Below are 55,630 nucleotides of genomic sequence, written 5' to 3' on the forward strand. Positions count from 1 at the left end.
GCCGGGGCGGCCGGCACCTCGCGCCCGCTCGTCGGCGCCGGGGCGGGCTCCGAGCGGTCCGCCGCCGACCTGGGCGGCAAGGAGGAGATCATCCGCTCCGAGGAGCAACTGCGCGTCGGCACCGAGGAGTACGAGAGCGGAACGGCCCGGTTGCACAAGTACGTGGTCACCGAGAACGTCACCAGGACCGTGCCCGTGACGCACGAAGAGGTGCGGCTGATCCGGGAGCCGCTGCAGCCCGGCGAGAAGACGACGGAGCAGCACCCCGACATCCGTGAGCAGGACGTCGAGGTCACCCTGCACGCGGAGCGCGCGACCACGCGCAAGGAGACCGTGCCCGTCGAGCGGATACGGATGGAGACCAAGAAGGTGACCGAGCAGAAGGAGGTCTCGGCCGAACTCCGCAAGGAGCAGATCGACTACGCGGACGGCACGGACATCGGCGGCAAGGAAACCGGCGGCGACTTCGGCCGGGGACGCCGCCGCTGACCCCGTACGGCACGGCGCGGCGGACGGCCGCACCCGGAGAACGAGGGCGGACCCGCGCGGTGCCGGGGTCCGCCCCACCGCCGTCCTGTCGCCCGCCGCCCTATGTCGCCGCGGGACGCTCCGGCAGGAAGCGCACCGAGGGCCGCCCGTCCGGGCCGTCCGGTGTGACACGTGCCGTGACCCGGTAGACGTCGGCGATGAGCTCCTCGGTGATCACTTCCGAGGGGGTTCCGGCGGCCACCGCCCGCCCCTCCTTCAGGACCACGATCCGGTCGCAGAACATCGCGGCGAGATTGAGGTCGTGCAGGGCGATCACACCGGTCAGCGGCAGTGAGGCGATCAGCGCGAGGAGCTCCAGCTGGTGCTGGATGTCGAGGTGGTTCGTCGGCTCGTCGAGCAGCAGCTCGCGCGGCTGCTGGGCCAGTGCCCGCGCGATCTGGACGCGCTGGCGCTCGCCGCCGGAGAGGGTGTGCCAGGACTGGTCGCCGCGGTCGGCGAGGCCCGTCCGTGCGAGTGCTTCCCACACCGCTTCCTCGTCCGCCGCGGTCGGCGCCGACCAGGCCCTGCGGTGCGGGATGCGCCCGAGCCGCACCACGTCCAGAACGCTCAGCTCGACCTGGGTGACGGCGTGCTGGTCGACCACGGCGACCCGCTGGGCCACCGTGCGGCGGCCGATCGCGTCGAGCGGCTGCCCGTCGAGGGTGACCGCCCCGGTCCCCGGGGCGAGGACTCCGGCCAGCACCCGCAGCAGGGTCGATTTGCCGGAGCCGTTCGGTCCGATCAGCCCCACGGTGGCACCGGGCTCCGGGGCGAGGTCGACCCCGTCGAGGATGAGGCGGCCGCCGGCCGTCCGGCTGACCCGTTCGGCGCGCAGTCCCCCGGTGGGCGCCCCCGTCATGCGGTCCTCCGGGTGCGGTACAGGACCAGGACGAACGCGGGCACGCCGATCAGCGCGGTGACCACGCCCACGGGCACCTCCTGCGGGTCGAGGACCGTCCTGGCGAGGGTGTCGACCCAGACCAGGAACACGGCCCCGGCCAGCGCCGTCACCGGCAGCAGCCGTCGGTGCCCGGAACCCGCGAGCGCGCGGGCGGCGTGCGGCAGCACGAGGCCGACGAAGCCGATGGCACCGGCCGAGCTGACGAGTACGCCGGTCAGCAGTGCGGTCGTGCACAGCAGCACGATCCGGGTGCGCGCGACATGCACGCCGAGCGCGGCGGCGGCGTCCTGCCCGAACGCGAAGGCGTCGAGCGTACGGGCGTGGCCGAGGCAGACCAGCAGCGTCACGGCGAGCACCGCGGCGCAGATCCAGACGTCGGTCCAGCCGACGCCGCTGAGCGAGCCGAGCAGCCAGAACAGCACGCCGCGGGTCTGCTCGGCGTCGGCGGAGGTCATCACGACGAAGGAGGTGAGCGCGGAGAACAGTTGCATGGCCGCGACACCGGAGAGCACGACCCGGTCGGTCGTGCCGCCCAGGGTGTGGCTGAGCAGCAGCACGAGGGCGAACGAGCACAGCGCCCCGAGGAACGCGCCGGTCGAGACCGACACGGCTCCCCCGCCGACGCCCAGGACGACGACCACGACCGCGCCGGTGGACGCTCCGGAGGAGACACCGAGGACGAACGGGTCGGCGAGCGGATTGCGAAGCAGGGACTGCATGACGGTGCCGCAGACCGCGAGCCCGGCACCGCACACCGCGGCGAGCAGGGTGCGCGGCATGCGCAGGTTCCAGATGATGCCGTCCCGGATCGGGGAGAGCCCGGAACGGCCGAGGCCGAGGTGGGCGGCGACCGCGGACCAGACGTCGGTCACCGAGATCCGGGCGGGGCCGATGGTGACGGCGACCGCGACGGAGAGGACCAGCAGCGCGATGCCGCCGGCCCACAGGGCCCCGCCGCGCAGTCGCCGTACGCCGCTCGCGGCACGGACGGCGGTGCCGGGCACGGGTGGCCCGGCCACCGCCGTACCCCGTTCGGTCCCCGTCATCCGGCGAGCCCGAACCTGCGCAGCCCGGCGGCGACGCGTTCGACGCCCTCGACCGTCCGGATGGTCGGGTTCATGGCCTGGCCGCTCAGCAGGATGTACCGCTTGTGCCTGACGGCGTCCATGTTCCTGGTGACGGGGTCGGACTCCAGGAACTCGATCTTCTTCGCGGCGCTCTCGGCGGTCTGGGCCCTGCGGGACAGGTCGCCGATGACCAGGGCGTCGGGGTTGCGGTCGGCGACCGTCTCCCAGCTGATCTGGGGCCATTCCTCATGGGTGTCGTCGAAGACGTTCTTCGCGCCGAGCTCCCCGGTGATGATCCCGGGTGCTCCGCAACAGCCGGCCAGGTAAGGGGCCTTGGAGTCGGAGAACCAGTACAGGAGGCTCGTACCGGAGGCGTCGATGCCCTCGGCCGCCTCCTTCACCCGGGCCCGCAGCCGCGCGACGAGCGCGTCGCCGCGCTCCGGCACACCGAACACCCCGGCCAGCTCGTGCACCTCCTGGTAGACGCCGTCCATGGTCAGCGGCGCGGTACGGGCGCCGTCGCCGCCCCCGCTGTTGTCCTTGCCGGTGCAGTCGGCGGGCGAGACATAGGTGGGGACGCCGAGTGCCTCGAACTGTTCGCGCGGTGCGACGCCGCCCTTGGCGAGCGTGGACGCGAACGACGCGCTGATGAAGTCGGGTTCCTGGTCGAGGACCTTCTCCGACGACGGGCGGTTGTCCGAGATCCTGGGCACCCCGGCGTTGGCCTTCTCCAGCCCCTTCATCACCGGGTCGGACCAGGTCGCGGTGGCGGCCATCCGGTCGGCGAGGCCGAGGGAGAGCAGGATCTCCGTCGATCCCTGGTCCACCGATACGGCGTGCCGGGGTGCGGCGTCGACGGTGACGGTGCGCCCGCAGTTCTTCAGCGTCACCGGGTATCCGTCGGCATGGCCCGCCTTCGTGGCCGAGTCGTCGGTTCCGCCTCCGCAGGCGGTCAGCAGGACGAGTCCCGCCGAGAGCAGGGCCATGGTGCGGACGGGGCTGGCTATGGACGGCACGGGGTCCCTCTGCGTCTGAGGCTCATGCGCGGAGCCCGCTGTACGGAATTCCGCGGCCCGGTACCGGGCCGCGGCTGCCAGCAGGTCTTCGGACTCGGGTTCCTTCGGACGGGACGCCTTCCCGGGACACCCGGAGGTGGTCCCAGTGGCCGTGGCCCCGCCCGTCCCCCTCACCGCTGCGCGTCAGTTCCGGATTCGCACCGGATTCCCTGACCCCTTACGTGGAGTTCGACTGGCCCCGGCAAGCTATCACGCGTCTCTGCCCAGCTCACGGGGGGTGTGGCCGGTGGTACGCCGGGCTGTGTTCCCCGTCGCACCACCTGGCCGGATGCCTACGGACGCTGAAGAGCGATCACGGCGTTGTGTCCGCCGAAGCCGAAGGAATGGCTGACGGCGCGCCGGATGGGCTGCCGCAGCGGTTTTTTGGTGACGCAGTCGATGTCGAACTCGGGCGCCGGGGCGTCCAGGTTGGCGATCGGTGGTACGACTCCGCGCTGGAGCGTGAGGACGGTGAGGCCGGCCTCGATCGCTCCGGCCGCCCCCATGCAGTGCCCCAGCACGCCCTTCGGGGCGGTGACGGGCGGCCGGTGCGGGTAGACCCGGGCGATCAGGGCGGCCTCGGTGGCGTCGTTGACCGGGGTCGCCGTGCCGTGCGCGTTGACGTGCTCGACGTCCTCGGCCGCCCAGCCCGCGTCGCGCAGCGCAGCCTCCACCGCGGCCTGGGCGACCGCGCCGGAGGGGTGCGGGCTGATGGGGTGGTGGGCGTCGGTGGTGGCGCCGGTACCTGCGAGCAGCGCTCGCGGGGCCGCGCCCCGGGCACGGGCGTCGTCCGCCCGTTCCAGCACCATGACGGCCGCGCCCTCACCCATGACCAGACCGGCGCGGTCGGCCGCGAAGGGCCGGCACAGTCTGGCCGGGTCCCCGTCCGTCCGGGCCCCGGCACCGGATCTGGCGAACCCGGCCATGGCGACCGGGTAGACGATCGACTCGGTGGCTCCGGCGATCGCGATGTCGCACTGCCCGGTGACCAGGAGGTCACGGGCGACGGACAGCGCGGTGGCGCCGGACGAACAGGCGGTGCACGGAGCCATGCTGGGTCCCGTGGCCCGCAACTGGATCGCGATCTCGGCGGCGGGCATGTTCGGAATGGTGAGCAGGATGCCCGACGGCGAGGTGGCCCCGGCTCCGAGCCGGTCGAGCACCACGGCCTGTTCGGTCAGCGAGGCGGAGCCCCCGCTGCTGGTGCCGACGACCACGGCGACCCGGGGCCCTTCCCACCGGGCCGGATCGAGCCCGGCGTCGGCGACCGCCTCCCGGGCGGCGAGCACGGCGAGCTTCACGTACTTCCCCATGCGGAAGGAGGCGCGGCCGCCGATCGCGGCGTCCAGGTCGATGCCGTCGACCATGCACGCGAAGTCGATCGCGCACCCTTCGAGCTCGGCGACGGTACGGGCCGGTGACACGCCCGCGCACACGCCCGCCCAGGTGGACTCGGTGTCATTGCCGACCGGTGTGATCATGCCCAGGCCGGTGATGGCGATGGCCGGCCTGTTCATCGGGCGTTGCTCATCACTGCCGCGCCACCCACCCGCCGCGCCCCGCCGTCGGCCGCCGCGTAGATGAACCGTGAGATGTCGGCCAGTGTGGCGTCCTTGGCGAGCTGGTCGAATTCCCGGTCGCCGCCGGCCGTCTCCCTGATGAGAACGGCGAACTCGGCTACGGCGAGGGAGTCCATCTCCAGGCTGTCCATGGTGGAACCCGGGTGGATCTCGCCGACGGGCACTTTGAAGGTGTGCGTCAGAACTTCGGTAATTTTGGGATGAATCGTACTCATGAGCCTTCTCTCCATCATTCGGGCCGACTGCCGGGCCGGCGGGGGCACCGTCCCGACGCCGAATCAACTGGGTGGAGTGCCTCCAGTTACGCCTTGTGCCGAACCGATTCGGCAGCGTCTTCCCCGCGCTCCCCGCACCACCGGGCCAGGACGGACGTCGTACCCCAGTAGGCCAGCAGGACTACGCGGACTCCGAGGGCACCGGCAGCCTCCCTGACCCGGCACCCCCGGACAGCTGTTCCCTTTCTCGTCATGGCTCTCACCGCTCGTCCCGGACCGCCGCCAGGCCCCCGTCGCTCTGCCAGGGGGCTCCCGGATCGTCGTAGGCGGCCACGTAGTCGGGACGGGCGATGGGCCAGTCGGCGAGCAGTTCCGGCGGCAGTGCGAAGGACTCGACGAGGTCGGGCAGATGGGGGGCGACCGCGGTGATGAGCTCCTCCACCCGGTCCGGGAGTTCCTTGACCTGATCGGCGGTCAGCAGGCCCGCCGCCAGCAGATCACCGCCGCCCCGGGCGATCCGGTCGAGCGCGAAGAGCCGTTGCAGCTCGTCGAGCCGTTCGCGGGCGGGCCCCTCGGGCAGCGCGGTCACCGCTTCCGCGTACGCCTCGGCCGCCTGTCGCTGGGCGTGGGCCTCGACCCCGCGCAGAGCGGGCCCGGACGCCGCGTTCCACCGCGCCAGCGGGTCACCGTGGGGGGCCAGGCCGATCCGCTCCCGGGCCCGCTCGAACCAGATCCGCTCCAGCTCCGCGAGCAGCCTCCGGTGGAACCCGGGGTCGTCGAGCTCGCCGGGTCCGCCTCCGGGCGCGGTACCCGGACCGGCCGGTGCGGCGGCGAAGAGCATTTCCGCGGCCGCCTTGGCGTGGATGGCGAGGTTGTCGCCCTCGGCGGTGATGGCGCCCTCCACTCCGGTGACGAGCTCGCTCATGCCGTTGTGCTCCAGAAGCGCCTGGGCGCCGCAGCGTTCGCGGCATTCGACGATCACGGACCTGGCCTGCCAGGTGATCCACCCCTTGGCGACGGCGACCAGCCGCTCCGCCTCCGCCGGCTGCTCACCCCCTTCCCAGCGGTCCAGGGCCCTGCGGTGCAGCAGGCTCATCGCGAAGACGGTGGCCATGGCGGTGGCGAGCGGCCCGTGGTGGCTGCGGTGGGCGATCACCGGGACCTGCCCTGAGCCCCTGGGGCCGGAGATGTAGCGGTGGCCGCCGTAGCGGACGGCGACAGCGAGCGTGGCGCGCGCGCAGCCGACCGCGCAGGCCGTCATCGAGATCTTGCCGGAGGTGACGCGCCCGATCGAGGCGAGGAAGCGGCGCCTGCGGTTGTCGATGGTGCTGCTGAACTCCCCGTCGGCACCGATGCGTCCGTGGTCCCCGTCGAGCAGTGCGTCGCGTCCCACGAAGACCTGGTCGAAGGAGGTCAGACAGTGGTCCACCGGGCTGCCGGTGCGGATGGGGAGCCTGCGGATCCGCACTCCGGGCAGGGCCCGTCCGGCGTCGGTGAGCGGTACGAGAAAGAGGAAGACCCCGTGATCGGCGCCGTCGACGAGCAGGCGCGCGGCCACCAGCCCGGTCTTGGGGCCGCCGGCCGGGCTGGTGTTGGGCATGAACTTCTGGGCCCCGGCGTGCGGGGTGCGCAGAACGAATCCGTCGCGCTCGCGGTCGTACGCGGCCGTGGTCTCGACGGCCGCGGCGTCGTTGCCGTGTGCCACCTCCGTACAGAGGAAGGTGCCGATGCGCCGCAGCCGCAGGAAGTCCGACAGGTCGCGGTCGCCGTCGCCCCCGTGGTCGAGGAGGCTGCCGAGGAACAGGTTGTAGTGGATGCCCGCCACCGTGGTCAGTGCCGGGTCCACCGGGCCCAGCCATTCGTGCAGGGCGGCGAGGGCACGGGGGTCGGCGGACAGCCGGGCTGCGCTGTCCAGGCAGTCGTTGAGGACGCGCAGCCGCTCGTAGGTGAGTGCCAGGCGCTGTTCGGCGGTGCGGTGGTCGGGGCGGCGGAAGGGCTTCGTACGGATCAGCCGCTGCCAGAAACCGTGCTCCCGGCGGAAGTCGCCGCCGAGGAGCACACCGGTGAGGAGGTCCGTGGACCGTTCGGAGGAGGGGCTGTCGATCGTTGCGGTCATGAAAATATAACGATCAAGCAACGGCGAGGACACCGGGATCCGCGGGTGGCCGGCCGTCCGCGTCAACGCGTCGGAAGGCGAGTACGACGTTGTGTCCGCCGAAGCCGAAGGAGTGGCTCAGCGCCCGCTCGACCCGCTGGATCCGGGGCTCCTTGACCACGCAGTCGAGGGCGAACCCGTCCGGCAGCGAGTCCAGGTTGGCGATCGGCGGGACCAGGCCGTGTTCCAGGGTCAGAACGGTGGCGGCCGCCTCGATCGCCCCGGCCGCCGCGAGGGTGTGCCCGAGCACGCCCTTCGGAGCGGTCACCGAGGGCCGGTGGGGGAACAGGCCGGAGATCACCGCGGTCTCCATCGCGTCGTTGAGCACCGTCGAGGTGCCGTGCGCGTTGATGTGGTCGACCTCGTGGGCCGCCCAGCCCGCCTCGCCCAGCGCCGCCTCGACGGCCTTGCGCGCGCCGCCGCCGTCCGGGTCCGGGGCCGTGGGGTGATGGGCATCGGTGCCGGACCCCGCACCGGCCAGCAGGGCGCGCGGCCGTCCGCCCCGGGCGAGCGCGTCGGCCGTCCGTTCCAGTACGAGCACGGCGGCGCCCTCGCCGATCACGAACCCGTCCCGGTCCGCGGCGAACGGCCGCGACGCTCCCGAGGGGTCGCCGGTACGCAGCGAGAGCGCCCCCATTCCGGCGAAGGCGCTCACCACCAGCGGGGTCAGCACGGCCTCCGCACCGCCCGCCACCACCACATCGCACCGGCCGTCCAGCAGCAGGTCGCGGGCGAGCGCGAGGGCCGTCGCCCCGGACGCGCAGGCGGTCGCCGGGGCCAGGCTGGGGCCGTGGGCCCGTAGCGCGATGGCCACCTCCCCGGCGGCCGCGTTGGGCATCATCATCGGGACCAGGAGCGGCGACACCGCGCCCGCCCCGCCGCCGTCGAGCCTGCGTACGTTGTCGACGAGCACGGACACCCCGCCCACCCCGACGCCGAGCACCACGCCGACCCGGTCGCCGTCCCAGCGCTCCGGCGACAGACCGGCGTCCGCCACCGCCCGGCGGGCGGCGACCAGTGCCATCTTCACGAACCGCGCCATCCGCCACACCGCCCGCCCGCCGACCGCCTCGTCCAGGTCGATCCCGACCACCGGGCAGCCGAAGTCGACCGGCAGACCGGTCAGTTCCTCGCAGCCGCGGGCCATCGACACCCCGGCGCACAGCCCCTCCCAGAAGGTGTGCTCCTCCGAGCCCGCCGGGGTCACCAGCCCCAGTCCCGTCACCGCGACGTCCCTGTCGACCCGCGTCATGTCCGCCCCCTCCTCCGTAATCGATCACGCCTACCGGTTGTCGAACGGCCGTGGCCCGCGTGAGGATGCGGTCAATGAGCCGAACGGGTCATCGCCGTGTCCGACGGGCACAACGGTGCCGCACGCCACGGTGACCGCGTTCACCCGTCCACAGCAGTCCGCCGCGCCGGGTGCGGCGGCAGGCCGTCCCCTGGGGAGATGGAACCGGACCGTGATCGGCCGAAGCCCCCGGACGAGAGTGCCGAGCTGGCGGCGCTGCGCGCCCGGGTGGCCGAGCTGGAGTCCCGTGCCCCGGCCCGGCACCGGCCGCGCGCCCGTTCGTTCCTCGCCGTGCTGCTCGTCCTGGTCGCCGCCGTGCTCACGCCGCTGAGCATCGTGTCCACCTGGGCGAAGAACCAGATCGGCGACACCGACAACTATGTGGCGATGATGGCGCCGCTCGCCTCCGACCCCGATGTGCAGGCCGCCGTGACCGATCGCGTCACCGGTGCCGTCATGCAGCACCTGGACCTGAAGGCCCTCCTGGCCGGCGTCTCCCCCGCCGACCGGCCGGTGCTCGACAAGGCGCTGTCGAAGCTGAACGGCCCCCTCACCACCGGAATGTCGAACTTCGTGCACGGGACCGTGGAGAGGTTCGTCGCCGGCGACGCCTTCGCGAGGATCTGGACCGACCTCAACCGCACCGCCCAGGCCGCCACCGTGAAGGCGCTGTCCGGCAGCGGCGGCGGAGCGGTGAAGCTCACCGGCGACACCGTCACCATCGACCTCGCGCCGGTCGTCGACCGGGTGAAACAGCGGCTCGTCGACCGGGGTCTGGGCATCGCGGCGAAGCTCCCCGAGATCCACACCGACTTCACGGTGCTGACCTCGGACTCCGTGGGCAAGGCCAAGAAGTGGTTCCGGGCCCTCCAGCTCCTCGGCTTCTGGCTGCCGCTGGTCACGCTCGTGCTGGCCGCGGGCGGGGTGCTCCTCGCGGTGCGCCGCCGCCGCGCGCTGGTCACGACGGCGCTCGCGGTGGCGGCCGGTGCCGCGGTGCTCGGCCTGGCCGTGTGGCTGGGCCGCGCCTTCTATCTCGACAGTCTGCCGTCCGAGGTGTCGCAGCCGGCGGCCGGTTCGGTCTTCGACGCCCTGGTCGGCCGGATGCGTGCGCTGGTCCGCCTGGTCGTCACGCTCGGCGTCGTGGTGGCCCTCGCCGCGTGGCTCACGGGCTACGGCCGTGCCGCCACCCGTGTCAAGGCGATGTGGAGCGGCGGCATCGGCGCGGTGCGGGAAGCGGCCGGCTTCACCGGGGGCCCGGTCGGCCGGTGGGTGCACCGCGCCAGGCGCCCGCTGAACTGGACGGTGGTCGTGGTGGCCGCCGTGGTCCTGGTGGTGTGGGACCGGCCGACGGATCTGGTCACCGTGTGGATCGCGCTGTGCGCGCTGTTCGTGCTCGCCGTCGTCGAGTTCCTCGACGACGACAGCAGCCCGCGCCTGGCGGCGCCCGGGTGAGGAGGGCTCCCGGGCGCACCCTCCTCAGGCCGGGGCGTGTTCAGCTCCGGGCCAGCGCCGTCGCCAGCTCCGCCACGTCCGGCGGGTTGGCGCCCGCCCGTGCGACGGTCACCGCGGCGGAGGCTGCCGCGTGACGCAGGACATCGGCCGTCCGGGCCCGGTCCAGTGAGCGCAGCCGCTCCCGGCCGTCCGCGCCGAGCAGCCCGTGTGCGGCCAGGGCGTGCAGGGTGCCCGACATGAAGGCGTCGCCCGCCCCCACCGTGTCGACGACCTCGGTGGGCAGCGCGTCGACCGTCACCCGTCCACCGGGCAGTACGGCCAGCGCTCCGTCGCCGCCCCGGGTGACGAGCACGACCGCGGGACCGGTGGCCAGCCACCGTTCGGCGACCCGTTCCGGCTCCTGGCCCGGATACAGCCACTCCAGGTCCTCGTCGCTGGCCTTGACCACATCGCTGAGCGCGACGCACCGCTCGACCCTGCGGACGGCGGACGCGTGGTCCCCCATCAGCTCGGGCCGCACATTGGGGTCGTAGCTGACGGTCGCGGCCGTCCGCAGCGACTCGACGGCGCCGAGGACGGTGGCGGCCCCCGGTTCCATCACCGCCGCGATGGAACCCGTGTGGACGTGGTGCGGCGGCCGGTCCAGGGAGACCGGGCCGAGCGTCCAGCCGATCTCGAAGGTGTACGCGGCCCGGCCCGCCCCGTCCAGGGTGACGGCGGCGGACGGGGTCGGGGCCGTGGCGTCGTCCGTGCGGACCTCGACCCCGGCGCCGGTGAGATGGTCCCTGATCAGCCGTCCGTTGCCGTCGGGGCCGAGCTGGGTGAGCAGGGTGGCGCCGTGACCGAGCCGGGCCAGGCCGTACGCGACGTTGGCCGGGCTGCCGCCCGGGTGGACCTGGTCGGCCGCACCCGGCAGCCGGACGATGTCGGCGACGCACTCACCGATGACCAGCAGGTCGAGTCTGTCGAGCATGGAAATGGAGTCTCCTACAGTGCGGTGACGAAGGTGTCCTGGCAGGCGGCGCGGCCTCCGAACACATTGAGCCCGATCCTGCCCCGGGTGTGGTGGGTATCGGCCACATCGACGACCTGTGGGCTCCCGCCGGTGCGGGGAACGCACCAGCTCTCCGGCGGCATGTACCGGCACCTCGTCATCGCCATCGCGGTCACGGACGAAGTCCCCCGGCCCTTCGCGCGGGGCCGGGGGACTCGGGTCCTGGCGCGGGTCAGGAGGCGTCCTCGCCCCCGTACCGGCGCTCGAACTTGGCGACCTGCCCCTCCGAGTCGACGACGCGCGCCTTCCCGGTGAAGAAGGGGTGGCTCTCGGCGGAGATCTCCACGTCGATGACGGGGTAGCTGTTGCCGTCGTCCCAGTCGATCGTCTGCTCGCTCGACGCGGTGGACCGGGTCAGAAAGGCGTAGCCCGCCGAACGGTCACGGAAGACGACGGGACGGTAGGAAGGGTGCTTGTCCTGCTGCATACCTGCTCCTGGGGACGTACGGGGTCGGCGCGGGGCGGTCCTGACCAGCCTGGCGAACCGGCACGTCCCGCGCGATCGGACGCGTCCGTACGGGGGCGCGGGCGGGCGTGGGTAAGCCCCGTCATTGGTCGGATCCGTAGCCGACACGCCCGGCACGGGCGGGCATGCGAGGGCGGACCGACCGCACGTGATGCCGACACCTGCGGGCCTCCGCGCTCAGCGCCCGGCCGCCTCCAGCGCGTCGGCCACGAGCGTCAGGAACTGTGCGTGGGCCCGTGCGCTGCACACCGGCTCCGGGTTCCACGGCACCACCCGGGCGGCCTCCTCGATCGCCGACCAGTCCGGGTTCGTCCGCAGCTCGCCGAGCGGTGTGGCGTTGACCCGGACATCGGCGAGGACCACCGCGGGGCGCAGGGCCGCCGCTTGCGCCCAGCCGACCGTGGACCAGTTCGCGCCGGGCCCCTCGGCCGGCTCCACGATGTCCACGCCGAGCTCGGCCAGCGCACGCAGCTCGGGCCACATCCGGGGGCGGGCGAGGTGCGTCTGCTCCTGCCCGGCCGGGGAGAGGGCGACGAACCGGGGTCCGGCCCCGGCGGCGAGGAGCGTGCGCAGCCGGTGCCGCGCGGCGTCCAGGTCCGCTGTCGCCACTTCGGGCTCCTCGGCACCGAGCGAGCGGGCGAGCTGGGCGAACCGGTCCCCGATCTCGGTGAGGCCGCGCGCCTGCCCCACGTCGATGACGACGACCGGGACGTGCTCCTCCAGGTGCTTGGCGGTCTCGGCGGCAAGCCCGTAGACATGTCCGCCGCCGTAGCTGACCGCCACGACGAGGTCCGGCTCACCGCTCAGCAGCGTGTCCACGTCCAGGGTGCTGCCCGCGCCGAGGTAGCCGACCTCGGTGGTGGGAAGCGAACCGGTCTTCGCCGTGTCCGGTACGGTCCGGTCGTCGTGGTCGGAGCCGAATATCGCGCTCGGGCGTATCCCGTGGTCCCACAGGGTCGCCCCGGCCTGGACATAGGCCAGCACCCGCGCCGGGCGCCGCCCGGCCGTCGACAACTGCCCTCGATCGTCGGAGAACTGCCATACGGTCCGCTCGCTCACGTCACACGCTCCTCGCCACCGGTCGCAGCACCCCGCTTTCCGGGGTCCTGCACCAGTACCTGCCCATCGAACTCCCGTGACACCCCAACCATCGGACCGGTCGGCAGGATGGCGCGAAGCCACCGCACACGGCCGGGCCGACGGCTCGGGGCGCGCCCGGCCGACCGGTGTCCGCGGCCCGTTCCGATGGTCCGGAAGGTGGCGCGCCGGGTGATGCGCTCAGTGGTCGTCGAGGTGGCGGGGCGCGGTCGGCGGGTGCGGTGCGCACCTGCTCAACTCCGGTAGTTTCGCGGCCGTCCGGTCGTCGGCCGGCAGACACGAGACCAGGGTGACTCCCGGCGCGTCGACCACCGCCAGCTTCACGTAGTCGAACGTCAGCCGTCCCAGCCGGGGATGGTCGAACGTGCGGCGTGCGGGGCGGAATTCGGCGACATCGTGCGTCTCCCACCAGCTGCGGAACTCATCGCTCTCCCGGTACAGACCGGCGGTCAGCCGCTCGAACGCCGGGTCGCCGGTGTGCCGGTCCGCACCGGCCCGGTACTGCTCCAGCAACGCCCGCGCCTGTCCCGGCCAGTCGACCAGGAGCGTACGGATCCTGGGGTGCGTGAACACCAGGCGCAGAAGGTTGTGTTCGGACACGCTGCCGTCGGCCGGGTCTCCGATGAGACCGGTCTCGGCCCGGTTCCGGGCCAGCAGGTCCCAGTTGGGCGCGAGCAGATACGCCGGGTGCGGGTCGAGCGCGTCCACCAGGCGCCGCAACGCCCGCCCGTCGAAGTCCCCGCCGGTGGACCGGGGCAGCGTATGGCCCGCGAGGTCGAACAGGTGCCGGGTCTCGGCCGGGGACAGCCGCAGCACCCCGGCCAGGCTGTGCAGCACCTGGCGGCTCACGGTGATGTCCCTGGCCTGTTCGAGCCAGGTGTACCAGGTGACGCTCACCCCCGAGAGGACGGCGACCTCCTCGCGGCGCAGGCCGGGGGTACGCCGGCGCGGACCGGCCGGGATCCCGGCGTCGGCGGGCTGTACCCGGTCCCTGCGCGTGCGGAGGAACTCCGCCAGGACCCGGCGCCGTGCCTCGTCCGTCATGCCCCGCTCCCCGTCCCGCCGACCGGCCGCCCTGCGGTCCCGCCGTGCACACTACCGCTCGTCCTCGCCCTTCCCAGGGTGGTACTACGGCCACCAGCATGATCCGCCCCTGTCACGCCGTCCGGGCCCGGCCCAGGATCGGGACCATGACCCGCACCCGGCCGCCCGCCGATCCCGCTCGCCCCGCCACCGCCACCGCCACCGCCGAAGCCTCGGCGCCGACCGGACCGACCCCCTGGCGCGCCCTCTCCATCGTCCTCGTCGGCGTCTTCATGGCCGTGCTCGACACCTTCATCGTGCTCGTGGCGGCGCCAACCGTCCAGGAAGACCTCCATGCCTCGGATGCCGAGGTCCAGTTCGTCCTGGCCGGCTATCAGCTCACCTACGCGATGGCCCTGATCACCGGGGCCCGGCTGGGTGACCGGTTCGGCCGCAGGCGGTGCTTCCTCCTCGGCATGACCGTGTTCACGCTGGCCTCCGCGGCATGTGCCGCCGCCCCCGGTCCCGACGGGCTGATCGCGGCCCGGCTCGTCCAGGGAGTCGGCGCCGCCGTGATGTTCCCGCAGGTGTTCGCCATGATCCAGGTGCTTCTGCCGCCGGAGCTGCGTGCCGGCGCCTTCGGTGTCCTGGGCGCCGTCATCGGCACCGCCGGGGTCGCGGGCCAGGTGCTCGGCGGTCTGCTCGTCTCCGCCGACCTCTTCGGTATGTCCTGGCGCCCGGTCTTCTGGGTCAACGTCCCCGTCGGTCTGGTCACGCTGGCGCTGGCGGTGTTCCTGGTGCCCGAGTCACGCACCGCCGAGAAGCGTCGGCTGGATCTGGCCGGGATGGCCGTACTGACCCTGGCTCTCGCCCTGCTCGTCGTCCCGCTCATCGAGGGCCGGGAGGCGGGCTGGCCGTCCTGGACCTGGTTCAGCCTGGCCGCCGGGGTGTTCGCGCTGCCGGTCTTCGCGGCCGTGGAGCGCCGGGTCGAGGCGCGCGGCGGCTCGCCGCTGCTGCGGCTGGGCCTGCTGCGCTCACGTGCGTTCGCCGTCGGGATGGTCCTGGTTCTGCTGGCGTACTCCGGCATCAACTCCTTCTTCCTTGTCCTGTCCGTCACGCTGCAGGACGGCCTCGGTCTGGACGCCCTGGGCGCGGGGGTGTTCTATCTGCCGTTCGCCGTCGCCTTCTTCGCCGGCAGCCTCGCCGCCGGACGCATGGCGCGGCACGGACGGCGTCTGCTCCGGGCCGGGGCGCTCGTCCTCGCCCTCGGCCACGCGGCCTCCCTGGCCGTCGTGGTCCGGGCCGGGGACTCGCTGTCGGCCTGGCACCTCGCCGTACCGCTGCTGCTGACCGGCCTGGGCAACGGCGTACTGGTCACCCCGCTGCTGAACGCGGTGCTCTCGCGCGTCCGCCCGGCCGAGATCGGCATGGCCTCGGGCGTGCTGTCCACCGGGCAGCAGATCGGCGGTTCGGTCGGGGTGGCCGTCCTCGGCGTGATCTTCTACGGCTCGCTGGGCGAGGGCGTCCACCGGGGTGTCGCGGCCTACGGGCACGCGCTGGCCGCGGCCCTGGTCCTCGACCTGGCGTCGGCCGTCGCCGTCGTGGCCCTGCTGCGCCTGCTCCCGCATCCGGCGGCTCCCCGCCGCTGAGCCGCGCTCCGGCACCGGGGCACGGCCTTTCAGGCGGTCCCGGTACCGGGTTCGACACCGAGTCCCGTGAGAAACGCCGCCGCGGCCGGGGTGGGGCGGAAGCGGCTCCAGACCAGGCGCTCCGTACGGGCGGGGGCGTCACGGACGGGCAGTACACGGACGCCGGTCAGCTCCGCCGCGAAGGCGGTCGGCAGCATGGCGATGCCGAGCCCGCTGCGGACCAGCCGGACGATGAAGTCGGTGCCGTTGACCTCGAACGCCACCTCGCGGGTGAGACCCCTCGCCGCGAACGCCTCCTCCGACTGGGCCCGTGCCGCGGTGCCGTCGGGGTAGTCGACGAACAACTCCTGCGCCAGCCGGTCCAGGCCCACTTCCTCCTGCCCTGCCAGGGGGTGGGTGGGCGCCACGACGGCGACCAGTTCACCCGTGGCGAGCAGGTGATCGCTCACGCCCTTCGGCCGGTAGCCGGGCAGCACCCCCAGGAACGCCACGTCGAGCGCCCCGTCCCGCACCTCCTGGACGAGGTCCTTGCTCGCCCCTTCCCGCAGGACGATGCGCACCTTCGGGTAGCGCAGGTGGAACACCCGCAGCGCGGCCGGGATATCGACCGCGGAAACGGTCGGGATGACCCCCACCGCGAGCCGCCCGCTGACCTCCCCCGCGGTCGCCGCGACTTCGGCGCGGGCCCGCTCCGCCGCCTCCAACGCCTGCCGTGCCTCCGGCAGGAACACCTCGCCCGCCGCGGTGAGCCGTACCTGACGGCTGGTGCGGTCGAAGAGCCGGGCCCCCAGCTCCTTCTCCAGCCGGGCGATCTGATGGCTCAACGCGGACTGGACGACCAGGCACCGCTTCGCGGCGCGCGTGAAGCTGCCCAGTTCCGCCACCGCGACGACGTACCGCATCTGCTGAAGTTCCATCCATCCATCGTGAACCACGATCGATGGAATGAAAAACATGTGTTGGACTCATGGATGGGTGATCCCGGACGCTGGGGCACATGGCTCACTCCACTCACGAAACCCGCAGCCGGGCCGTGCCCCGCGTCTCGGTGCCCGAACCGCCGTCGCTCGGACGCGGTCTGGTTCTGCTGATGGCTCTCGCCGCCGCCCTCTCCTGCGCCGGGAACTACTTCGCGCAGCCGCTCCTCGACATCATCGAGGTGAATCTGCACATCGGCGTCACCGCGGCGGGGCTGATCGTGACCGCTGCCCAGGCGGGGTACGCGCTGGGGCTGATCCTGCTCGTCCCGCTCGGGGACGTCCTGGACCGACGACGGCTCGCCGTGGGCCTGTTCGCCCTGACCGCGTTCTTCCTCCTGGCGACGGCCGCGGCTCCCACCGGCCCGTTGCTGATCGCGGGCACCCTGCTGACCGCGCTGACCTCCGTCGGGGCCCAGGTCGTGGTGCCGTTCGCGGCGACCCTGGCGGCTCCGGCCGAGCGCGGCCGGATCGTCGGCGTCGTCATGTCCGGCGTACTGCTCGGCGGGCTGTTCGGACGGCTGGCCGCCGGGGCGCTGTCCGAGCTCGGCGGCTGGCGGACCGTATACTGGGTGAACGCGCTGCTCATGGCCGTGATGGCGATACTGCTGCACCGCTGTCTCCCCCGGCTGCCCAGTCCGGACGGCACGGCCACGATCCCGTACACCGGGCTGCTGCGCTCCACGCTGGCCCTGCTGCGGCAGGAGCCCCTGCTCCGTCGGCGGGCGGCCATCGGCGCGTTCTCCATGGCCTCCTACAGCGTGCAGCTGACCGCGCTGACGTTCCTGCTGACCCGGCCGCCCTTCCGCTGGAACGCGGCCGCCATCGGGCTCTTCGGCCTGGTGGGCGTGATCGGGGTGGTGGGCATGAACATCGCGGCCCGCCTCGGCGACCGCGGCCGGGTGCAGGCCGTGTCGGGAACGGCGGCCGCGCTCCTGACGCTCGCCTGGCTGCCGCTGCTGGCCGGTGAGTCCTCGCTGCTGTGGCTGACGGTCGGAGTGATCCTGCTGAACATCGCCCAGCAGGCGGGACTCAACAGCAGCCAGAACGTGATCTACGCGCTCCGCCCGGAGGCCCGCAACCGGATCAACTCCGCGTTCATGACCCTCTTCTTCATGGGCGGGGCGGCCGGAGCCGCGCTCGCCTCGGTGGTCTGGTCGCGGGCGGGCTGGAGCGGCATCTGTCTCCTGGGCGGCGCGCTCGCCGCGGGCAGCCTGGTGCTGTGGATCCTGGAGCGGGTGCGGACGACCCCCGCCGCACGTCCCGGGACCGGCGCCGTCAGTCGTTGACGGTGGTCAGCAGCACCACGGAGTCCTCCAGGGCCAGCAGACCGTGCCGCTCCTGCGGGATCGGCTGGAGGCCGCCGGCGCTCACCTCCACATCGCCGGAGGCCGCCGTGAGCCGGACCCTGCCGCGGAGCACCTGGAGGGAGGCCGCGGCCGGGGCGTTGTGCTCGTCGAGGGCGGAACCCGAGGTGAGGGCGATGACGGTCTGTCTCAGGGGTTCCTCGTGCAGCAGGCGGTGGGCGCTGCGGCCGTGCGCGGAGGCTCGGGCCGCGGTCAGATGCTCGTCGGCGAGGGCATTCAGATCGTCCATGTGCCCACTCTGCCGCAGGGCCCGGCCCCTCGCGATCCTGCCGCGGCCCGGCGGGCGGACCAGCCGCCCGGACGGACGCCCCGCCGCAGCCGGGCCTCGGTGGTCCGGGGCGCGGGGCCGGCCGCCACGTGGGCGCGGGTGGCCGCCCCGCCGTCTCTCCCCGGGCGGATCTCCGCCCAGGGCGGTGGAGCGGGTCAGCCGTTCGCCGTCCACCGGTATCTGACGTCCGGTTCCTTCTCCTCGTTGCGGCCGCCGTCGTCGAACCCGATCGCGGTGAACCCGTGCCGCTCGTAGAAGGCGCGGGCGTCCGTGTTGCGCTGGAAGACGTACAGCGTGAGCTCGTCGCCCGCGAGCTCACGCACGTGGGCCAGGAGCAGTGAGCCGATGCCCCGGCGCCGTGCGTCGGGGCGCAGATAGAGGTGTTCCAGCTCGGTTCCGTCGAGGGAGGCGAAGCCCAGGGGTTCCCCGGTGCCGGTCTCGGCGATCCGCACCGTCGTTCCGGGCAGCACGACATGGGTCATCCAGGCCAATGTGTCCTCGTCGCTGTGCACCTTCGGCAGATACGGCATGGACGCGGCGCGCGAGGCGAGGAAGAGCCTGGTCAGCGGTCCGGCGTCCGCGGCGGTGGCCTCGCGCAGCAGTACCCGGCTGTCCGGCGCGGAATCGTTCGGTGCCATCTCGTCTCCCCTGGTCCGGCCAAAATCCCGCCGCTTCGGTGAACTGTTCGTGATCGTGGACGAACCTATGCCGGGACCTGTCGGATCCACCAGCGGGATTCGGGCACCAGTCCGGGCGGGGCAGTCGCGGTGCGGTGCGGGCCACCCGCGAAAATGTGGCGGGGGAAGACCGAACGACCGACCGATACGGAGGAGTGGCAGATGCCGCACGAACGAGCTGGACAGCCGGCCCGGCCGGAGGATCTCATCGATGTGGCCCGGCTGGTGACGGCGTATTACACGCTGCACCCGGACCCGGCCGAGCCCGACCAGCGGGTGGCGTTCGGCACCTCCGGTCATCGCGGGTCGTCCACGGCCACCGCGTTCAACGAGGACCACATCGCCGCCACCAGCCAGGCGATCTGCGAGTACCGGGCGCGGCAGGGCACGGACGGCCCGCTCTTCCTCGGTGCCGACACCCATGCGCTGTCGGAGCCGGCCCGCATCACCGCCGTCGAGGTGTTCGCCGCCAATGACGTGACCGTGCTCGTCGATCCGGCCGACGGCTACACCCCGACCCCGGCGGTCTCGCACGCCGTCCTCGGCCACAACCGGGGCCGGAAGGGGCACCTCGCCGACGGTGTGGTGGTCACCCCGTCCCACAACCCGCCCGGCGACGGCGGGTTCAAGTACAACCCGCCGAACGGCGGCCCCGCCGGGTCCGATGCCACCGGCTGGATCCAGGAGCGGGCCAACGAGATCGTCGCGGGCGGGATGAAGGACGTGCGCCGGCTGCCGTACGCCCGCGCACGGGCGGCCTCGACCACCGGGACGTACGACTTCCTCGGCAGTTACGTGTCCGACCTGCCGTCGGTGCTCGACCTGGACGCGATCCGGACGGCCGGGGTGCGGATCGGCGCCGACCCGTTGGGCGGCGCGTCGGTCGCGTACTGGGGCCGGATCGCCGAACAGCACCGGCTCGACCTGACGGTGGTCAATCCGCTGACCGACCCCACCTGGCGGTTCATGACGCTGGACTGGGACGGAAAGATCCGGATGGACTGCTCGTCGCCGTACGCGATGGCCTCGCTGATCGGGCAGCGCGACCGGTACCGGATCGCGACCGGGAACGACGCCGACGCCGACCGGCACGGCATCGTGACACCGGACGCCGGGCTGATGAACCCGAACCACTACCTCGCCGTCGCCATCGACTATCTGTACGCGCACCGCGAGCAGTGGCCGGCCTCCGCGGGCGTCGGCAAGACGCTGGTCTCGTCGGGGATGATCGACCGGGTCGCCGCCGGCCTCGGCCGTGAACTGGTGGAAGTGCCGGTCGGCTTCAAGTGGTTCGTGGACGGACTGCTCGACGGCTCGCTCGGGTTCGGCGGCGAGGAGTCCGCCGGGGCCTCGTTCCTGCGCCGTGACGGATCGGTGTGGACGACCGACAAGGACGGCATCCTTCTGGCGCTGCTCGCCTCGGAGATCCTCGCGGTGACGGGCGCCTCCCCGTCCGAGCGCTACGCGGCGCTCACCGCCCGGTTCGGAGAGCCGGCGTACGCCCGGATCGACGCGCCCGCCGACCGCGAGCAGAAGGCCGTGCTCGCGCGGCTCTCCCCCGAGCAGGTCACCGCCGACACCCTGGCCGGTGAACCGGTCACGGCGGTGCTGACCGAGGCGCCCGGCAATGGCGCACCGATCGGCGGCATCAAGGTGACCACCGAGAACGCCTGGTTCGCCGCCCGCCCCTCGGGCACCGAGGACGTGTACAAGATCTACGCGGAGTCGTTCCTGGGCGCCGACCACCTCGGCCGGGTGCAGGAGGAGGCCAGGGCCGTGGTCTCCGCGGCCCTGGAGGCCTGAGCAAGGCCGGGGCGGCCTCCGGGCCGCCCCGGCAAACCGCGCGGGATCAGCGCACGACGTCCACGAAGACCGGGTTGGTGTAGAACCAGGTGTCCAGCCACGGGTTGCCCCGGCCCGGCTCGTGCGGCAGCGGGCCGTGCGGGTCGATCGCCGCGCCGAGGAAACCCTTGCCGTGCCGCTTGCCGTCGCTGCCGCGCAGCCGCAGGTAGAACGGCTCGTCCGCGCGGCCGACCGGGATGCGCAGGGTGTACGTGCCCCGGCGGCCCGACACGTCGGCGGTGTGGGCGAGCCGGGTGTCGGGCGCACGCCAGTCGTCGCGGTCGGCGGCCGGGCCGCGGACCGCGCCGCGGATGACGTCGACGTGCTCCAGGCGGGGCAGCACACCGTAGGGGTTGCGGCGGGACGCGGCGGTCACCGTGACGGTGAGGGTGAGCCGCTCGCCGCGCCGGGCGCGCAGCCGGCCGCCGAGGGTGGCGCTGTTGCCGTGCTCGCCGCGCACCTTGACGTCGATGCCGTCGATGAGATGACCGTGGTCGACCCAGACCCGGCCTGCCCGCAGGCCCTCCATCACGTTCCGGTAGCCGTACCGGGTGACGCCGACGTGCGTACGGCTGAACTGGCCGGGCCAGAAGTCGCCACCGGGCTGCGGTTCGGTGGTGTTGTACGGGTCGGGGAGGTGGCCGGTGTTGTCGAAGTCCCGGCCGGGCGGCCAGTCGCCGTTGACCCAGGTGTCCTGGGCCACGCGGTGGACATCGGAGTTGGAGGTGATCGTGAAGAGCTTGCCCTCCGCCAGCATCGCGTCCCACAGGCCGCCGACGGTCGCGGTGGCCCAGTCGAACCCGCCGTAGGTGACGTAGGCCTCGCGCGGGTAGCCGGGCCAGGAGTCGGCGGACGGTGAATTGCTGTACTCGCCCCGGACGTTGGTGTCCGGGTGCCAGCCCGGGATCGCTCCGGCCTGGGCACCCGGGGCGCCCTCCATGCCGATCATGATCTCGGGGGCGGCGTCGCGCCAGCCGCGCATCTCGTGCGGGGAGTCGATGCCGAGGCGCATGGGGTGGTTGGCGAGGACGAGCACGTCGTCGACGTACCGGGTGCGGCGCTGTTCGGCCAGCCACTTGAGGGCCTTGACCGCGTGCGCCTCGTTGCGCGGGGTGTCGGGGTGCGTCGGGGCACCGGCCGTGTAGCCGAGCAGCTTGCCGTCGAAGGCCTCCTCGAAGCGGGTGAGGAGGTCGACCTCGTGCCGTCCGGGCGGCGAGAAGACGGTGCAGTGCTCCGCCCCGGGGATGTACCACTCCAGCCCCTGGAAGATCAGCATGCGCTTGTTGTCGGCGCGGGCCTTGAGGATCTCCCGGTGCTCCTGCGCGGCACCGAACTCGGCGTGGCCGATGTTGCTGTGCTCGGTGAAGACCATCCAGTCGAGACCGAACTTCTGCCCTGCCGAGGCGAGTTGGGAGAAGGTGTACTTGGCGTCGTGGCTGTACACGGAGTGGTTGTGATGGTCGCCGACCAGATAGACCAGGTCCGGGGCGTGCCCGTGGCCATGCCCGTGGCCGTGTCCGTGGGGGCGGCCTCCCCGGCTGTCGGCCAGCGCGGGCAGCGGCAGCGAGGCGGCGGCGAAGGCCGCGCCGAACAGGCCCGCGCGGCGCATCAGTCCTCGGCGGCTGAGGCCCTGCGGGTCGAGCGACTCCGCGGGGACCTGGGGGTCGGCCCATTCGGGTACGGGGTGGGACATGACGCGTCGTTCTCCTTCGTGCGGGGCGGCGACGTTCCCGGGCCGGAGCGTGGGGCCGCCACCAGGAGGATTGCTTGATTCCGGAACCATTCGGTGAACCCGGGGCGACGTGCGGGCGTCGCGCCCGTGGCACACCGACGTCGATCGCACCCACCAGGCGGACGGCGGCCCGGCCGCCGCCGCGACGACGTGATTCCCGACCCGGTCCGTACGGTTCGGCGCCGTGCCGTTGCACCCGGCGGACAACAGTGGTTGGCTGAACAACAGAAGATATGAATCGGGGTTCAGATCATCATGGCCTACCGACCCACCGCCCGTACGGAGGCGACCCGGCTCGCCCACCGTGAACGGCTCCTCGACGCCGCGCGGCAGCTGCTCGCCGAGGGCGGATACCCGGCGGCCAGCATCTCCGCGCTCGCCCGGCGGGCCGGTGTCGCCACCGGCAGCGTCTACAACCACTTCGCCTCCAAGCAGGAGCTCCTCGCCGCGGTCTTCCGGCATGTCGCGGGCCACGAGCTCGGCGCGGTACGGGAGGCGGTGCGGGCGCGGAGCGGTGTCACCGAGCAGCTGCGCGCGCTCGTCGAGGTCTTCTCGTACCGGGCGCTGCGCAGCCCCCGTACGGCCTGGGCGCTGCTGGCCGAGCCGGTCGACCCGCTCGTCGAGGAGGAGCGGCTCACCTACCGGCGTGGCTACCACGCCCTGGCCGAGACGGTCATCGTCGCCGGGATCTCCACCGGAGAACTCCCCCCGCAGAACGCCCAGTTGTCGGCCGCGGCCGTGATCGGCGCGGTCGGCGAGGCGCTGCTCGGCCCGCTCTCGCCGGTCGGTGCGCGGGCCGACCCGGGACCGGTCGTGGAGAGCATCACCGCGCTGTGCCTCAGAGCGGTCGGAGCCAAGGACGCCTGAACACGCGCCGCCCGACCCTCCGCACCGCCTCCCCCGCCAACCCGACCGCCGACCGCCGATCAAGGACAGGATCACCGCCATGACCGTCACCCAGCACCGGACCGACCCGCGGCCCGGAGCCCCCGCACCGCACCCCACCCACGAGGTCACCAACCAGGCACCGCCCCGGAAGGACCTCGACGAGTACGGCACCAACCTCCCGCTCGCCGAGGCCGTCCGCACCTTCGGCGCGGGCTGGCACGAACCGGAGCTGCACGAGATCGGCGCCCTGGTCGGTTCCGAGCACTTCCGGACCGCCACGGAGCTCGCCCACACCTCGCCGCCCGTGCTGCGCACCCACGACCGGTACGGCAACCGCGTCGACGAGATCGACTTCCACCCCGCGTACCACGAGATCATCGGCGCGGCCGTCGCTCACGGCACGCACACCGCGGGCTGGGCCGACCCGAAGCCCGGGGCGGCGGTGGCACGGGCGGCGTCCTTCATGCTGTTCGCCCAGATCGAGCCCGGCCACGCCTGCCCGATGTCCATGTCGCATGCCGTGGTCCCGGTCCTCCAGCGCGACCCGGACGTGGGCCGGGACTGGCTGCCGGGGCTGTTCAGCCGCGCGTACGACCCCCGGCTGATCGCCCCGGGGGAGAAGTCCGGGCTCACCTTCGGCATGGGGATGACGGAGAAACAGGGCGGCTCCGACGTACGCGCCAACACCACGCGGGCCGTGCCCCTGGCCTCCGGCCCCGGGGGCCGGGCCCATCTGCTGACCGGCCACAAGTGGTTCTTCTCCGCCCCGCAGTCGGACGCCTTCCTGGTGCTGGCCCAGGCCGAGGCCGGACTCACCTGTTTCCTCGTGCCGCGGGTTCTGGCCGACGGCACCCGCAACACCGTCCGCATCCAGCGGCTGAAGAACAAGCTCGGCAACAAGTCGAACGCCTCCTCCGAGGTGGAGTTCGACGGCACCTGGGCGGTACGGGTCGGCGAGCCCGGCCGAGGTGTGCCGACCATCATCGAGATGGTCAACCACACCCGGCTCGACTGCGTGCTCGGCACCACGGCCGGCATGCGCCAGTCGGTCTCGGAGGCGATCTGGCACGCACAGCACCGCAGCGCCTTCGGCGCCCGGCTGGTCGATCAGCCGGCCATGACGGCGGTCCTCGCCGACCTGGCGCTGGAGACGGAGGCCGCGACCTGGACCTCGCTGCGGCTGGCCCACGCGTACGAGAGCGGCAGCGGCGAGTCCGAGGAGATGTTCCGCAGGCTCGCCACCGCGGTGTCCAAATACTGGATCTGCAAGCGCGGCCCGCACCACGCCTACGAGGCGCTGGAATGCCTGGGCGGCAACGGCTACACGGAGGACTGGCCGCTGGCTCGCCGCTACCGCGAGCAGCCGGTGATGGCGGTGTGGGAGGGGTCCGGCAACGTCATCGCCCTCGATGTACTGCGGGGCATCGGACGAACGCCGCGGTCGCTGGACGCCTTCTGGGCCGAGCTGGAGATCACGGCCGGTGCCAGCTCCGTCCTGGACGCCCATGTCCGCCGGGTACGCCGGGAGCTCACCGAGGACCTGCGCGACCCGCTCGCGGCGCAGACCCGGGCCCGAGCGTCGGTCGAGGGCATGGCGCTGGCCCTCCAGGCCTCGCTGATGCTCCGGCACGCTCCGGCGGCATCGGCAGAGGCGTTCGTGACGGCCCGGCTCGGCGAGGGCCGTGGCCACCAGTACGGCATCCTGCCGCGCGGCACCGACGCCGCGGCCATCGTGGCCCGGCACTCCGGCACCGGCGGCTGAGAGCCTGTCGGGTGACCTCCGATGCCCCGGGGTGCGCGGGCGGGCGTGACCGCCGCGTCGCCCGTCAGGTTGGCTCCATGGAGTCGAGACCCCGCACCCTGTGGCTGCGTACCGAGCCCCTCCACGCGGTGATCTACTTCGACGAGGAGTGCCGGGGCATCGGCAGGTCCATCGGTCTCAAGGGCTTCTGGATGGGATACTTCGCCACCCGTACGGCCCCGATGGGACGGATCGGGCCCGAGGCCGCCACCGCCGCCCTGGGCGTCTTCGCACCGGGGATGGTGGCCCGGACACTGCCCGACGCGTGGCGGGTCGTCACCCCCGAGAGGCTCATCGAGCTGCGCGCCCGGCTCGCCGCCGGGGCGCTGCGCCGCATTGTTCCCGGAATCGACTCGCCGGCCGGACGGCCCGTCCCGCCGCTCACCGCGATGGTGGCGGACGCGTCGCCGCTCGCCCGCCCGCTGTTCGCCGCGAACCGCCCGCTGTGCGACCGCACCGACCCGGTGGAGAGCCTGTGGCAACTCACCACCGCACTGCGGGAATTCCGGGGCGACGCGCATGTCGCGGCGCTCGCGGACCACGGTCTCGACGCGCCCGAGGCGCTGGTGCTCGCCGCCGCCACGGACCGGGTCCCGCGCGAGGGCATCCGGCTCGACCGGGGCTGGAGCGGGGCGGAGTGGGCGGACGCCGAGGAACGGCTGCGCTCGCGCGGCCTGATCGACGCGGAGTCGGCCGCCACCCCGCGCGGTCACCGGGAACGGGAGCTCGTCGAGGACACCACCGACCGGCTGGCCGCCCGGCTGCTGCGCCCCCTCGCCGAGAGCGCGGCGGACGAGCTGCTCGCCGCCCTGGAGCTGTCGGCCCGGCAGGTGCTGGGCGCGAAACTGCTGCCGTTCCCCAACCCGATCGGGCTGCCCCGGCCGCTCCGATCCGGACAAGGGACCCCGGACCCGAGGGTTCACATGCAACGCGTCCTTACCCGGCCCGCCGTCCTCGCCGGTCTGCTCGGCACACCTGGACCGTCACGGATTCCGGGCGCCGGGCGAGCGGCACCACCGAGCACACCGCCGCGAAGGCGCACCAGGTCGAGACGGACTCCAGGCGCCACAGCGCAGACGGCGGCACCGGCGGCGGCCAGCACCCCGAGCCGCCCAGCACCCGGTCCCCGGACAGGAGCAGGGCGCCGATCGTGGCCAGGAGATACCCGGCGACCAGTGTGCGGAGCGGGGAAGGTCGATGGCATGACCGAGGGTGTGGCCGCGGACCTCGGCGGTCACCGGACGGGTCGCCAGACAGTACGCGAGCGGGACGGCGGTCGCGATTCCGGCCGCGACGGGGAACGGCAGGCGGCGCCGGGCGTCCGGCGGTGCGGCGCACAGCACGCCGAGCGGTACCCACAACGGCAGCAGCGGCAGGGCGATGACGGCCCAGGCGAGTGTGGCGGGTCCCGTGCCGCCGCCCGAGCGCCAGATCACGGACTCGATGATCTGGTGGGCACCGAGCAGCAGCGGCAGGGCCGCGAGCGGCGGATCACGCGCCCGGCGCACCCGCGCGACACACACCGCCCCGATGGCGGCGATGCCCGTGCCGGCGACGAGGTCGGCGGTCGCACTCCAGGACATGTGTCCCCCGTGGGCCCGGCAGCACGCCACCGGCATCGGTCACTTCGGTACGCCACGCCACGGCTCCGGCGACGGTCATCGGAGATGACACGTGCGGCACGCTCCGCCGCAGCGGCAGCCGCTCCGGCACCTCCGGGCGAGCAGCACGGCCAGGGCGGCGAGCGCGAGCGCCGCGACGGCCGCCACGACGCGCCCGGTCACCGCTCCGCCCGCCGCGCGCAGCAGATCGATCGGTTCGGCCCCGTCCGCCGACGCGGTGCCGGGCGCGGTGTCCGCCGCGTCGCCGGTGGCGGACGGGGCCGTCGCGGAGGGCTGTCCGGCCGACAGCCGTCGCGCGAGACAGTCGGCGAACCGGCCGACGATTCCGTCGCTCACCTCGCTCATGACGCCGCGGCCGAACTGGGCCGGCCGCCCGGTGACGGCGAGGTCGGTGGTCACCGAGACGGTCGTCCCGCCGTCGTCGGCGGTCAGCGCGGCGGTCACCGTCGCGCTCGCCGTGCCCTGGCCCCGTACTTCGTTGCCCCGGGCGGACAGGACCATGCGGTGGGCGGCGTCGTCCTTCTCCAGGAAGGTCGCCGTGCCCCGGTACGTCACGGTGATCGGTCCCACCCGCACCTTCACGGAGCCCTTGACGGTGTCGCCGTCGAACTCCTCCACGGTCGCGCCCGGCATGCACTGCGCGACGTCCTCGATGTCGAGCAGTGCCCGCCAGGCCTCGTCGACCGGGACCGGCACGGTGAATGCGTTCTGCAGTTGCATGGGTCCGCTCCTCACACCTCGGGACTGTCACGGACATCGGGGGCACGGGGTACGCGCGGGCGGCCGGATCCGGGCCGCGCGCGGTGGATCGCCCCGGCCGTGTCCGTGAGCGGGCTGCCCGTGCCGCCCCAGCGCAGGGCCACGATCTCCGCGGCGATGGAGACGGCCACCTCCTCGGGGGTGCGTGCCCCGAGGTCGAGGCCGATGGGGGATCTCAGCCTCGCCAGCTCCGCTTCGCCGAGGCCCGTCCCGCGCAGCCGTTCCATGCGCTCCTGGTGGGTCCGGCGGCTGCCCATCACACCGATGTACGCGGCCGGGGTGCGCAGCGCCACCTCCAGCAGCGGGACATCGAACTTGGGGTCGTGGGTGAGTACGCACAGCACGGTCCGCCCATCGGTCTGCGTACCGCGCAGATACCGGTGCGGCCAGTCGACGACGACCTCCGCGCCGTCGGGGAAGCGGCGGGGGTCGGCGAAGGCGGGACGGGCGTCGCAGACGGTGACCCGGTATCCGAGGAACGCGCCGATCCGGGCCACCGCCGCCGCGAAGTCGATCGCGCCGAAGACCAGCATCCGGGGCGGCGGGGCGAACGACTGGAGGAACACGGCGACGTCGTCCTCGCGCCGTTCGCCGCTGGGGCCGTAGTGCCGCAGCCCCGTTGCCCCCTGGGCGAGTTCACCGCGCGCGTCGGCGGTCACGGCGGCGTCGAGGCCGCTCGCGCCCAGCGAACCCGCGACGCGGTCCGGCCGGACCGCGAGGGCCGCGCCGCGCGGTGCGGGTCCGTCGGTCACGGTGGCGACCACCACCGGGCTGTGCCCGGCGACCGCCGCGGCGGCCTCGCCGAAGGCGGGGTCGTCCGCCGCCGTCACCGGACGCACCAGGAGGGTGATCTCACCGCCACAGGTGAGTCCGACGGCGAAGGCGTCCTCGTCGCTGTATCCGAAGGTCTCCAGACGGGCCCGGCCGGTCTCCACGACCTCCTTGGCCAGTTCGAAGACCGCACCCTCGACGCAGCCGCCGGAGACACTGCCCACGACCTCGTCGTCCGGGCCCACGGCCATCGCCGCGCCGGGGCCGCGCGGCGCGCTGCGGCTGACCGCGACGACGGTGGCGAGCCCGAACGGCCGCCCCTCGGCGTACCAGCGGCCGAGCACCGGCAGGATCTCACGCATCGGACGCCTCCCCTCTCACCACGGCGGCCAGATGTTCCAGGGCTGCCAGGCTGTGGCCCTCGACGAAGGCGTCGACGTGCGGCAGCGCCGCCGCCATGCCCGCCGCGAGGGGTGCGTAACCGGGGTGCGCCTTGCGGGGGTTGGCCCAGACCACGCGGTGCGCCAGCCGGTGCAGTCGGCGCATCTGGGCGGCGAGCAGTGCGGGGTCGGCGCGTTCCCAGCCGTCGGAGAGGACGACCACCACCGCTCCCCGGGCGCAGGAGCGCTGCCCCCAGCGGTCGAGGAAGGCGCGCAGCATCTCGCCGAGCCGGGTGCCGCCGCTGCGGTCGGGTACGGCGGCGGCGACGGCGGCCAGGGCCGTGTCCGGATCCCGGTGTGCCATCTCGCGGGTGACCCGGGTCAGCCGGGTGCCGATCGTGAAGACCTCGGTGGGGGTCCGGGCCGCCGGACCGTGCCTCGCGGCGTGCGCGAAGCGCAGCAGGGCGTCCGCGTACGGGTCCATGGAGCCGCTCACATCCAGCAGCAGCACCACCCGGCGCGGCTTGGCGACGGGGGCGTGGTGGCGCAGCCGGGCGGGCTCGCCGCCGTGCCGAAGGAGCTCGCGCACGGTGCGCCGGGGGTCCATGGTGCCGCGTCGGGCCGGGTGCGTCCTGGCGGTGCGCCGGGGCTCGCCGCTCAGCGCGAACGCGGCCAGCAGCCGCCGTAGTTGGGCGCGTTCGGCGGCGGTCAGCGCGGCCAGGTCGCGGTGGCGCAGCACCTCGTCCGGGCTCGCCGGGGCCGCCGCGGGCGGTGTCCGGTCGTCGCCGGGTGTGTCGGGGGCGTACGGGATGCCGGACCCGGTGGCCGCCGGGCGCGGTCGTGGCTCCGGACGGGCCGTGGGCCGGGGCGGGGGATGCGGTCGCGGGTCGCGGTCGAAGCAGGCGGCGAACACGCGGTCGTACCGTTCCAGGTCGTCCGGGCTGCCGCACAGGGTGAGCCGGCCCGCCCAGTACACATCGGAGCGCCGTGCGGGGTCCAGCTGGGCGAGTGCGCCCAGGAAGGTCTGGGTGCGGTCGGGGCCGGTGGCCACACCGGCCGCGCGCAGCGCCCGGGTGAGTCCGACGGCCACGGCGGTGGCGTCGATGGCGGGTGCGGTGGGCACGGTCACACTCCCCTCGCGGCGAGGACGGCGGACAGGTCGAGGGAGCGGGCGTGGTCCGCGTCCTCGTGGTACTTCAGCACCGAGCCGAGTGTGGCGAAGGCGAGTTCGGCGTCCAGTTCGGTGGCGCCGAGCGCGTCCAGGGCCTCGGCCCAGTCGATGGTCTCGGCCACTCCGGGCGGTTTGACCAGGTTCTCGGTGCGCAGCCGCTGCACCACCGCGGTGACCTGTGCGGCGAGCCGGGCGGTCACCTGGGGCTGCCGTCCGCGGACGATCGCGAGTTCGCGGTCGAAGTCCGGATGGTCGAACCAGTGGTAGAGGCAGCGCCGTTTCAGCGCGTCGTGGACCTCCCTGGTCCGGTTGGAGGTCAGGACGACCACGGGCGGCGACTGGGCGCGCAGGGTGCCCAGTTCGGGGACCGTGACCGTGTAGTCGGAGAGGAGCTCCAGCAGGAACGCCTCGAACTCGTCGTCCGCCCGGTCGACTTCGTCGACGAGAAGGACCGAGGGCTGGGTCTCCACCGCCCGCAGCAGCGGGCGTGCGACGAGGAAGCGTCTGCTGTACAGCTCGTTCTCCAGCCGGTCCGCCCCGGCAACCCCGGCGGCTTCGGCGGCCCGCAGATGGAGCAGCTGGCGCGGGAAGTCCCAGTCGTACAGGGCCTGGGAGGCATCGATGCCCTCGTAGCACTGGAGACGGATCAGGGGCGCGTCGAGAACGTCCGCCAGGGCGGGGGCGAGCGCGGTCTTGCCGACGCCCGCGTCGCCCTCGCAGAAGAGCGGCCGGTGCAGCCGGAGAGCCAGGAAGCAGGCGATGGCGAGCCCCTCGTCGACGAGGTAGCCCGTCGCCTCCAGCCGGGCGCGCAGCTCGGCCGGTCCGCCCTGCGGCCCGGCCGTTGCGCTCGCCCCGGCCGCCGGTCCGGTCACCTTCGCCCCGTCCCGGCCGCGGCCAGTACGGCGCGCCGGGTCAGTACCCGGGCGAGGTGTGCGCGGTACGCGGGTGTGGCCGACAGGTCGGAGGCGGGGCGGGTGCCCTCCGCCGCCGCCTCGGCGGCGTGCGCCACCGCGTCCGGGCCGGCCCCGGCACCGGCGAGCGCCGCCTCGGTGGCGCTGGCGCGCAGGGGTGTGGTGCCCATGTTGGTCAGTCCGATGCGGGCCTCGGCGACGCGGCCGTCGTCGCGCCGTACGAGTGCGGCGACGCCGACGACCGCCCAGCCCTGGGCGACCCGGCTGAACTTCTCGTAGTGGAAGCCCCAGCCGTCGGTCCTCGGCACCCGGATCTCCACCAGTACCTCGTCCTCGGCCAGGGCCGTTCGCAGGTAGTCGAGGAAGAACTCGCGGGCCGGGAGGGTGCGCCTGCCCCGCGGTCCCACGGCCACCATCTCGCCGTCCAGGGCGAGCAGTACCGCGGGGAGGTCACCGGCCGGGTCGGCGTGCGAGAGCGAGCCGCCGAGTGTGCCGCGGTGCCGTACGGCGGGGTCGGCGACGGTCTCGGTGGCGGCGGCCAGCAGCCCGGCGTGGCGGCGCACCAGGGGGTCGTGGATGACGTCGTGGTGGGTCGTCATGGCCCCGATGACGAGCGATCCGGTGGCGGGGTCCTCGCGGACGCCGCGCAGTTCCGGGATCCTGCCGAGGTCGACGAGGAGTTCGGGGAAGGCGAGGCGCAGGCGGAGGATGGGGATCAGGCTCTGTCCGCCCGCCAGGACCTTGGCGTCCTCGCCGCCGTCGTGCAGGGTGCGTACCGCCTCGTCGAGGGTGTCGGGCCGTGCGTAGTCGAATGCGGCGGGAATCATGTGGCCGCCTCCTTCGCCCGTGCGTCCGTGACGGCCTGCCAGATGCGCAGCGGGGTGCACGGCATGGTCACGTCGCGCACGCCGAGCGGCCGCAGTGCGTCGGCCACGGCGTTGACGACGGCCGGGGTGGAGGCGATGGTCCCGGCCTCGCCGACCCCCTTGACGCCGAGCGCGTTCGAGGTGGCCGGGGTCTCGGTGCGGTCGGTGACGAAGTCCGGCAGGTCCGGCGCGGCGGGCACCAGGTAGTCCGCCATCGTTCCGGAGACCAGGTTGCCCTCGGTGTCGTACACCGCCTCCTCGTAGAGCGCCTGCGCGATGCCCTGGGCGAGACCGCCGTGGATCTGGCCCTGGACGATCATCGGGTTGATCACCTTCCCGACGTCGTCGACGCAGACGTAGCTGCGGATCCGGGCCCGTCCGGTCTCGGTGTCGACCTCGATCGCGCACAGGTGCGTGCCGTGCGGGAACGAGAAGGTGTCCGGGTCGACCAGATGCCCGGCGTTGATCGTCGGTTCCATTCCGTCGGGCAGGTCGTGGGCGGAGAACGTCGCGAAGGCCACGTCCTGGATGGTCTTCGTCGCCTCGGGCGATCCCTTCACCGAGAAGGTCCCGGCGGAGAACTCCAGGTCGGCCTCGTTCGCCTCCAGCAGGTGCGCGGCGACCCTGCGGGCCTTGGCCACCACCTTCAGCGCGGCGTGGTGCACGGCCAGTCCGCCCACCACCAGCGAACGCGAACCGTAGGTGTCCATGCCCTGCGGGACCGCTCTGGTGTCGCCGTGCACGACCTCGATGTCGTCGAACGGCACCCCGAGCACATCGGCGGCGATCTGGCTCCAGCAGGTGGCATGGCCCTGTCCGTGCGGGCTGGTCCCGGTGGTGACCTCGACCTTTCCGGTGGGCAGCATGCGGATGGTGGCGGCCTCCCAGCCGCCGGCGGTGTAGCGCAGATCGCGCAGTACGCGACTGGGCGCGAGGCCGCACATCTCGGTGAAGGTGGAGATGCCGATCCCGAGCCGCACCGGGTCCTCGCGCGCGGTGCGTGCGCGCTGCTCGGCGCGCAGGTCGTCGTAGCCGAAGAGGGCGAGCGCCCGGTCGGTGGCCGCCTCGTAGTTGCCGCTGTCGTAGCTGAGCCCGGCGACGGAGGTGTACGGGAGCTCCTCGTGGCGGATCCAGTTGCGGCGGCGCAGCTCGACGGGGTCCAGGCCGAGTTCGGCCGCGAGTTCGTCCATGGTCCGCTCGATCGCGAAGGTCGCCTCGGGGCGCCCGGCGCCCCGGTAGGCGTCGGTCGGCGTCCTGGTGGTGAAGACTCCGGTGCACCGGAAGGTGTACGCGTTCATCTTGTAGATCCCCGGGTACATGAACGCGCCGAGCAGGGGGATGCCGGGGGTGATCAGCATCAGGTAGGCGCCCATGTCGGCGAGGAGGTCGACGCTCAGGCCGAGGATCCCGCCGTCCTTCGTCGCGGCGATCTCGATGTCCTGGATCTGGCCGCGGCCGTGGTGGGTGGCCTGGTAGCCCTCGGAGCGGGACTCGGTCCATTTGACGGCCCTGCCGAGCCGTCTGGCCAGGGCGAGGGCGACGGCCTCCTCCCCGTACACCTGGAGCTTGGATCCGAAGCCGCCGCCGACGTCCGGGGCGATCACCCGCAGCCGTTGTTCGGGGATCCTGGTGACCATGGACAGGATGACCCGGGCCACGTGCGGGACCTGGGTCGAGGAGTACAGGGTGTACTCCTCGGACGCGGTCGGCGGGGTGGCGACCACGGCTCGGGGCTCCATGGCGTTGGGGATGAGGCGTTGCTGGGTGTAGCGGCGGCGGAGCACGACATCGGCGCGGGCCTTCTGCGCCGCGTAGTCCCCCGTGACCAGCGGCCAGGTGTAGCAGCGGTTGGTGCCCCGGCCGGTGTGGACGAGCGGGGCACCGTCGGCCAGCGCTTCCTCCAGGCCGAGCACCGGTGGCAGGGGTGTGTAGTCGACCTCCACGGCCTCCAGCGCGTCCGCGGCGGCGTACCGCCCCCGGGCGACGACCAGGGCGACGGGCTCTCCGGCGTACCGCACCTCGTCGACGGCGACGGCCGGGTGGTCGGGCATGACGATGTCCTCGGTCACCGGCCACACGCAGGGCAGGGGGCCCAGCTCGTCGGCCAGGTCGCGTCCGGTGAGGGCGGCGACCACTCCCGGCCGTTCCAGCGCGGGCGACACGTCGACGCGGTCGATCCGGGCGTGGGCCATGGGGCTGCGCAGGATCGCCAGGTGCAGCAGGCCCGGCACGGTGATGTTGTCGGTCCAGGTGGTACGGCCGGTGACGAGCCGTGCGTCCTCCTTGCGGGTCCGGGAGCGGCCGACCTCGGAGCGCGGCTTCCCGGTGGTGGCCGGGGCGGTCATGTCCGCGCCTCCTGCCCGGCGGTGGCCGGGGCCCCCTCGGGCCGCCCGTCCGGCCGGCCTGCGCCCGCGGGCCGGGGGGCGGGGGCCCGGCGGCGGCGTTCCTCGGCGGCGGCCGCCAGGACGGCGCGCACGATGTTCTGGTAGCCGGTGCAGCGGCAGAGGTTGCCCTCCAGCCCGTGGCGGATCTCCTCGGGCGTGGGATCGGGGTTCTCCCCCAGGAGGTCGCGGGCGGCCATGATCATGCCGGGGGTGCAGTAGCCGCACTGCAGTGCGTGCTGCTCGTGGAACGCGGTCTGCAGGGGGGTCCACGCACCGTCGGAGGCGAGTCCCTGGACGGTCGTCACCTCACCGCCGTCGGCCTGGACGGCCAGGACGTTGCAGCTCTTGACGCTGTCGCCGTCGAGTTCGACGGTGCATGCCCCGCAGTTGGAGGTGTCGCAGCCGACCGGGGTGCCGGTGAGGCCCAGGTGGTCCCTGAGGTAGTGGATCAGCAGCAGCCGGGGTTCGACCTCGTCCTCGTACCGTGTGCCGTCCACCGTCATCGAGATGTGGGTCATCTGCGCTCCCGGGGATCAGGCCGTGGTGTCCGACCATGCGTAGGGCGGGGCCACGGGGCCGCTCGCGGGTCCGGCGCCGACGGTTTCGAGTTCCTGGTCGGCGGCCTTCATCAGCTGTGCGGCGACGTCCTTCATGGCCCGGCTCGCCGCGAGCTCGTCGCCGATGACGGGTACGTCCACGTCCTGCGGATTGCAACGGGCGACCCCGTGTCCGGTGAGCCGCGCGGTGCCGGTGTCCAGCACCGCCTCCGCCCTGGTCGTCCCGTCGTCCTCGGTCAGACCGAGGCGGAGTTCCCACTCCAGCGTGCGGGTCATCGCGCACCTCCTGCGGCCGCGTCCGGTCGCGTCGCGCCGCCTCGACGCGGTCCTGCCACCAGGATCCACCCGCCCGGGAGGGTTCGCGCGTTCCGGCGTCCTGCGGGGATCACCCCGCCGGGACTCGCCCTGCGGGGATCACACCGCCGAAATAGGATGCGGGGTGTCGAATTCCACCGAAGGCGGGCGCCGGACGGCCGTCGCCCCGGGATCCGATCCGTCGGCATCCCGGCCGGCGCCGCGGCAGGCCCTGTGGTGCGCCGCGCGGACGAACGCAGTGCGGAGCGGCCCATGAACCGGCGTCGTCCACCCCGTTCGGCGAGCGCCGAGGAGTTGCTCACCACGCTGCAGCAGCTCACCTCCCGGGCGCGCCGCGAGGTGGAGCTCCATCAGGCGCGGGTGGAGCTGGCCGAGGTGCTCCAGCGCGAGATGCTCCCCGCGGCGCTGCCCGCCCGCCCCGGGCTCCAGACCGCCGCCCGGTACACACCGGCCCGCAGCGGTCTCGACATCGGCGGCGACTGGTACGACGGTTTCGTGCTGCCGGACGGTGCGCTGGCCTTCGCCATCGGCGACGTGCAGGGACACGATGTCGAGGCCGCCGCGTTCATGGGCCAGATCCGCATCGCGATGCGGGCGATCGCCGCCACCACCACGGACCCCGGCGAGGTCCTGGCCCGCACCAACGACCTGCTGGTCTCGGTGGGCTCCGGTCTCTTCGCGACCTGTACGTTCGTCCGCCTCGACCCGGACTCGCGGGAGCTGCACAGCGCCCGCGCCGGGCATGTCGCCGCGGTGTGGGCCACGGCCGACGGCCGTTGCGGGGTGACCAGTGACGAGGGTGGGCTGCCGCTGGGGATCCAGGCGGGCGAGCGCTACCCGGTCACCCGGCGGCGGCTGACGGCCCCGGGCGCTTTCGTCCTGGTCACGGACGGGGTGGTCGAGGGTCCTTCGTTCCCGATCGACCGGGGTCTGGACGCGGTGACCCGGCTGGTGCTCGCGCGGGTCGGCGCCGGCGCCGGCGAGCTGGCCGACGCGGTGCTGCGGGCGGCGGAACAGACCGGGCACCAGGACGACGCCGCCGTCCTGGTGGTGCGCCACGGTGCCGCCCCCGGCCGGGACAGGTAGCCGGACCGCCGAACGGCCCCCAGGCGTGTCACACAGCCGCCACCCGTCCGGGCGGTGTCTGATGAGATGTGTGATCCGCAGCGAGAGAACCAGACGTACGGCCGTGGCCGTACTGCGTGTCCTGGCCGTCACCGCTGCCTACTACGCGGCCGGAGGGCTCGGCCTCATCCGGGAGGTGTCCGTCCACGGCGCGGTCGTCACCCCGCTCTGGCCCCCGACGGGCATCGCGCTGGGCGCCCTGATCTATCTGGGCCTCGGCGCCTGGCCCGGCATCGCGCTGGGCTCCTTGCTCGTCGTCGCCACGCTCAGCGGCTCGGTCACGCCCTCCACCTTCGTCGTCGTGGCGGGCAACACCGCGGCCCCCGTCTGCTCCTACCTCATACTGCGCAGGGCCGGTTTCCGCAGGGAGCTGGACCGGCTGCGCGACGGGGTCGTGCTGGTCTTCCTCGGCGCGCTGGCGGGGATGGTCATCAGCGCGACCGTGGGCACCGGCATGCTGCTGCTGGACGGCAAACTGCCCGTGAGCGGGTTCTGGCCGGTCTGGGCGGCCTGGTGGTCCGGGGACGCGATGGGCGTGCTCGTGGTCACTCCGCTGCTGCTCGTGCTGCGCAGGCTGCGGATGCCGCGGGCCACCGACCGGTGGGTCGAGGCGAGCGCCCTGCTGATCGTCTCCGTCGTGGTCGCGCTGGTGGCCACCCGGAGCCCGATGGCCATGATCTATCTGGTGTTCCCGCTGCTCATCTGGGCGGCTCTGCGTTTCCAGCTGGCGGGAACCGCGCCCTGCGCCTTTCTGGTGTCGGTCCTGGCCGCGATCGCGGGAACGGAGGGGGTGGGGCCGTTCCACGGCCAGACGATCCTCCATGTGATGGTCCACCTCACCGTGCTCAACGGCTGCGTGGCCCTGACCGCGCTGCTGCTCGCGGCGGTCGTGACCGAGCAGAGCAATATCCGGCGCAGGATCGAGCGCGCCTGCGAGGAGCTGGCCGAAGTGGTGGATCACCTGGCGCCGGGACGGGCCGCGGCGGCGTGGCCCTCCCCGCCCGAGGACGGACTCGACACCACCTGAGCACCACGCTCCCCTCGTACCCCCACCGCCGACGGAGGTCCGGTCCGTACCGCACACCGCAGCGAAACGATCCGGCCAACGGCGGCACTCCGGGACCGCTCACTCGTTTGTTGGCCGGGGAAGGTCTCCCGACACCGTGTCGTCACGGACGAACCTGGTGGACGGCCCGCGCAGTTGTCGGCGCAGATGTCCGTACACAACCCGATTCAGGTGCACTCCACATGCCAACACCCAGTCAGAGACCGAGAGTTCAGGCACGGAACGGGACAAGATCCGAGCCACTGCGCATGTCTGAACTTCACCAGAACTCCAGCGAAATGGCACGTGTGTGGATATCGTGCACCGAGCGAGGGCGCATCCGTCAGTCCATGAGATCGGCGGATGCGCCCCGTTTGTGACGATGCGACTGTGACTGGGGGGTTCATGGGGCATGTCGAGCTACCCGATTCGGACAGATCAACCCGCGTGGGACTGGCGGGGGCACCGCGTCCCCGGTCTGTTGCGGACCGGCCTCGCAGCAACGAACTCGACGCATCGTGGAGGGCGCCGACCGCACCGCGCGAACACCGCGCACCGGCCGCCGCGCAGCGAAGAACGACCCGGTGGATACCCGGCCTCGTCGGCGCCGAGCTCCTCGGCCTCGGGATACCGGCCTGGCTCGTCCTGCGCCCCGACGGCCAGTCCCGGACCGCGGTGGCGGCGGCCGTGGCCGCACTGGCGTGGGCCGCGCTGCGGGCCGTACGCGGCCGCTACGCGGACCGGCCCCCCGGCGGGCCCTCGGGCGCGCTGAGCACGGTCGGCGACTGGCTGCTGCTCATCGGCGCGCTCGCCGTGCTGCACACCGCCACAGGCGATCCGGCCGATCCCGCGAGGGCGGTCGTGGCCCTCCTACCGGCCCTGCCGGCGGGCATCGTGGCGCAGGCCCTGCGGCGGCTCCCCTGGCCGGGGCGCCGGCGGCGGGCCGTCCGGCGGGTGCTGGTGGTCGGCGAGGCTCCGGGCGTGGACCGCGCCGTCCGGGTGCTCGCCTCGCGTGCGGACCATCCGTACGCGGTCGTGGCCGCAGTCCCGGTGGGGACCACGCCGCTGGAGTGCGGAGTGCCGGTGCCCGGCCGGCTCGCACCGGCACCGGCCCACGACGACGTGTCGACCGTGCTGGGCGGCGCCTTCGCCCAGGACGCGGACCTGGCCCTGGTCGTCCCCGGGCCGCAGCTCTCCGAGGAGCGGCTGTGCCGGCTCTCCTGGGGGCTGCACGACAACGGGCTCCCGCTGTCCGTGCTGTCGGACCTCTCGGGCATCGCGGCCGAGCGGGTGCGGCCCACCGCCGCGGCCGGGCTCACCCTCCTCCACATCGCGCCACCTCTGCGCCGGGGCCCGCAACCGGCCCTCAAAGCCGTCCTGGACCGCGTCGGCGCCACCCTCGGCCTGCTGACTCTGGCTCCCCTGCTGATCCTGATAGGCACCGCCGTGCGACTCGGGTCCGCCGGACCGGTGTTCCACCGCCAGGTCCGTCAAGGGCAGCACAATCGGCCATTCACGATGTGGAAGTTCCGCACCATGGTGGCCGACGCCGAGAGCCACAAGCACCGCCTCGTCAAGGCGAACGAGCTCGACGGCCCGATGTTCAAGATGCGCCGCGATCCCCGGGTGACCGGAATCGGCCGTCTGCTGCGCCGGACCTCGCTCGACGAGCTTCCGCAACTCCTCAATGTGCTCCGTGGCGACATGTCGCTGGTCGGCCCACGCCCTCCGCTGCCGGAGGAGGTGTCCCGCTACGACGAGCGCGAGCTCCGGCGGCTCGCGGTGAAACCGGGGCTGACCGGCCTGTGGCAGGTCAGTGGCCGCTCGGACCTGTCCTGGCAGGAGACCGTCTCGCTCGATCTGTGGTATGTCGACAACTGGTCGGTGGCCACGGACATGGGACTCATGGCCCGTACGCTGCGCGCCGTCACCGACGGCCGCGGGGCGTACTGAGAGCGGCGGCCGTCGATGCGAGGCGCGCCGGACCACCGGCCCCGCTCAGACCTGTTCGGTCCGCCGCTCCAGCCACCACGCGTAGGTCTGGGCGATCCCGTCACGCAGCGGGATCCGCGGGGTGAAGCCGAGAGCGGTGAGCCGGGAGACGTCGAGCAGCTTGCGCGGGGTGCCGTCGGGCTTGCCGGTGTCCCATTCGACGGTTCCTCGAAATCCCGTCACTTCTCGTACTGTGGACGCGAGTTCACGGATCGTCAGGTCTGTCCCGCAGCCGATGTTGACGGGTTCCTCGCCGTCGTAGCGCTCCAGCAGCAGGAGGCACGCGGCAGCCAGATCGTCGACGTGCAGGAACTCCCGTCGCGGGTTCCCCGAGCCCCAGAGCGTGACCGAGGGCGCGCCGTCCCGGCTCGCCTCGTGGAAGCGGCGGATCAGCGCGGGCAGGACGTGCGAGGTCTCCGGGTCGAAATTGTCGCCCGGGCCGTAGAGGTTGGTGGGCATGGCGCTGATGTACGAGGCGCCGTACTGCCGGCGGTAGGACCGGGTCTGCACGATTCCGGCGATCTTGGCCAGCGCGTACGCCTCATTGGTCGGCTCCAGCGGGCCGGTGAGCAAGGCGCTCTCGGGAATCGGCTGTGGTGCGAGCCGGGGGTAGATGCAGGACGAGCCGAGGAAGAGCAACCGCTCGACCCCGGCCGCGTGCGCCCCGGCGACCACACTCAGCTGGATGCGCAGATTGTCCTCCAGGAACTGCACCGGATACGTGGTGTTGGCCATGATCCCGCCCACCTTCGCGGCGGCCAGCACCACGGCGTCCGGACGGACCTCGCGGAGGAACACCTCGGTCCGCGTGGCATCGCGCAGATCGAGCCGGTCGCGATCGCGGGTGATCACCTCGTGCCCGTCCGCGGCAAGTCGGCCCACCAGCGCGGAGCCGACCAGGCCGCGGTGGCCCGCGACGAAGACGCGCGCGCCGGACCGAAGGAGGGGGCGGACGGATTCCTGGGCCGGGCCGGGGAGATCAGTCGTCATGGGCCGGATTCTGCCAGCACCCGCACCCCGTGGTGATGTCTTGCCGCAGATCGCTCGATCCAGGTGATTCGGCGGGAATCATTCGGTGCGGAACCACAGCCACTCAGGTGACCAAAGGAAGGGGGAGTCGTGGCGAAGACCGCGCTCATCACCGGCGTGACCGGACAGGACGGTTCGTACCTGTCCGAGCTGCTGCTCGACAAGGGGTACACGGTCCATGGACTGATACGCCGTTCGTCGAGCTTCAACACCGAGCGCATAGACCACATCTACCAGGGGCCGGAGGAGGAGCACCGTACGTTCCTGCTGCACCATGCCGACCTCGCCGACGGTGTCGCGCTGGTGAACCTGCTGCGCGACATCCGGCCGGACGAGGTCTACAACCTGGGCGCGCAGTCGCATGTCCGCGTCTCGTTCGACGCCCCGCTGTACACGGGTGACATCACCGGCCTCGGCACCGTCCGGCTGCTGGAGGCGGTCCGCGCGAGCGGGATCGACACGCGCATCTACCAGGCGTCGTCGTCCGAGATGTTCGGCGCCACCCCGCCGCCGCAGAACGAGACGACCCCGTTCCACCCGCGGAGCCCGTACAGCGTCGCCAAGGTCTACTCGTACTGGTCCACCGTCAACTACCGTGAGGCGTACGGCATGTTCGCGGTGAACGGGATTCTCTTCAACCATGAGTCCCCGCGCCGCGGCGAGACCTTCGTGACCCGGAAGATCACGCGTGGGGTGGCCAGGATCAAGGCGGGTCTGCAGACCCGTCTCCACCTGGGCAATCTGGACGCCGTACGCGACTGGGGGTACGCCCCCGAGTACGTCGAGGCGATGTGGCGGATGCTCCAGTGCGACGAACCGGACGACTATGTGGTGGCCACCGGCGAGGGTGTCAGTGTCCGGCAGTTCCTGGAGTACGCCTTCGCGCACGCGGGTCTGGACTGGCGCGAGCACGTCCGCCACGACACCAAGTACGAACGCCCCAGCGAGGTGGACGCCCTGATCGGGGATGCCACCAAGGCCGAGGAACTGCTCGGCTGGAAACCGGTCGTGCGGTCGCGGGAGCTCGCCAGGATCATGGTCGAGGCGGACATCCGCCAGCTGTCCGACCAACTCGCCGGAGCGGCCGTGCGGGTGGACCGATGAGACCGCCCGGCACCACGACGACCATCCACTCCACCGCAAGACCGGTGGAGCCGGGCGCAGCGGCCGGACGGCCGCGGCCCGTTCTCACCTTCGGAGCTGAATGATGAACGGAACCACGGGGCGCGGACGCTCCGGACGCGGCCGGGTACGTGCCGCCGCCACCGCGCTCTGTCTGCTCGCCGGAGCGCTGACCGTCGCCGCGTCCGGGGGCTCCCCGGCCACGGCTCTCACCCCGCCGGTCTCCCTGACCGCGGACGACCTCACCACCTGGCAGACCAACGGGATCGTCTGGGCGATGGCCGGGGCGGACGACGGTGTCGTCTACGCGGGCGGCACCTTCTCCACCGTCCGGCCGCCGGGCGCGGCACCCGGCACCTCGGAGCAGTCGGCGGTCAACTTCGCCGCCTTCGACGCCGCGACGGGTGCGCCGACCGGTTGCAGCCTGTCGTTCACCGTCTCCTCCGGCACGGCGACCGTACGGGCCCTGGCACTCTCGCCGGACCAGAAGACCCTGTACGTCGGAGGGCAGTTCGGTTCGGTGAGCGGAGTGGGGGTGAGCAATTTCGCCGCGATCGACACGGCCACCTGCACCCCGCGCAAGGACTTCAAGGTCTCCGTCACCGCGACGGTCCGGGCGCTCGCCGTCACCGCGGACACCGTGTACCTGGGCGGTGACTTCAACTCGGTGGCCGGAGAGACCAGGAACAAGTTCGCCGCCGTCACCACGGAAGCCGTACTCAAGCCGTGGAAGGCCAACACGGACGAGGTGGGCCGAGCCGTCGAGCTGACGCCCGACGGCAAGCACGTACTGATCGGCGGTGACTTCTTCACGGTCAACGGCACCACCTCGCACGCGCTGGCGGTCGTGGACGCCACGACCGGGGCGGTGGCCAAGAGCTATCCGGCCGGGTTCATCCCCGACACCTCCACGGTGCAGGACCTGGCCACGGACGCCACCGGCTTCTACACCGCCAACGAGGGCACCGGAGGGGGTGTCTTCGACGGCCGGATCGCGCTGAACCTGAGCAACTTCGAGCAGCGCTGGCGGGACACCTGTCTCGGCGCCACCCAGGCCGTCCAGGTGTACAACGGCGTGCTGTACAGCGGGAGTCACGCCCATGACTGCGCCACCATGGGCGAGTTCCCCGACCAGCCGCGCAAGCATCTGCTGGCCCAGTCCGTGGACGATCCCAAGCTGCTTCCCTGGTTCCCGGACACCAACGACGGGATCGGGGAGCCGGTCGGGCCGCGGGTGATGGCCCAGACCGACAAGGGCGGCCACCACTACCTGTGGGTCGGCGGGGAGTTCACCACCGTCAACGGCGCCGCCCAGCAGGGCCTGACCCGGTTCGCCGACGGGCCCGACACCGGGGCTCCCTGGGTGCCCAACGTCAGCCTGTCCACCGTCGCCGCGGGCAAGGTGGAGGTCAACTGGCAGGCGAGCTTCGACACGGACGACGGTGACCTCACCTACCGGGTCTACCGGGACGGCGCGAGCACCCCGGTGTACACCACGACGGCTCGTTCGGTGTTCTGGGACCGGCCGCAGCTGAGGTGGACCGACACGGATGTGGCCCCGGGCGAGACCCACTCGTACCGGATCAGCGCGAGCGACGGCACCAACACCAGCGCCAAGTCGCCCGCCGTCTCCGCGACCGTGGCGTCCGCGGCCGCGAAGTACCCGGCCAAGGTTCTCGCGGACGGCGCGTCGCTCTACTGGCGCTACGACGACACCGCGACCTTCGCGGGAGACACCGGCAGCGGGCGGGACAACGGCTTCACGCGCAACTCCCCCACCCGGCAGCTGACCCCGGCGGCCGTGGCGGGCCCCTCGACCGCGATCGGGTTCAACGGCTCGAACCAGTACGTCTACAGCAACAAGCGCCATCCGCAGCCGGCCAAGTTCTCGATGGAGACCTGGATCAGGACGACGACCACCAAGGGCGGGAAGATCATCGGCTTCGGCAGCCTGGCCATGCAGAACAGCACCCAGTACGACAAGCATGTGTACATGCGCGACGACGGGCGGCTGGTCTTCGGGGTGAAGAGCGGCAGCCTCCGGACCATCACCACACCCGCCGCCTACAACAACGGCGCCTGGCATCATGTCGTGGCCACACAGGGCTCCGGCGGGATGGCGTTGTACGTCGACGGGACGCTCCGCGCCTCGACCACCCTGTACACCGGCAACGAGAAGTACGACGGGTACTGGCGCGTGGGCGGGGACAACCTGAAGGGCTGGCCGGACAGGCCGACGAGCGACTTCTTCGCCGGGCAGATCGACGAGACCGCCGTCTACCCGACCGCGCTGAGCAGCACGCAGGTCAGTGCCCACTACGCGCTGAGGACGGCTGGATGAGATTCCCGTTCCGGGCCGGCGCCGCCGTCGTCGCACTGACGGCGGCGCTTGCAGCCTGCGGCTCCTCCCCGGACGGTCACCGGGGGGCGAGCGGCTCCGGACCGTCGGCGGCGCGGGTCCCGCTCACCGCTCCGTCTGCCGGGCCCGGCACCACCGCGCCCGATGACCCGCCGGCCACGCGCACGAGCGAGCCGCCGAAGGTCCCCTCCGACGAACTCACCCCGGCGACGGGCTCGTTCACCCGGAAGCAGAAGGAGTATCTGGTGGACCGGGTGCCCGAGGGCATGGATCCGGCGGCCGTGCTCCAGTCCGGTCAGGAGACCTGTGACCGGCTGCGGTTCCTGGTGAAGGCCGACCGGGACGTGGCGGTCGGGGCGATCGTGACCGGTGAGATCGCCGACGCGGAACCGGCGATCGAGCACCTCTGCCCCCACCACGGCGACCTGCTGCGGGAGGCCGCCCTGGGATACGCGGACGGCACGCACAAGGGCGGGCGGATCCGGCCGGGCCGCTACCACGACGTCTCCCCCACCGAGAACTGCACCTGGCAGATCGCCGGGGCGGACGGCAGGACCCTGGTCTCCGGCTCCGCGTCCGGCGGGAAGCGGGCCGTGATCACCGTCCCGCCGCAGGCCCGCGCCTTCACCTCCACAGGCTGCTACGCCTGGCTTCCCGAAGGAGACCTCGGATGAGCAAGCTGCCGATAGCCGTGGTGATCCCCACGAAGAACGAGGGGCTCAACATCGCCGAGGCGGTGAAGTCGGTGCTCGGCCATTTCGAGGCGGTCGTGGTCGTCGACTCGCACAGCACGGACGACACCGTGAAGATCGCCGAGGACTGCGGGGCCGAGGTGATCACGTACACCTGGGACGGCGGTCATCCGCGCAAGAAGCAGTGGTGTCTGGACCAGGTCCGCACGGACCTGGACTGGATTCTGCTGCTCGACGGGGACGAGCGGATCGGTTCCGGCCTGCTGGCCGAACTGCGTCGGCTCTTCGCCGACCCGGATGCGCCGAAGCCCGCGGCGTACGACATTCCGCTCGGGTACTGGTTCTCCGGGCGGCGGCTGCGGCACGGCTACACCATCCGCAAGCGGTCGCTGACCGACCGCACCCGATGCCGCTACCCGGAGGTGGGCGATCTCGACGCGCCGGGAATCGGTGAGGTCGAGGGCCACTACCAGCCGGTCGCCGAGTCGGTCGGTTCGCTGCGCAATCCGATCGAGCACCAGGATCTCGACCCGGTCACCGCCTGGTTCGAGCGGCACAACCGCTACTCGGACTGGGAGGCCTGGCTGGAGCACCATCCCGAGGTCAAGGAGCAGGTGCGGAGGGTGAAGTCGCGCCAGGGGCAGCTGTTCCACAAGGCGCCGTTCAAGCCCCTGGTGTCGTTCGCCTACATGTATGTGTACCGGCGGGGATTCCTCGACGGCCGGGCGGGATTCGACTTCGCGCTGGCGATGAGTTTCTACCGCTGGCAGATCGCCCTCAAGTCCCGTGAGGCGAGGAGCGTCTGACCCGGCGGCCGCTCCGGCGGACCACGTCCTCGTAGGTCCGCCGGAGGGTCGCGGTCACGGCGTCGATGGTGAAGTCCTCGTTGACCAGGGCCCAGGCGGCCCTGCCCGCACGGGCGTTGGCCTCCGGTTCGAGGAGTTCCAGGACGGCGGCGGCGACCTTGAGCGCGTTCTTCCCGTCCTCGCCGACCCGGCTGTCGATCACCCGGCCCGCGCCCGCGCGTGCCACATCGGGACCGAGCCCGCAGGTGCGGGTGATGACCACGGGGGTGCCGACCGACATCGCTTCGAGGACGGACACGCCGAGGGGCTCCTCGATCGACGGCAGTACGTACACATCGGCCCGCCGCCCCGCCGCCAGGACCTCTTCGTGGCCGAGCGGCCCCACATGGTCGAGCGAGCCCAGCACCCCCAGCTCACGGGCGAGTCCGAGGGTGGCGGGCAGTGCTCCGGTGTCGGGACCGGCGAGCACGAAGCGGGCGTCCGGGTGCTCGGCCAGGACCGCCGGCATCGCGGCGACGAAGTCCTCCGGGCGCTTGCGTTTCTGGATCCGGGCGAGGAAGAGGACCGTGGGCGGCCGCCCCGGCTCCCTGGCGGGCTTGATCTCCTGCGGGTGCACGCCGTTGACCAGCCGTACGGTGCGGGTCGGCTCCACCGGTGCGGCGACGGCGTTCACCTCGCGGCGTTCCGTCTCGGTGAGGTGCAGTACGGCATCGGCCCCGCGCAGCACCCTGCGCACGCCCAGCAGGTCGGTCAGCCGGGCGACCCGGTTCTCGGTGGGGTCCACCATCCCGTGGGTCTGGACGACCAGGGGCGTGCCGGAGGCCAGGGCGAGCAGCGCTGCGGGCAGGGTCACCAGGTCGCGCATCAGATGGACGTGGACGAGGTCGGCGCCGCGCATCATGCGGTGCGCGGCGAGCAGGAGCGCGCCGGAGGTGATGCCGCTGACCTCGAAGGCGGGGAGCAGATGGCGGGCCCGGAAGAGATGGGCCGGCACTCCCTCGACCTCGCGCGGGAGCGGGCCCTCGAAGCCGTCGCCGAGCGCCATGATCCGGGCGTCGTCGCCCCCGGCCCGCTGGGCCTTCGACAGGTTGAGCGCCACCCTGGTCGGGCCGCCGAACGCATGGTCCGGGGTGTGCAGTGTGACGATGTGCAGGATCTTCACCAGGGTTCCCCTCGACCTCGGCCGGCCCTCGACAGACTAGTCATCCAAACACCCCAAGTGGGTTGATTCGTTAGAGTGTTCACAGGTCCACGGAGACGGGGAACACATGACGTCCGTGCACGAGGCGGCACCGTCCGCGCCCGTACCGGAGCACGGCCCACGAGAGCCCGTCCACGCACCGGCGAAGCCCATGTCGTGGGCGATGCTCTCGCGCGCCCTGGCCGTGCCGCTGATCCTCGCCCTGGTCTGCTTCCTGCCCGCGGTGGTGGCCGCTCAGCCGGGCGCGGGCGTCCGGGACACCGCGTACTGGCTCCAGCTCGTGCTGACCTGTTATGCGGGGGCCCGGCTCGCGACCATGATCCTGTCCACCCGGCGGCGTCTGCTCCAGGGCGTCTTCTGGATGTTCGTGTACATCGCGATGGGGGTGGCTCCGTTCGCCCAGGCCGTCATCGGGCAGACGCCCACGCCGGTGGTCGGGCCGCGGTCGGATCTGGTGACGGCCGTCGCGCTGGTCCTGGTGGGCTGTGCCGCGTTCGACCTGGGGGCCCTGCTGGCGTCCCGGCGGCCGCTGCGGCGGCGGACCGCCGCGCGCGCCGGGAGCGGTCCGGCCGTCGCGCACCGCGGGCGGCTCGGGCTGCTGGTGCTGCTGGCCTTCGCGGCGAGCGGCTACTACATCCTGAGGCTCGGCGGGCCCGCGGTCTTCTTCACCAGCCGTCAGGAGATCAGCGCCTCGGTCGCGGCCAGCGGCGTGGTGTCGGGTCAGTCCAATGTGGGATCGGCCTTCCTCAAGGGCTTCGGCACGGTGCCCGCGCTGCTCGCGCTGCTCTTCTGCACCCGTCGGCTGGTGACCTCGCGCAGAGCCCGGCGCTCCCCGTCGACGGTGCTGGTCTGGACCGGGCTGATCGCCCTCAACACGATCGTCAACAACCCGCTCTCCAATGCCCGTTACTGGTTCCTGACGGTGCTGGTCTCGCTGCTGTTCACGGCGTTCCCGAGCAGCGCGGCGATGTACCGCTCGGTGCTGGCCACGGGGGTGGTGGGGGCGCTGGTGCTGTTCCCGTACGCGGACCGGTTCCGCTACGACGACGCCGGATACCGGCCGGTGGATTCGACGTCGGTCTTCGAGCCGCTGGCCACCAAGGACTACGACCAGACGGTGATGTTCGCCAACACCATCACCTGGGTCGACGCCCATGGCCACACCTACGGCCGCCAACTGGCGGGCTCCGCCCTCTTCTTCGTGCCCCGTTCGGTGTGGAGCGGCAAGCCGGAGGACACGGGGGTGCGTGTCGGTCAGTGGATGGGGATGGACATGACCAACCTGTCGGCGCCGCTGTGGACCGAGGTCTGGGTCGACTTCGGCGCACCGGGCGTGGTCGGTGCCTTCGCGCTGATCGGGTACGCCGCCGCCCGTACCGACCGGCGGTACGCGCGGGCGGTCTCCCGGGACGGTCCGGGCCCCGGCAGCGTCCTGGCGGTCACCGCGCCGCTGATCGCCGGGTACACCTTCATCCTGTTGCGCGGCCCCCTGCTCCAGTCGATCGGGAAGGCGGCCGTCGCGGCCCTCTGTCTGCTGCTGGTCATGAGCTTCCGGAACCGGGGCGTACGGCGCCCGCGCTGACGGGCGCCCGGTCGGCGCCCAGCCGGGCCACCCTGGTCCAGGTGGCCACCGCCTTGCACACCGACCCCAGGCACAGTCCCCAGGCGGCCCCCGGTACCCCGCCGAGCACATAGCCGCCGGTGAGGAAGGCGACGGCGGCGAGCGAGAAGACCACCTGGATGGCGAGTGTGGTGCGTGGGTCGAGTATGCGCAGGGCCAGCAGCCCGCAGGTGCCGACGGCCATCGCGGCGTACTGGCTGCCGGTCGCCGGGAGCAGGGCGGCCGCCGTGGGCCAGGTGTCGCCGAGCAGTCGGCGTCCGACCGGCTCGGGCAGCAGGGCCAGCGCGGTGGCCCAGGCGGCGGCGGTGGCCGCCAGGACGGCGGCGAGCGTCGCGGCGGCCCGTACCCTGCGCCGTTCGTCGGCGAGCCTGCCCAGCAGGGGCGGGCCGAAGCCGGTGGCCGAGGTGAAGAGCACGTTGAGCGGTCCGAAGAGGGTGGTCGCGCCGCGCAGGGCGCCGACCACCAGCGGATTGCCGACCGTGCCGAGTCCGAGTACGGAGAGCTGGCCGGTGGCGTTGCCCACCGCGAACTCCACCACGAAGCGCCGCCCCAGATGGCCTCGCCGCAGCAGGACCTTCAGCCGCAGGGGCGTTCCGGCCGCTCTGCGGTGCAGCAGGGCGGCCGACAGCAGCAGGGCCGGCAGCGTGGACAGCCCCCAGACGAGGACGAGCCGGGCGGCCGGGGCACCGTGCGGCTGTGCGGCCAGCGCGCCCAGCACACAGACCAGCCGGAGTGTGTCACCCGCCAGCGCCAGGTGCGGCAGATGCAGGGTGGAGAAGGCGTAACGCATGGTGTCCTGGCCCAGGACGACCGGCAGGACGAGTCCCAGTGCCATCAGGGCCCGCGCGGTGGCGCCCGGCAGGGGCAGGCAGACTCCGGCCAGGAGGGTGCCGAGCACCGCCGCCGCGAGCAGGGTGAAGGCGACCGCCGACCGGCAGGCGCCGCGTACCTCCTCGCTCCCGCCGCGCCGCAGGACGAGCGGCTGGCCCGTGTACGCGCCGAAGACGCCCAGGAGCACCGTGAAGACGAGGTAGACCGCCGAGAAGCGGGCGAAGTCGGCCACGGTGGAGAGCCGGGCGGCCGTGACCAGCACCAGGATGTTGGTGAGCGCGGCCACCCCCTGGTCCGCGACCGAGCAGACGATCGCGGTCCGTGCCCTCATCTGTGTCCGGCGGTGGAGTCGAAGGGGCGCAGCCCCAGCGTCTCGGTGGGGTCGCCGGGGTGCTCCGGGCGGCTGTCGGGCCCGCTCCCCCGGCCGGCCCGCCCGCCCTTCAGATGGCGTTTGGCGGCCCTCCCGAGGGCCCGTCGCTCGTGGCGGCTCCGGCCGGGGTGCAGCAGGGCGCCGAGCACGGAGCCGCCCGCCGCGCCGATGATCTCCCGGATCCGCTCCAGGTCGCTGCGGTGGACCTCGCGCGGGTCGCAGACCACCACGACGCCCTCCACCCGGTCGATCAGCGCGACGGCGTCGGCGTACGACAGCACGGGCGGGGCCAGCACGATGACGACGGCGTCGGGCCGGTCGCCCTCGGCGGCGATCCGGCCGACCGGCGCCGATGTCAGGGCGCGCGGCACGTTGTCCATGCGTCGGCCCGCTATCAGGGTGAAGGCGCCCGACCCGGGTACGTCCACGTTCATCCGGCTGTCGGAGGGCCAGGGCCGTCGGCCCCGGTTGGCCCAGCGCGGCGGGGAGCCCTGGACCGCCGGGCCCAGGTCCCTGGCCAGTGCGGGGGTGCGCAGATCGGCCTCGACCAGGATGACGTCGCGTCCCATCTCGGCGAAGGCGGCGGCCAGGTTGGCCGCGGCGGCGGCCGCCGCCGTGCCGTCCCCGCGCGGGGAGGTGACCAGGAGCCTGCGGCGCTGGGCGAACGACGGATCGTAGGCGAGCCGGAAGGCCACCGCGCGGTACTCCTCGGCGAGCCGGCTCCCGCTCCGCCCGATGGCCAGCAGCGATCCGGCGGACGCGCGCTCCCTGGGCAGGGTGCCGAGCAGGGGCGCGCCGAGCGAGCGGACCAGTTCCCGGGTCGAGCGCACGGCCGGGTCGAAGACCAGGCGCACCCAGGAGAGCAGCAGTCCCAGCGCCAGGCCGACGGCGCCGCCGAGGCCGAGCAGCAGGGGCAGCCCTGCGCCGGTGGGCTCGCTCGGGGCGGCGGGCTTCTTCGTCAGATATCCGGGCGTGGTGTCGAGCGCGCGCAACTCGGAGATCTTCCGGGAGAGTTCGGAGATCGCGACCACGAGGTTGGCGCGTGCGCTGGTCACGTCGTTGCCCCCGGAGGCCTGCTCCGCCAGTCGGTCGCGCTGCTCGGTGAGCGGCGTCAGCTGGGCGCGGTAGCCCTGGACCATGTTGGCGATGCTGTTCTCCGTGCGCTGCTGGCGAATCTCCAGATAGGCGTCGGCCAGCGCCTTGGCCCGCTTCTGCGCCAGTGCGGGGGTGCGGCCGGTGTAGGCGAAGCGGAGGACCAGGGTGTTCGGCGGGTTGGTGACCTGGAGGCCGGACAGCAACGGCCGGAGTTCCACCCGGTCTCCCCGTGCGGCCAGGGTGGTGACGGCCAGGGTGCCCACGGTGTCGCTGACGGCGGTCTGCCGTTCCGAACCGATGTTGATGCCCTTGTCGGCGGAGGCACCGGCGGCGAAGGGGTCCGAGGTGGCGGAGCGTACGACGACCTCGCCCGTCGAGGTGTAGCTGTCCTCGCCGCTCAGGGCGAGCCAGCCGCCGCCGATGAGCCCGGCGGCCACGCCGGAGACGAGCAGGACGCGGTAGCGCAGGAGCTGGCGGAACTGGTCCCTCAGCAGTGCGGGTTCGTCCTGGTCCTCCAGGGTGCGGATCGGCTGGTTCATGGACGTGGTCTCCCTTGTGCGTCCGCGAGGACCTCGGTGAGCAGGGCGTCGAAGCGGGCCAGGCCCGCCTCGCGGCTCAGGTGACGTGCGACGTACTGCGGTCCGTTGGCCCCGAGGGCGTCCGCTCCGGCCGGCGCCTCGACGAGCTTGCGTACGGCCGACAGGAGGGCCGCGGGGTCCTCCGGGGCGACGAGGAGTCCGGCGCCGGACCGGTGGACCTCCTGTGCGGTGCCTCCCCCTTCGGCGACCGAGGCCACCACGGGCCGGCCCGAGACGAAGTAGGAGGTGAGTTTGGACGGGACGCTCATGTCGAGGACGGAGGCCCGCTGCGTCACCGCGAGCACGTCGGCGGCGGCGAGGACGTCGGTGAACTCGTCCGCCCCGGCCGGGGGCAGGATGTCGAGGTTGCGCAGGCCCGCGGCACGTTGGAGCAGGGCCTCGCGCTGGTTCCCGTCTCCCATGAGCACCACGCGTATCCCGGGCGCGAGCCGGGCCGCGTCGACGAGGACCTCCAGCCCCTGCTTGAGCCCCATGTTCCCGGAGTGCAGGACCACCGGGGTGCCCTCGCTCCAGCCCAGTCGCGCGCGGGTACGGGCCCGGTCGGCGGAAGGGGCCCGCACATGGGACCAGTTGGGCACCGTGCGGATGCGCGCCGGGTCCACGCCGTACGCGGTGACGCGAGGGACGAAGGTCTCGTGGATGACGCCGACGAGGGCCGCGGAGCGCAGCGCGTACCGTTCGGCGGCCGAGGCGACGGCGGCCGCCCTGCCCCCGCCCCGGATGCCGCTCTGCGCGGCGGCGGCGCCCATCAGATCCTGCACGACGGGTATGTACGGGACGCGGTGGCGGGCCGCCAGCCGGGCGCCGATGACACCGCCGGCGAGACTGGGTATCTGGGCGACCACGGCGTCCGGTGGGGGCGAGGCGGGCGGCGACAGCAGGCCGTGACCGAGCACCGTCGCCTCGAACAGCGCTCTGCGCAGCGCGGTCTGACGGGGCGGCACATAGTGTCTTCGCCGGTGCAGGGTGACCCCGGCCCGCTTCTCGACGACCCGCCACACCCCCCGGTACTCCGGGTCGGTCCGCCAGGACGGGTAGTGCGGCATCCCGGTCAGTACGTGGGTGTCGGCTCCGGCTCCGGCCCAGTGCTCGGCGAGCTGCGCGGCGTACGGGCCGATGCCCGTCAGCTCCGGCGCGTAGTTCGTCGAGACGACCAGCAGGGTGCGGCCGTCGAACGGCTGGTGACGCTCGGCATCGGACATGGACGCCCACCTTCCCCCGGAACCCTCTGTGTTCCCCTCAGGGAACAGCCCCAAAAGCGAGCTTATCCGTTCACGAGATGCGCAAGTGGTCTTCACAGTAAGGTCGTTGGACCATCGACACCGATGCCGAAATCCCACCGCCCCGGATGGCACGTCCGGACAACCGCCGCGGGACACGGCATCACGTTCACCGTGGGGGGAGAGAACGGATGGTGCACAGGGTCGGCTACGCGCCGGGGGTCTACGACCTGTTCCATGTGGGGCACCTCAACATCCTGCGGCATGCCCGCAGTCAGTGCGACTACCTCGTCGCCGGAGTTGTCTCGGACGAGATGGCCGCGCTCGCCAAGGGCCACCGGCCGGTGATTCCGCTGCCGGAGCGCCTGGAGATCGTGCGCAGTGTGCGCTACGTGGACGCGGCGTTCGTCGAGACGGTGCCCGACAAGGTCGAGACCTGGCAGCAGGTGAGGTTCGACGTGATCTTCAAGGGTGACGACTGGCGGGACACGGAGCGGGGAAAACGGCTGGAACGCGACTTCGCCGAGGTCGGCGTGGAGGTCGTCTACTTCCCGTACACCGTGCACACGTCCAGCACCCAGCTGCGCCGGGCGCTGGACGTGCTGGTCACTCCGCAGTCCGGAGCGCTCTGAGCTCCCTGAACCACTTGGTGAGGAACGCCACCAGGAACAGCGCGTGCACGGCGGCGAGCGCCACGTAGCCGATGCGGAACGCGGTGGGTTCGCCGAGAAGCAGGAACACCAGGCAGAACACTCCGTAGTCGGCGGGCAGCAGCACGAGCGCCCGCAGCCGCGAGACCGGGGCGGCACCGGTCTCCGCCCCGGGGCGGACGGCCGCCCTGCCCAGCTGCTCGCGCAGCAGTCCCGCGCAGAAGGTCAGCACGGCCGTGAACAGGAAGCCCAGCGGCAGGAGCAGCCACCCCTCGCCGGGCAGTGCGGAGAACCGGTGGAACGAGATCAGCACGGCGGTGTGCACGAGGATCATCTTGGCGCAGTCCACGACATGGTCCAGCCATTCGCCGTCCGGGCCGCCCCGGCCGGTGAGCCTGGCCAGTTGCCCGTCGGCCGAGTCGAGGGCGAAGCCGATGACGAGACCGGCGTACACCGCGACCGCGAGCCCGGGCGACGGCCGGACGAGCGCCACCGAGGCGATGGCGGCGAAGGTGAATGCCGCGCTGGTCGAGGTGACCTGATTGGGCGTCATCCCGATCCGGTACGCGCCCGCGGCGAACACCCGGCCGGCCGGACGGTTCACGTACCGCGAATACAGCGACACCCCCTTGGCCGTCTTCTGCGCGCCGCGCAGCTCTCGCAGGACCGTGCCCGTGCTTCCCATCCGCCCCCCAGCGTGACGCCGTTGCCGACGGCGTCGGCGCATCGAGGCGAGGACGCCGCCGTCAAAGCCGCATCATGGCACGCCGCCCCGGTGCCGCGCGGCCACTCGCCCGCTCCGGCCGGCGGTGTGCCTCAGGCGGCTGCGGTACGGCACTCCGGGTGACCCCAGCCGTGGGGGTTCTTGGCGATCATGTCCTGTGCCGCGTAGGGCTTTCCGCAGTGGCAGCGGCCGGCGAACCTGGCCCGGATGGTGCCACCGGAACGGGCGGGGCGGGACGCGCCCCGGTCCTTCTTCGTCACCGCGCCGCCGCTCCGGCCCTCGGTGGCGCGGGCGGGAGCGGGTGTCGGCAGCTGCGTGGAGCCGTGGGCGGTTCCGGCCGGGGACTGCGACACCGCGGCCTCACTGGCGGCCTGGTCGGCGAGGGCGTTGAGCGGGTCGCCGTCCACCTGGTGGGCGGGAACATAGGTGAAGCGCACGGTCCGGCCGGTCAGCCGGGCGTCGATGCCGGCCACGAGCTCACGGTTGGCCACCGGCTTGCCGGCCGAGGTCTTCCAGCCGTTGCGCTTCCACCCCGGCAGCCACTTCGTCACCGCGTTCATCGCGTACTGCGAGTCCATCCGCACCTCGATCGCCACGGAGGGGTCCGTCGCATCCAACAGCTCACGCAGCGCGGTGAGTTCGGCGACATTGTTGGTGGCGGTGCCCAGCGGACCCGCTTCCCAGCGCTCGGGGCGCCCCTGCGCGTCGGCCACGACCCATGCCCAGGCCGCAGGTCCCGGATTGCCCTTGGACGCCCCGTCACACGCGGCGATGATGCTTTCGTTCATGCCCCCGATCATGCCAGCGTCGCGGCACCTCTCTGCAGACCGTGACGCTGAGTGACGATTCGAGGTGCGGTGGCCCGGCGGCGCTGGTTCTCTGAGGGAGCCCGCTCTTCCCAACCGCACAAGGAGCGATGATGAGCGTTGCACGTGAATCCGGTGACCGTGCGCAGCAGCTGCGCGAGAAGGCCCGGCACATGACCGAGGCCGCCGAGCGCACCACCGACCCTGAGCAGCGCCAGCGGCTCCAGGAGAAGGCACGGAAGCTCCAGGAGCAGTGCGACCAGCAGGGTGGCATGGGCGGCGGAAGCATGCGCCCGCCCAAGTAACACCTGCCTCACGCCAACGGCCGACGCCCTGTCGCTCTTCCATGAGTGTGCGGCAGGGCGTCGCCGCCGTGGCGGCCCGGCTCCACGGACCGGCCCTCCCCGCCCCGGCCACTCCCCGGCCGGGTCTCCTCCCTGACGCCGGACGGCTGTTGACGCGCCTCCGACGGAGGCCCTAGGTTGCGGTAAGCGCTTTCCAGCCGTACCCAGGAGACTCGGGACATGAGCAGTCCACTGCGCATCACGCACGCCCACGGGGACCGGATCACGGTCACGGAGGAGCGCGGCGGCATCGATCTGATCAGTTACGTCTACCGCCCGGAAGCGGCCTGGGAGGCTCCCAAGCCGTACATCCACCCCATGCGTACCCTGGCCGATAACGTTGTCACCGACTACCGGCCCAACGACCACCGCTGGCACAAGGGCCTCCAGATGACGGCCTCCCACCTCTCCGGACAGAACCTCTGGGGAGGCAACACCTATGTGCACGGCCAGGACTACCAGCCGCTGCCCGAGCGGGTCGGATCGATGGCACACATCGGATTCGACGAGGTCACGGCGGAGGCCGGGCGCGCGGTCATCGCGGAGCGGCTGAGCTGGCGCCACCACGACGGCACGCACTGGGCGGACGAACTGCGCCGCGTCGAACTGCACGACGTCGAGCACACCGGATCCGTGAATGGACCCGGAAGTGGACCCGGATCCGGTGCCACGGGACCGGAGACCGGTGGCACGGGCCCGGGGACCGGTGGCAGCTGGACGCTGACCTGGTCCAGCGCGATCACCAACCGGCGCACCGAGCCACTGCGGTTCGGCAGCCCGACCACCCACGGCCGGAAGGCGGCCGGCTACACCGGCCTCTTCTGGCGCGGGCCGCGGGCCTTCCGCGGCGGCCGGATCCTCGGCCCGGACGGGGAGGGCCCGGAGCTGATGGGGACGCAGGCACCCTGGCTGGCCTACAGCGGCGAACACGACGGCACCGACGGTCACGCCACACTGATCTTCCAGCACGCCCCGGAGAACGATCACACCGGAGCGGGCGGCACCCACCCGGCCCACTGGTTCGTCCGCGACGAGCCCTTCGCCGCCGTCGCCCCCTCGTTCGCGTTCCACGAGGAGCTGGAGCTCGCCCCGGGTGACACCCTGGCCCGCCGCTACCGGATCACGGTGGCGGACGGGGAGTGGGACCGGGACCGGATCACCGAGCACCTCGCGCGGC

50 protein-coding genes, 2 pseudogenes and 1 riboswitch (2 of these 53 only partly in view) are annotated in these 55,630 nt (G+C 72.8%); of the genes and pseudogenes, 19 read left to right on the plus strand and 33 right to left on the minus strand.

All coding sequences use genetic code 11. The annotated features are described in order from the left end of the window. Positions 1-489: the 3' end of a PRC and DUF2382 domain-containing protein gene (locus GA0115234_RS11760; RefSeq protein WP_093540846.1), read on the plus strand. 540 nt of this gene lie to the left of the window's left edge; 489 of the gene's 1,029 nt are visible here — the last part of the coding sequence; its start codon lies beyond the left edge, outside the window; its stop codon occupies positions 487-489. A 100-nt stretch (positions 490-589) separates the two neighbouring features. Here GA0115234_RS11760 and GA0115234_RS11765 read toward each other — a convergent pair whose 3' ends face one another. The 7 genes from GA0115234_RS11765 to GA0115234_RS11795 all read right to left on the minus strand — a co-directional run bounded on the left by GA0115234_RS11765 (position 590) and on the right by GA0115234_RS11795 (position 8,753). Further along, on the minus strand, positions 590-1,387 hold the full coding sequence (locus GA0115234_RS11765) for an ABC transporter ATP-binding protein (RefSeq protein ID WP_093540847.1): 798 nt from the start codon (positions 1,385-1,387) through the stop codon (positions 590-592). Further along, positions 1,384-2,475: a FecCD family ABC transporter permease gene (locus GA0115234_RS11770; RefSeq protein WP_093540848.1), complete on the minus strand. Its 1,092-nt coding sequence runs from the start codon at positions 2,473-2,475 to the stop codon at positions 1,384-1,386. The genes GA0115234_RS11765 and GA0115234_RS11770 overlap by 4 nt, the downstream gene beginning before the upstream one ends. Further along, on the minus strand, positions 2,472-3,512 hold the full coding sequence (locus tag GA0115234_RS11775) for an ABC transporter substrate-binding protein (RefSeq protein ID WP_093540849.1): 1,041 nt from the start codon (positions 3,510-3,512) through the stop codon (positions 2,472-2,474). The genes GA0115234_RS11770 and GA0115234_RS11775 overlap by 4 nt, the downstream gene beginning before the upstream one ends. A gap of 61 nt (positions 3,513-3,573) precedes the next feature. Continuing rightward, positions 3,574-3,764: riboswitch (cobalamin riboswitch) on the minus strand. Between the two features lie 80 nt (positions 3,765-3,844). Further along, positions 3,845-5,068: a beta-ketoacyl-[acyl-carrier-protein] synthase family protein gene (locus GA0115234_RS11780; protein ID WP_093540850.1), complete on the minus strand. Its 1,224-nt coding sequence runs from the start codon at positions 5,066-5,068 to the stop codon at positions 3,845-3,847. Beyond that, positions 5,065-5,346 (minus strand): acyl carrier protein, encoded by a 282-nt coding sequence (locus GA0115234_RS11785; protein WP_093540991.1) that lies wholly within the window; start codon positions 5,344-5,346, stop codon positions 5,065-5,067. Before GA0115234_RS11785 ends, GA0115234_RS11780 begins: the two co-directional genes overlap by 4 nt. Positions 5,347-5,605: 259 nt before the next feature. Continuing rightward, positions 5,606-7,462: an acyl-CoA dehydrogenase family protein gene (locus GA0115234_RS11790; RefSeq protein ID WP_093540851.1), complete on the minus strand. Its 1,857-nt coding sequence runs from the start codon at positions 7,460-7,462 to the stop codon at positions 5,606-5,608. A gap of 13 nt (positions 7,463-7,475) precedes the next feature. Beyond that, complete coding sequence (locus GA0115234_RS11795; protein WP_093540852.1) at positions 7,476-8,753, minus strand: beta-ketoacyl-[acyl-carrier-protein] synthase family protein; 1,278 nt, start codon at positions 8,751-8,753, stop codon at positions 7,476-7,478. Positions 8,754-8,951: 198 nt separating this feature from the next. Here GA0115234_RS11795 and GA0115234_RS11800 point away from each other — a divergent pair, with 198 nt between their 5' ends. Then, a complete protein-coding gene (locus GA0115234_RS11800) occupies positions 8,952-10,244 on the plus strand; it encodes a hypothetical protein (RefSeq protein WP_093540853.1) in 1,293 nt (430 codons plus the stop codon). A 40-nt stretch (positions 10,245-10,284) separates the two neighbouring features. On the opposite strand, the gene GA0115234_RS11805 is transcribed toward GA0115234_RS11800, so the two are convergent. The 5 genes from GA0115234_RS11805 to GA0115234_RS11820 form a co-directional block, all read right to left on the minus strand. Then, positions 10,285-11,217, minus strand: coding sequence for a carbohydrate kinase family protein (locus GA0115234_RS11805; RefSeq protein WP_093540854.1), 933 nt, complete (start codon positions 11,215-11,217; stop codon positions 10,285-10,287). A 14-nt stretch (positions 11,218-11,231) separates the two neighbouring features. Further along, on the minus strand, positions 11,232-11,381 hold the full coding sequence (locus GA0115234_RS42270) for a hypothetical protein (protein WP_161275586.1): 150 nt from the start codon (positions 11,379-11,381) through the stop codon (positions 11,232-11,234). 89 nt (positions 11,382-11,470) lie between these two features. Continuing rightward, positions 11,471-11,725 carry a type B 50S ribosomal protein L31 gene (locus GA0115234_RS11810; RefSeq protein ID WP_093540855.1) on the minus strand — a complete coding sequence of 85 codons (255 nt, stop codon included), beginning with the start codon at positions 11,723-11,725 and terminating at the stop codon, positions 11,471-11,473. Between the two features lie 216 nt (positions 11,726-11,941). After that, positions 11,942-12,823 carry an ABC transporter substrate-binding protein gene (locus tag GA0115234_RS11815; protein WP_093540856.1) on the minus strand — a complete coding sequence of 294 codons (882 nt, stop codon included), beginning with the start codon at positions 12,821-12,823 and terminating at the stop codon, positions 11,942-11,944. Positions 12,824-13,042: 219 nt separating this feature from the next. Further along, entirely contained in the window at positions 13,043-13,906 is an 864-nt protein-coding gene (locus tag GA0115234_RS11820) for a helix-turn-helix transcriptional regulator (RefSeq protein WP_093540857.1), read from the minus strand. A gap of 146 nt (positions 13,907-14,052) precedes the next feature. Here GA0115234_RS11820 and GA0115234_RS11825 point away from each other — a divergent pair, with 146 nt between their 5' ends. Next, positions 14,053-15,534 (plus strand): MFS transporter, encoded by a 1,482-nt coding sequence (locus GA0115234_RS11825; protein WP_093540858.1) that lies wholly within the window; start codon positions 14,053-14,055, stop codon positions 15,532-15,534. Positions 15,535-15,563: 29 nt separating this feature from the next. Here the strand turns inward: GA0115234_RS11825 and GA0115234_RS11830 are convergent, their stop codons facing one another. After that, positions 15,564-16,451: a LysR family transcriptional regulator gene (locus tag GA0115234_RS11830; protein ID WP_093540859.1), complete on the minus strand. Its 888-nt coding sequence runs from the start codon at positions 16,449-16,451 to the stop codon at positions 15,564-15,566. An 80-nt stretch (positions 16,452-16,531) separates the two neighbouring features. Here GA0115234_RS11830 and GA0115234_RS11835 point away from each other — a divergent pair, with 80 nt between their 5' ends. Next, on the plus strand, positions 16,532-17,800 hold the full coding sequence (locus tag GA0115234_RS11835; protein WP_237541283.1) for an MFS transporter: 1,269 nt from the start codon (positions 16,532-16,534) through the stop codon (positions 17,798-17,800). On the opposite strand, the gene GA0115234_RS11840 is transcribed toward GA0115234_RS11835, so the two are convergent. After that, positions 17,790-18,107 carry a cupin gene (locus tag GA0115234_RS11840; RefSeq protein ID WP_093540860.1) on the minus strand — a complete coding sequence of 106 codons (318 nt, stop codon included), beginning with the start codon at positions 18,105-18,107 and terminating at the stop codon, positions 17,790-17,792. The genes GA0115234_RS11835 and GA0115234_RS11840 overlap by 11 nt on opposite strands. A gap of 194 nt (positions 18,108-18,301) precedes the next feature. Beyond that, a complete protein-coding gene (locus tag GA0115234_RS11845; RefSeq protein ID WP_093540861.1) occupies positions 18,302-18,784 on the minus strand; it encodes a GNAT family N-acetyltransferase in 483 nt (160 codons plus the stop codon). Between the two features lie 201 nt (positions 18,785-18,985). On the opposite strand from GA0115234_RS11845, the gene pgm reads away from it, so the two are divergent. Continuing rightward, the gene (gene pgm, locus GA0115234_RS11850) at positions 18,986-20,626 is read left to right on the plus strand and encodes a phosphoglucomutase (alpha-D-glucose-1,6-bisphosphate-dependent) (protein ID WP_093540862.1); all 1,641 of its coding nucleotides are present in this window, start codon (positions 18,986-18,988) and stop codon (positions 20,624-20,626) included. 46 nt (positions 20,627-20,672) lie between these two features. Here the strand turns inward: pgm and GA0115234_RS11855 are convergent, their stop codons facing one another. Further along, entirely contained in the window at positions 20,673-22,358 is a 1,686-nt protein-coding gene (locus GA0115234_RS11855) for a PHP domain-containing protein (protein ID WP_093540863.1), read from the minus strand. 294 nt (positions 22,359-22,652) lie between these two features. Here GA0115234_RS11855 and GA0115234_RS11860 point away from each other — a divergent pair, with 294 nt between their 5' ends. The 3 genes and pseudogenes from GA0115234_RS11860 to GA0115234_RS44320 all read left to right on the plus strand — a co-directional run. Further along, positions 22,653-23,264 (plus strand): TetR/AcrR family transcriptional regulator, encoded by a 612-nt coding sequence (locus GA0115234_RS11860; protein ID WP_093540864.1) that lies wholly within the window; start codon positions 22,653-22,655, stop codon positions 23,262-23,264. A 79-nt stretch (positions 23,265-23,343) separates the two neighbouring features. Beyond that, positions 23,344-25,047 (plus strand): acyl-CoA dehydrogenase family protein, encoded by a 1,704-nt coding sequence (locus tag GA0115234_RS11865; protein ID WP_093540865.1) that lies wholly within the window; start codon positions 23,344-23,346, stop codon positions 25,045-25,047. Between the two features lie 77 nt (positions 25,048-25,124). After that, a pseudogene (locus GA0115234_RS44320) lies at positions 25,125-25,880 on the plus strand (hypothetical protein); the annotation flags it as partial. 142 nt (positions 25,881-26,022) lie between these two features. Here the strand turns inward: GA0115234_RS44320 and GA0115234_RS11875 are convergent. The 10 genes and pseudogenes from GA0115234_RS11875 to GA0115234_RS11915 form a co-directional block, all read right to left on the minus strand. Then, positions 26,023-26,445: a DUF6629 family protein gene (locus GA0115234_RS11875; protein ID WP_343335941.1), complete on the minus strand. Its 423-nt coding sequence runs from the start codon at positions 26,443-26,445 to the stop codon at positions 26,023-26,025. Continuing rightward, positions 26,328-26,705: pseudogene (locus GA0115234_RS44325) on the minus strand (DUF6629 family protein); the annotation flags it as partial. The gene GA0115234_RS11875 and the pseudogene GA0115234_RS44325, both read right to left, overlap by 118 nt. Before the next feature lie 39 nt (positions 26,706-26,744). Further along, the gene (locus GA0115234_RS11880) at positions 26,745-27,428 is read right to left on the minus strand and encodes an SRPBCC family protein (RefSeq protein ID WP_093540866.1); all 684 of its coding nucleotides are present in this window, start codon (positions 27,426-27,428) and stop codon (positions 26,745-26,747) included. Positions 27,429-27,439: 11 nt separating this feature from the next. Continuing rightward, entirely contained in the window at positions 27,440-28,600 is a 1,161-nt protein-coding gene (locus GA0115234_RS11885) for an XdhC family protein (RefSeq protein ID WP_093540867.1), read from the minus strand. Next, positions 28,593-29,741, minus strand: coding sequence for a vWA domain-containing protein (locus tag GA0115234_RS11890; RefSeq protein ID WP_093540868.1), 1,149 nt, complete (start codon positions 29,739-29,741; stop codon positions 28,593-28,595). Before GA0115234_RS11890 ends, GA0115234_RS11885 begins: the two co-directional genes overlap by 8 nt. A 2-nt stretch (positions 29,742-29,743) precedes the next feature. Continuing rightward, complete coding sequence (locus GA0115234_RS11895; protein WP_093540869.1) at positions 29,744-30,661, minus strand: AAA family ATPase; 918 nt, start codon at positions 30,659-30,661, stop codon at positions 29,744-29,746. Further along, positions 30,658-31,527: an FAD binding domain-containing protein gene (locus tag GA0115234_RS11900; RefSeq protein WP_093540870.1), complete on the minus strand. Its 870-nt coding sequence runs from the start codon at positions 31,525-31,527 to the stop codon at positions 30,658-30,660. The genes GA0115234_RS11895 and GA0115234_RS11900 overlap by 4 nt, the downstream gene beginning before the upstream one ends. Continuing rightward, on the minus strand, positions 31,524-33,911 hold the full coding sequence (locus tag GA0115234_RS11905; protein ID WP_093540871.1) for a xanthine dehydrogenase family protein molybdopterin-binding subunit: 2,388 nt from the start codon (positions 33,909-33,911) through the stop codon (positions 31,524-31,526). The genes GA0115234_RS11900 and GA0115234_RS11905 overlap by 4 nt, the downstream gene beginning before the upstream one ends. Next, on the minus strand, positions 33,908-34,468 hold the full coding sequence (locus tag GA0115234_RS11910; RefSeq protein ID WP_093540872.1) for a (2Fe-2S)-binding protein: 561 nt from the start codon (positions 34,466-34,468) through the stop codon (positions 33,908-33,910). Before GA0115234_RS11910 ends, GA0115234_RS11905 begins: the two co-directional genes overlap by 4 nt. A gap of 15 nt (positions 34,469-34,483) precedes the next feature. Then, positions 34,484-34,783: a DUF1876 domain-containing protein gene (locus GA0115234_RS11915; protein ID WP_093540873.1), complete on the minus strand. Its 300-nt coding sequence runs from the start codon at positions 34,781-34,783 to the stop codon at positions 34,484-34,486. 291 nt (positions 34,784-35,074) lie between these two features. Here GA0115234_RS11915 and GA0115234_RS11920 point away from each other — a divergent pair, with 291 nt between their 5' ends. The 3 genes from GA0115234_RS11920 (at position 35,075) to GA0115234_RS11930 (ending at position 38,945) form a co-directional block, all read left to right on the plus strand. Further along, positions 35,075-35,908, plus strand: coding sequence for a PP2C family protein-serine/threonine phosphatase (locus GA0115234_RS11920; RefSeq protein ID WP_093540874.1), 834 nt, complete (start codon positions 35,075-35,077; stop codon positions 35,906-35,908). 70 nt (positions 35,909-35,978) lie between these two features. Then, entirely contained in the window at positions 35,979-36,974 is a 996-nt protein-coding gene (locus GA0115234_RS11925; RefSeq protein ID WP_093540875.1) for an MASE1 domain-containing protein, read from the plus strand. A 465-nt stretch (positions 36,975-37,439) separates the two neighbouring features. Beyond that, entirely contained in the window at positions 37,440-38,945 is a 1,506-nt protein-coding gene (locus tag GA0115234_RS11930; protein WP_256088710.1) for an exopolysaccharide biosynthesis polyprenyl glycosylphosphotransferase, read from the plus strand. 45 nt (positions 38,946-38,990) lie between these two features. Here the strand turns inward: GA0115234_RS11930 and GA0115234_RS11935 are convergent, their stop codons facing one another. Continuing rightward, complete coding sequence (locus GA0115234_RS11935) at positions 38,991-39,974, minus strand: GDP-L-fucose synthase family protein (protein ID WP_093540877.1); 984 nt, start codon at positions 39,972-39,974, stop codon at positions 38,991-38,993. A gap of 129 nt (positions 39,975-40,103) precedes the next feature. Here GA0115234_RS11935 and gmd point away from each other — a divergent pair, with 129 nt between their 5' ends. The 4 genes from gmd (at position 40,104) to GA0115234_RS11955 (ending at position 44,992) form a co-directional block, all read left to right on the plus strand. Continuing rightward, the gene (gene gmd / locus GA0115234_RS11940) at positions 40,104-41,117 is read left to right on the plus strand and encodes a GDP-mannose 4,6-dehydratase (protein WP_093540878.1); all 1,014 of its coding nucleotides are present in this window, start codon (positions 40,104-40,106) and stop codon (positions 41,115-41,117) included. 103 nt (positions 41,118-41,220) lie between these two features. Next, entirely contained in the window at positions 41,221-43,476 is a 2,256-nt protein-coding gene (locus tag GA0115234_RS11945) for a LamG domain-containing protein (protein ID WP_093540993.1), read from the plus strand. Continuing rightward, the gene (locus GA0115234_RS11950) at positions 43,473-44,168 is read left to right on the plus strand and encodes a hypothetical protein (RefSeq protein ID WP_093540879.1); all 696 of its coding nucleotides are present in this window, start codon (positions 43,473-43,475) and stop codon (positions 44,166-44,168) included. The genes GA0115234_RS11945 and GA0115234_RS11950 overlap by 4 nt, the downstream gene beginning before the upstream one ends. Continuing rightward, a complete protein-coding gene (locus GA0115234_RS11955) occupies positions 44,165-44,992 on the plus strand; it encodes a glycosyltransferase family 2 protein (RefSeq protein ID WP_093540880.1) in 828 nt (275 codons plus the stop codon). Before GA0115234_RS11950 ends, GA0115234_RS11955 begins: the two co-directional genes overlap by 4 nt. Here GA0115234_RS11955 and GA0115234_RS11960 read toward each other — a convergent pair. Beyond that, positions 44,964-46,154 carry a glycosyltransferase gene (locus tag GA0115234_RS11960; RefSeq protein ID WP_093540881.1) on the minus strand — a complete coding sequence of 397 codons (1,191 nt, stop codon included), beginning with the start codon at positions 46,152-46,154 and terminating at the stop codon, positions 44,964-44,966. The two genes, GA0115234_RS11955 and GA0115234_RS11960, sit on opposite strands and share 29 nt — an antisense overlap. A 106-nt stretch (positions 46,155-46,260) precedes the next feature. On the opposite strand from GA0115234_RS11960, the gene GA0115234_RS11965 reads away from it, so the two are divergent. Beyond that, the gene (locus GA0115234_RS11965; protein ID WP_176729141.1) at positions 46,261-47,775 is read left to right on the plus strand and encodes a hypothetical protein; all 1,515 of its coding nucleotides are present in this window, start codon (positions 46,261-46,263) and stop codon (positions 47,773-47,775) included. Here the strand turns inward: GA0115234_RS11965 and GA0115234_RS11970 are convergent. Genes GA0115234_RS11970 through GA0115234_RS11980 form a run of 3 tightly spaced genes read right to left on the minus strand, consistent with a single transcriptional unit; the run spans position 47,735 to position 51,911 of the window. Further along, on the minus strand, positions 47,735-48,976 hold the full coding sequence (locus GA0115234_RS11970) for a hypothetical protein (protein WP_093540882.1): 1,242 nt from the start codon (positions 48,974-48,976) through the stop codon (positions 47,735-47,737). The genes GA0115234_RS11965 and GA0115234_RS11970 overlap by 41 nt on opposite strands. Continuing rightward, positions 48,973-50,649 (minus strand): lipopolysaccharide biosynthesis protein, encoded by a 1,677-nt coding sequence (locus GA0115234_RS11975; RefSeq protein ID WP_093540883.1) that lies wholly within the window; start codon positions 50,647-50,649, stop codon positions 48,973-48,975. Before GA0115234_RS11975 ends, GA0115234_RS11970 begins: the two co-directional genes overlap by 4 nt. Beyond that, positions 50,646-51,911, minus strand: coding sequence for a glycosyltransferase (locus GA0115234_RS11980; RefSeq protein WP_093540884.1), 1,266 nt, complete (start codon positions 51,909-51,911; stop codon positions 50,646-50,648). Before GA0115234_RS11980 ends, GA0115234_RS11975 begins: the two co-directional genes overlap by 4 nt. A 209-nt stretch (positions 51,912-52,120) precedes the next feature. Between GA0115234_RS11980 and GA0115234_RS11985 the strand changes: the two genes are divergently transcribed. Then, positions 52,121-52,561 carry an adenylyltransferase/cytidyltransferase family protein gene (locus GA0115234_RS11985; RefSeq protein ID WP_093540885.1) on the plus strand — a complete coding sequence of 147 codons (441 nt, stop codon included), beginning with the start codon at positions 52,121-52,123 and terminating at the stop codon, positions 52,559-52,561. Here GA0115234_RS11985 and GA0115234_RS11990 read toward each other — a convergent pair. After that, complete coding sequence (locus tag GA0115234_RS11990; protein ID WP_093540886.1) at positions 52,536-53,264, minus strand: CDP-alcohol phosphatidyltransferase family protein; 729 nt, start codon at positions 53,262-53,264, stop codon at positions 52,536-52,538. The two genes, GA0115234_RS11985 and GA0115234_RS11990, sit on opposite strands and share 26 nt — an antisense overlap. A gap of 131 nt (positions 53,265-53,395) precedes the next feature. Next, positions 53,396-54,091, minus strand: a complete 696-nt coding sequence (locus GA0115234_RS11995) for a ribonuclease H family protein (RefSeq protein WP_093540887.1) — start codon at positions 54,089-54,091, stop codon at positions 53,396-53,398. Between the two features lie 131 nt (positions 54,092-54,222). On the opposite strand from GA0115234_RS11995, the gene GA0115234_RS12000 reads away from it, so the two are divergent. Both GA0115234_RS12000 and GA0115234_RS12005 read left to right on the plus strand, forming a co-directional pair. Next, the gene (locus GA0115234_RS12000) at positions 54,223-54,414 is read left to right on the plus strand and encodes a DUF6381 family protein (RefSeq protein ID WP_093540995.1); all 192 of its coding nucleotides are present in this window, start codon (positions 54,223-54,225) and stop codon (positions 54,412-54,414) included. A gap of 219 nt (positions 54,415-54,633) precedes the next feature. Continuing rightward, on the plus strand, positions 54,634-55,630 hold the 5' portion of the coding sequence (locus GA0115234_RS12005; RefSeq protein ID WP_093540888.1) for a DUF6807 domain-containing protein. Its footprint extends 11 nt past the window's final position; 997 of the gene's 1,008 nt are visible here — the first part of the coding sequence; the start codon lies at positions 54,634-54,636; its stop codon lies off the right edge, out of view.

The organism is Streptomyces sp. DvalAA-43, assembly GCF_900091725.1.
GTDB classification, from domain to species: Bacteria; Actinomycetota; Actinomycetes; order Streptomycetales; family Streptomycetaceae; genus Streptomyces; species Streptomyces pulveraceus.

Excerpts from the sequence above, each read along its gene's own strand:
- GA0115234_RS11840 (WP_093540860.1), bottom strand. The coding sequence starts at position 18,107 with ATGGACGATCTGAATGCCCTCGCCGACGAGCATCTGACCGCGGCCCGA.
- GA0115234_RS11920 (WP_093540874.1), top strand. The coding sequence starts at position 35,075 with ATGAACCGGCGTCGTCCACCCCGTTCGGCGAGCGCCGAGGAGTTGCTC.
- GA0115234_RS11990 (WP_093540886.1), bottom strand. The coding sequence starts at position 53,264 with ATGGGAAGCACGGGCACGGTCCTGCGAGAGCTGCGCGGCGCGCAGAAG.
- pgm (WP_093540862.1), top strand. The coding sequence starts at position 18,986 with ATGCCGCACGAACGAGCTGGACAGCCGGCCCGGCCGGAGGATCTCATC.
- GA0115234_RS11790 (WP_093540851.1), bottom strand. The coding sequence starts at position 7,462 with ATGACCGCAACGATCGACAGCCCCTCCTCCGAACGGTCCACGGACCTC.
- GA0115234_RS11825 (WP_093540858.1), top strand. The coding sequence starts at position 14,053 with ATGACCCGCACCCGGCCGCCCGCCGATCCCGCTCGCCCCGCCACCGCC.
- GA0115234_RS11980 (WP_093540884.1), bottom strand. The coding sequence starts at position 51,911 with ATGTCCGATGCCGAGCGTCACCAGCCGTTCGACGGCCGCACCCTGCTG.
- GA0115234_RS11785 (WP_093540991.1), bottom strand. The coding sequence starts at position 5,346 with ATGAGTACGATTCATCCCAAAATTACCGAAGTTCTGACGCACACCTTC.
- GA0115234_RS11975 (WP_093540883.1), bottom strand. The coding sequence starts at position 50,649 with ATGAACCAGCCGATCCGCACCCTGGAGGACCAGGACGAACCCGCACTG.
- GA0115234_RS11795 (WP_093540852.1), bottom strand. The coding sequence starts at position 8,753 with ATGACGCGGGTCGACAGGGACGTCGCGGTGACGGGACTGGGGCTGGTG.
- GA0115234_RS11935 (WP_093540877.1), bottom strand. The coding sequence starts at position 39,974 with ATGACGACTGATCTCCCCGGCCCGGCCCAGGAATCCGTCCGCCCCCTC.
- GA0115234_RS11970 (WP_093540882.1), bottom strand. The coding sequence starts at position 48,976 with ATGAGGGCACGGACCGCGATCGTCTGCTCGGTCGCGGACCAGGGGGTG.
- GA0115234_RS11770 (WP_093540848.1), bottom strand. The coding sequence starts at position 2,475 with ATGACGGGGACCGAACGGGGTACGGCGGTGGCCGGGCCACCCGTGCCC.
- GA0115234_RS11950 (WP_093540879.1), top strand. The coding sequence starts at position 43,473 with ATGAGATTCCCGTTCCGGGCCGGCGCCGCCGTCGTCGCACTGACGGCG.
- GA0115234_RS11910 (WP_093540872.1), bottom strand. The coding sequence starts at position 34,468 with ATGACCCACATCTCGATGACGGTGGACGGCACACGGTACGAGGACGAG.
- GA0115234_RS11820 (WP_093540857.1), bottom strand. The coding sequence starts at position 13,906 with ATGACGGACGAGGCACGGCGCCGGGTCCTGGCGGAGTTCCTCCGCACG.
- GA0115234_RS11955 (WP_093540880.1), top strand. The coding sequence starts at position 44,165 with ATGAGCAAGCTGCCGATAGCCGTGGTGATCCCCACGAAGAACGAGGGG.
- GA0115234_RS11805 (WP_093540854.1), bottom strand. The coding sequence starts at position 11,217 with ATGCTCGACAGACTCGACCTGCTGGTCATCGGTGAGTGCGTCGCCGAC.
- GA0115234_RS42270 (WP_161275586.1), bottom strand. The coding sequence starts at position 11,381 with ATGCCGCCGGAGAGCTGGTGCGTTCCCCGCACCGGCGGGAGCCCACAG.
- GA0115234_RS11900 (WP_093540870.1), bottom strand. The coding sequence starts at position 31,527 with ATGATTCCCGCCGCATTCGACTACGCACGGCCCGACACCCTCGACGAG.
- GA0115234_RS11865 (WP_093540865.1), top strand. The coding sequence starts at position 23,344 with ATGACCGTCACCCAGCACCGGACCGACCCGCGGCCCGGAGCCCCCGCA.
- GA0115234_RS11880 (WP_093540866.1), bottom strand. The coding sequence starts at position 27,428 with ATGCAACTGCAGAACGCATTCACCGTGCCGGTCCCGGTCGACGAGGCC.
- GA0115234_RS11885 (WP_093540867.1), bottom strand. The coding sequence starts at position 28,600 with ATGCGTGAGATCCTGCCGGTGCTCGGCCGCTGGTACGCCGAGGGGCGG.
- GA0115234_RS11800 (WP_093540853.1), top strand. The coding sequence starts at position 8,952 with ATGGAACCGGACCGTGATCGGCCGAAGCCCCCGGACGAGAGTGCCGAG.
- GA0115234_RS11860 (WP_093540864.1), top strand. The coding sequence starts at position 22,653 with ATGGCCTACCGACCCACCGCCCGTACGGAGGCGACCCGGCTCGCCCAC.
- GA0115234_RS11995 (WP_093540887.1), bottom strand. The coding sequence starts at position 54,091 with ATGAACGAAAGCATCATCGCCGCGTGTGACGGGGCGTCCAAGGGCAAT.
- GA0115234_RS11855 (WP_093540863.1), bottom strand. The coding sequence starts at position 22,358 with ATGTCCCACCCCGTACCCGAATGGGCCGACCCCCAGGTCCCCGCGGAG.
- GA0115234_RS11915 (WP_093540873.1), bottom strand. The coding sequence starts at position 34,783 with ATGACCCGCACGCTGGAGTGGGAACTCCGCCTCGGTCTGACCGAGGAC.
- GA0115234_RS11765 (WP_093540847.1), bottom strand. The coding sequence starts at position 1,387 with ATGACGGGGGCGCCCACCGGGGGACTGCGCGCCGAACGGGTCAGCCGG.
- GA0115234_RS11905 (WP_093540871.1), bottom strand. The coding sequence starts at position 33,911 with ATGACCGCCCCGGCCACCACCGGGAAGCCGCGCTCCGAGGTCGGCCGC.
- GA0115234_RS11945 (WP_093540993.1), top strand. The coding sequence starts at position 41,221 with ATGAACGGAACCACGGGGCGCGGACGCTCCGGACGCGGCCGGGTACGT.
- GA0115234_RS11835 (WP_237541283.1), top strand. The coding sequence starts at position 16,532 with ATGGCTCACTCCACTCACGAAACCCGCAGCCGGGCCGTGCCCCGCGTC.
- GA0115234_RS11830 (WP_093540859.1), bottom strand. The coding sequence starts at position 16,451 with ATGGAACTTCAGCAGATGCGGTACGTCGTCGCGGTGGCGGAACTGGGC.
- GA0115234_RS11985 (WP_093540885.1), top strand. The coding sequence starts at position 52,121 with ATGGTGCACAGGGTCGGCTACGCGCCGGGGGTCTACGACCTGTTCCAT.
- GA0115234_RS11965 (WP_176729141.1), top strand. The coding sequence starts at position 46,261 with ATGACGTCCGTGCACGAGGCGGCACCGTCCGCGCCCGTACCGGAGCAC.
- GA0115234_RS11810 (WP_093540855.1), bottom strand. The coding sequence starts at position 11,725 with ATGCAGCAGGACAAGCACCCTTCCTACCGTCCCGTCGTCTTCCGTGAC.
- GA0115234_RS12000 (WP_093540995.1), top strand. The coding sequence starts at position 54,223 with ATGAGCGTTGCACGTGAATCCGGTGACCGTGCGCAGCAGCTGCGCGAG.
- GA0115234_RS11780 (WP_093540850.1), bottom strand. The coding sequence starts at position 5,068 with ATGAACAGGCCGGCCATCGCCATCACCGGCCTGGGCATGATCACACCG.
- GA0115234_RS11845 (WP_093540861.1), bottom strand. The coding sequence starts at position 18,784 with ATGGCACCGAACGATTCCGCGCCGGACAGCCGGGTACTGCTGCGCGAG.